57 protein-coding genes (1 of these 57 running past the window's edge) are annotated in these 57,671 nt (G+C 41.8%); 34 read left to right on the top strand and 23 right to left on the bottom strand.

Annotation, left to right across the window (positions count from 1 at the left end; all coding sequences use genetic code 11):
• Positions 1 to 829 carry the 5' portion of a CAP domain-containing protein gene (locus tag CSV63_RS11225; protein ID WP_099695879.1) on the bottom strand. Its footprint begins 299 nt before the window's first position, so only the first 829 of its 1,128 coding nucleotides appear in the window; the start codon lies at positions 827 to 829; the stop codon falls past the left edge of the window.
• 276 nt (positions 830 to 1,105) lie between these two features.
• Here CSV63_RS11225 and CSV63_RS11220 point away from each other — a divergent pair, with 276 nt between their 5' ends.
• Together CSV63_RS11220 and CSV63_RS16525 are read left to right on the top strand one after the other, a co-directional pair.
• Entirely contained in the window at positions 1,106 to 1,567 is a 462-nt protein-coding gene (locus CSV63_RS11220) for a hypothetical protein (RefSeq protein ID WP_099695878.1), read from the top strand.
• 21 nt (positions 1,568 to 1,588) lie between these two features.
• A complete protein-coding gene (locus tag CSV63_RS16525) occupies positions 1,589 to 1,756 on the top strand; it encodes a hypothetical protein (protein WP_158233959.1) in 168 nt (55 codons plus the stop codon).
• A gap of 283 nt (positions 1,757 to 2,039) precedes the next feature.
• On the opposite strand, the gene CSV63_RS11215 is transcribed toward CSV63_RS16525, so the two are convergent.
• The 3 genes from CSV63_RS11215 to CSV63_RS11205 form a co-directional block, all read right to left on the bottom strand.
• Positions 2,040 to 2,240: a cold-shock protein gene (locus CSV63_RS11215; RefSeq protein ID WP_099695877.1), complete on the bottom strand. Its 201-nt coding sequence runs from the start codon at positions 2,238 to 2,240 to the stop codon at positions 2,040 to 2,042.
• A gap of 191 nt (positions 2,241 to 2,431) precedes the next feature.
• A complete protein-coding gene (locus tag CSV63_RS11210; protein ID WP_099695876.1) occupies positions 2,432 to 3,430 on the bottom strand; it encodes an inorganic phosphate transporter in 999 nt (332 codons plus the stop codon).
• A gap of 13 nt (positions 3,431 to 3,443) precedes the next feature.
• Positions 3,444 to 4,064, bottom strand: coding sequence for a DUF47 domain-containing protein (locus CSV63_RS11205; RefSeq protein ID WP_099695875.1), 621 nt, complete (start codon positions 4,062 to 4,064; stop codon positions 3,444 to 3,446).
• A 256-nt stretch (positions 4,065 to 4,320) separates the two neighbouring features.
• Here CSV63_RS11205 and chrA point away from each other — a divergent pair, with 256 nt between their 5' ends.
• The 7 genes from chrA (at position 4,321) to CSV63_RS11170 (ending at position 12,285) form a co-directional block, all read left to right on the top strand.
• The gene (gene chrA / locus CSV63_RS11200; RefSeq protein ID WP_099695874.1) at positions 4,321 to 5,511 is read left to right on the top strand and encodes a chromate efflux transporter; all 1,191 of its coding nucleotides are present in this window, start codon (positions 4,321 to 4,323) and stop codon (positions 5,509 to 5,511) included.
• A gap of 69 nt (positions 5,512 to 5,580) precedes the next feature.
• Positions 5,581 to 6,798, top strand: coding sequence for a multidrug effflux MFS transporter (locus CSV63_RS11195; RefSeq protein ID WP_099695994.1), 1,218 nt, complete (start codon positions 5,581 to 5,583; stop codon positions 6,796 to 6,798).
• A gap of 531 nt (positions 6,799 to 7,329) precedes the next feature.
• A complete protein-coding gene (gene fumC / locus CSV63_RS11190) occupies positions 7,330 to 8,715 on the top strand; it encodes a class II fumarate hydratase (RefSeq protein WP_099631940.1) in 1,386 nt (461 codons plus the stop codon).
• Between the two features lie 84 nt (positions 8,716 to 8,799).
• Entirely contained in the window at positions 8,800 to 9,324 is a 525-nt protein-coding gene (locus tag CSV63_RS11185; RefSeq protein ID WP_099695873.1) for a PCYCGC motif-containing (lipo)protein, read from the top strand.
• A 792-nt stretch (positions 9,325 to 10,116) separates the two neighbouring features.
• Positions 10,117 to 11,109, top strand: a complete 993-nt coding sequence (locus CSV63_RS11180) for a GNAT family N-acetyltransferase (protein WP_233192055.1) — start codon at positions 10,117 to 10,119, stop codon at positions 11,107 to 11,109.
• Positions 11,106 to 11,780, top strand: a complete 675-nt coding sequence (locus CSV63_RS11175; protein ID WP_233192053.1) for a Dph6-related ATP pyrophosphatase — start codon at positions 11,106 to 11,108, stop codon at positions 11,778 to 11,780. Before CSV63_RS11180 ends, CSV63_RS11175 begins: the two co-directional genes overlap by 4 nt.
• A 67-nt stretch (positions 11,781 to 11,847) precedes the next feature.
• A complete protein-coding gene (locus CSV63_RS11170) occupies positions 11,848 to 12,285 on the top strand; it encodes a GNAT family N-acetyltransferase (protein WP_099695872.1) in 438 nt (145 codons plus the stop codon).
• 107 nt (positions 12,286 to 12,392) lie between these two features.
• Here CSV63_RS11170 and CSV63_RS11165 read toward each other — a convergent pair whose 3' ends face one another.
• The 7 genes from CSV63_RS11165 to CSV63_RS11135 form a co-directional block, all read right to left on the bottom strand.
• A complete protein-coding gene (locus CSV63_RS11165; RefSeq protein ID WP_099695871.1) occupies positions 12,393 to 12,923 on the bottom strand; it encodes a YceI family protein in 531 nt (176 codons plus the stop codon).
• A gap of 359 nt (positions 12,924 to 13,282) precedes the next feature.
• On the bottom strand, positions 13,283 to 13,891 hold the full coding sequence (locus CSV63_RS11160; protein WP_099695870.1) for an alpha/beta hydrolase: 609 nt from the start codon (positions 13,889 to 13,891) through the stop codon (positions 13,283 to 13,285).
• 58 nt (positions 13,892 to 13,949) lie between these two features.
• Entirely contained in the window at positions 13,950 to 14,843 is an 894-nt protein-coding gene (locus CSV63_RS11155) for a VOC family protein (protein ID WP_099695869.1), read from the bottom strand.
• 23 nt (positions 14,844 to 14,866) lie between these two features.
• On the bottom strand, positions 14,867 to 15,820 hold the full coding sequence (locus CSV63_RS11150; protein WP_099695868.1) for a ring-cleaving dioxygenase: 954 nt from the start codon (positions 15,818 to 15,820) through the stop codon (positions 14,867 to 14,869).
• 80 nt (positions 15,821 to 15,900) lie between these two features.
• Entirely contained in the window at positions 15,901 to 16,356 is a 456-nt protein-coding gene (locus CSV63_RS11145; protein ID WP_099695867.1) for a MarR family winged helix-turn-helix transcriptional regulator, read from the bottom strand.
• Between the two features lie 81 nt (positions 16,357 to 16,437).
• Positions 16,438 to 16,695, bottom strand: coding sequence for a Fic family protein (locus CSV63_RS11140; RefSeq protein WP_099695866.1), 258 nt, complete (start codon positions 16,693 to 16,695; stop codon positions 16,438 to 16,440).
• Between the two features lie 56 nt (positions 16,696 to 16,751).
• On the bottom strand, positions 16,752 to 16,949 hold the full coding sequence (locus CSV63_RS11135; RefSeq protein WP_099695865.1) for a DUF6440 family protein: 198 nt from the start codon (positions 16,947 to 16,949) through the stop codon (positions 16,752 to 16,754).
• A 182-nt stretch (positions 16,950 to 17,131) separates the two neighbouring features.
• Between CSV63_RS11135 and CSV63_RS11130 the strand changes: the two genes are divergently transcribed.
• From CSV63_RS11130 to CSV63_RS11120, 3 genes are all read left to right on the top strand, one after another.
• Complete coding sequence (locus CSV63_RS11130) at positions 17,132 to 18,613, top strand: S-layer homology domain-containing protein (RefSeq protein ID WP_099695864.1); 1,482 nt, start codon at positions 17,132 to 17,134, stop codon at positions 18,611 to 18,613.
• Between the two features lie 140 nt (positions 18,614 to 18,753).
• Positions 18,754 to 19,653, top strand: a complete 900-nt coding sequence (locus CSV63_RS11125) for an ABC transporter ATP-binding protein (RefSeq protein ID WP_099695863.1) — start codon at positions 18,754 to 18,756, stop codon at positions 19,651 to 19,653.
• The gene (locus tag CSV63_RS11120) at positions 19,653 to 21,233 is read left to right on the top strand and encodes an ABC transporter permease (protein WP_099695862.1); all 1,581 of its coding nucleotides are present in this window, start codon (positions 19,653 to 19,655) and stop codon (positions 21,231 to 21,233) included. The genes CSV63_RS11125 and CSV63_RS11120 overlap by 1 nt, the downstream gene beginning before the upstream one ends.
• 167 nt (positions 21,234 to 21,400) lie before the next feature.
• Here CSV63_RS11120 and CSV63_RS11115 read toward each other — a convergent pair whose 3' ends face one another.
• The 5 genes from CSV63_RS11115 to tatA all read right to left on the bottom strand — a co-directional run bounded on the left by CSV63_RS11115 (position 21,401) and on the right by tatA (position 26,199).
• Complete coding sequence (locus CSV63_RS11115; RefSeq protein WP_099695861.1) at positions 21,401 to 22,651, bottom strand: Nramp family divalent metal transporter; 1,251 nt, start codon at positions 22,649 to 22,651, stop codon at positions 21,401 to 21,403.
• Between the two features lie 51 nt (positions 22,652 to 22,702).
• Positions 22,703 to 23,338 carry a helix-turn-helix transcriptional regulator gene (locus CSV63_RS11110; RefSeq protein ID WP_099695860.1) on the bottom strand — a complete coding sequence of 212 codons (636 nt, stop codon included), beginning with the start codon at positions 23,336 to 23,338 and terminating at the stop codon, positions 22,703 to 22,705.
• 107 nt (positions 23,339 to 23,445) lie between these two features.
• On the bottom strand, positions 23,446 to 24,399 hold the full coding sequence (locus tag CSV63_RS11105) for an agmatinase family protein (RefSeq protein WP_099695859.1): 954 nt from the start codon (positions 24,397 to 24,399) through the stop codon (positions 23,446 to 23,448).
• 661 nt (positions 24,400 to 25,060) lie between these two features.
• Entirely contained in the window at positions 25,061 to 25,969 is a 909-nt protein-coding gene (gene tatC / locus CSV63_RS11095; protein WP_099695857.1) for a twin-arginine translocase subunit TatC, read from the bottom strand.
• 8 nt (positions 25,970 to 25,977) lie between these two features.
• On the bottom strand, positions 25,978 to 26,199 hold the full coding sequence (gene tatA / locus CSV63_RS11090; RefSeq protein WP_199203649.1) for a twin-arginine translocase TatA/TatE family subunit: 222 nt from the start codon (positions 26,197 to 26,199) through the stop codon (positions 25,978 to 25,980).
• A gap of 458 nt (positions 26,200 to 26,657) precedes the next feature.
• On the opposite strand from tatA, the gene CSV63_RS11080 reads away from it, so the two are divergent.
• Positions 26,658 to 27,911, top strand: a complete 1,254-nt coding sequence (locus tag CSV63_RS11080; protein ID WP_099695854.1) for an S-layer homology domain-containing protein — start codon at positions 26,658 to 26,660, stop codon at positions 27,909 to 27,911.
• A gap of 265 nt (positions 27,912 to 28,176) precedes the next feature.
• On the opposite strand, the gene rpoN is transcribed toward CSV63_RS11080, so the two are convergent.
• Entirely contained in the window at positions 28,177 to 29,457 is a 1,281-nt protein-coding gene (gene rpoN, locus CSV63_RS11075) for an RNA polymerase factor sigma-54 (protein WP_099695853.1), read from the bottom strand.
• 101 nt (positions 29,458 to 29,558) lie between these two features.
• Positions 29,559 to 29,984 (bottom strand): DUF1284 domain-containing protein, encoded by a 426-nt coding sequence (locus tag CSV63_RS11070; protein ID WP_099695852.1) that lies wholly within the window; start codon positions 29,982 to 29,984, stop codon positions 29,559 to 29,561.
• Positions 29,985 to 30,151: 167 nt separating this feature from the next.
• Between CSV63_RS11070 and CSV63_RS11065 the strand changes: the two genes are divergently transcribed.
• Positions 30,152 to 31,072, top strand: coding sequence for a DMT family transporter (locus CSV63_RS11065; protein WP_099695851.1), 921 nt, complete (start codon positions 30,152 to 30,154; stop codon positions 31,070 to 31,072).
• Positions 31,073 to 31,152: 80 nt separating this feature from the next.
• Here CSV63_RS11065 and CSV63_RS11060 read toward each other — a convergent pair whose 3' ends face one another.
• Positions 31,153 to 32,382 (bottom strand): Fic family protein, encoded by a 1,230-nt coding sequence (locus CSV63_RS11060; protein ID WP_099695850.1) that lies wholly within the window; start codon positions 32,380 to 32,382, stop codon positions 31,153 to 31,155.
• Between the two features lie 252 nt (positions 32,383 to 32,634).
• Between CSV63_RS11060 and CSV63_RS11055 the strand changes: the two genes are divergently transcribed.
• The 6 genes from CSV63_RS11055 to CSV63_RS11035 all read left to right on the top strand — a co-directional run bounded on the left by CSV63_RS11055 (position 32,635) and on the right by CSV63_RS11035 (position 38,091).
• Entirely contained in the window at positions 32,635 to 34,008 is a 1,374-nt protein-coding gene (locus CSV63_RS11055; protein WP_369823839.1) for an alkaline phosphatase, read from the top strand.
• Between the two features lie 212 nt (positions 34,009 to 34,220).
• Positions 34,221 to 35,027: a conserved phage C-terminal domain-containing protein gene (locus tag CSV63_RS11050; protein WP_158233958.1), complete on the top strand. Its 807-nt coding sequence runs from the start codon at positions 34,221 to 34,223 to the stop codon at positions 35,025 to 35,027.
• Positions 35,008 to 36,288, top strand: a complete 1,281-nt coding sequence (locus CSV63_RS11045; RefSeq protein WP_158233957.1) for a replicative DNA helicase — start codon at positions 35,008 to 35,010, stop codon at positions 36,286 to 36,288. Before CSV63_RS11050 ends, CSV63_RS11045 begins: the two co-directional genes overlap by 20 nt.
• The gene (locus CSV63_RS11040) at positions 36,285 to 36,755 is read left to right on the top strand and encodes a hypothetical protein (protein WP_099636184.1); all 471 of its coding nucleotides are present in this window, start codon (positions 36,285 to 36,287) and stop codon (positions 36,753 to 36,755) included. The genes CSV63_RS11045 and CSV63_RS11040 overlap by 4 nt, the downstream gene beginning before the upstream one ends.
• The gene (locus tag CSV63_RS16890; RefSeq protein WP_255397304.1) at positions 36,752 to 36,883 is read left to right on the top strand and encodes a hypothetical protein; all 132 of its coding nucleotides are present in this window, start codon (positions 36,752 to 36,754) and stop codon (positions 36,881 to 36,883) included. The genes CSV63_RS11040 and CSV63_RS16890 overlap by 4 nt, the downstream gene beginning before the upstream one ends.
• A gap of 311 nt (positions 36,884 to 37,194) precedes the next feature.
• Positions 37,195 to 38,091 carry an AEC family transporter gene (locus tag CSV63_RS11035; protein ID WP_099695847.1) on the top strand — a complete coding sequence of 299 codons (897 nt, stop codon included), beginning with the start codon at positions 37,195 to 37,197 and terminating at the stop codon, positions 38,089 to 38,091.
• Between the two features lie 89 nt (positions 38,092 to 38,180).
• Here CSV63_RS11035 and CSV63_RS11030 read toward each other — a convergent pair whose 3' ends face one another.
• Positions 38,181 to 39,503, bottom strand: a complete 1,323-nt coding sequence (locus tag CSV63_RS11030; protein WP_158233956.1) for an ATP-binding protein — start codon at positions 39,501 to 39,503, stop codon at positions 38,181 to 38,183.
• A 311-nt stretch (positions 39,504 to 39,814) separates the two neighbouring features.
• Here CSV63_RS11030 and sda point away from each other — a divergent pair, with 311 nt between their 5' ends.
• Positions 39,815 to 39,931: a sporulation histidine kinase inhibitor Sda gene (sda, locus tag CSV63_RS11025; RefSeq protein ID WP_099636188.1), complete on the top strand. Its 117-nt coding sequence runs from the start codon at positions 39,815 to 39,817 to the stop codon at positions 39,929 to 39,931.
• 178 nt (positions 39,932 to 40,109) lie between these two features.
• On the opposite strand, the gene CSV63_RS11020 is transcribed toward sda, so the two are convergent.
• On the bottom strand, positions 40,110 to 40,496 hold the full coding sequence (locus CSV63_RS11020; protein ID WP_099695845.1) for a VOC family protein: 387 nt from the start codon (positions 40,494 to 40,496) through the stop codon (positions 40,110 to 40,112).
• Positions 40,497 to 40,957: 461 nt separating this feature from the next.
• On the opposite strand from CSV63_RS11020, the gene CSV63_RS11015 reads away from it, so the two are divergent.
• From CSV63_RS11015 to CSV63_RS10985, 7 genes are all read left to right on the top strand, one after another.
• Complete coding sequence (locus CSV63_RS11015) at positions 40,958 to 41,188, top strand: hypothetical protein (RefSeq protein ID WP_099695844.1); 231 nt, start codon at positions 40,958 to 40,960, stop codon at positions 41,186 to 41,188.
• A 298-nt stretch (positions 41,189 to 41,486) separates the two neighbouring features.
• Positions 41,487 to 42,155: a helix-turn-helix transcriptional regulator gene (locus CSV63_RS11010; RefSeq protein ID WP_099695843.1), complete on the top strand. Its 669-nt coding sequence runs from the start codon at positions 41,487 to 41,489 to the stop codon at positions 42,153 to 42,155.
• Between the two features lies 1 nt (position 42,156).
• Positions 42,157 to 42,531, top strand: coding sequence for a RidA family protein (locus tag CSV63_RS11005; protein ID WP_099695842.1), 375 nt, complete (start codon positions 42,157 to 42,159; stop codon positions 42,529 to 42,531).
• A 45-nt stretch (positions 42,532 to 42,576) separates the two neighbouring features.
• A complete protein-coding gene (locus tag CSV63_RS16520) occupies positions 42,577 to 42,747 on the top strand; it encodes a hypothetical protein (RefSeq protein WP_158233955.1) in 171 nt (56 codons plus the stop codon).
• 348 nt (positions 42,748 to 43,095) lie between these two features.
• Positions 43,096 to 44,526, top strand: a complete 1,431-nt coding sequence (locus CSV63_RS10995) for a Na+/H+ antiporter NhaC family protein (protein ID WP_199203648.1) — start codon at positions 43,096 to 43,098, stop codon at positions 44,524 to 44,526.
• 204 nt (positions 44,527 to 44,730) lie between these two features.
• Positions 44,731 to 45,939: an amidohydrolase gene (locus CSV63_RS10990; protein ID WP_199203647.1), complete on the top strand. Its 1,209-nt coding sequence runs from the start codon at positions 44,731 to 44,733 to the stop codon at positions 45,937 to 45,939.
• 79 nt (positions 45,940 to 46,018) lie between these two features.
• Entirely contained in the window at positions 46,019 to 47,224 is a 1,206-nt protein-coding gene (locus tag CSV63_RS10985; protein WP_099695840.1) for a MalY/PatB family protein, read from the top strand.
• 395 nt (positions 47,225 to 47,619) lie between these two features.
• Here the strand turns inward: CSV63_RS10985 and CSV63_RS10980 are convergent, their stop codons facing one another.
• Together CSV63_RS10980 and CSV63_RS10975 are read right to left on the bottom strand one after the other, a co-directional pair.
• Entirely contained in the window at positions 47,620 to 50,037 is a 2,418-nt protein-coding gene (locus CSV63_RS10980) for a DEAD/DEAH box helicase family protein (protein WP_099695839.1), read from the bottom strand.
• Entirely contained in the window at positions 50,030 to 50,356 is a 327-nt protein-coding gene (locus CSV63_RS10975) for a nucleoside triphosphate pyrophosphohydrolase (protein ID WP_099695838.1), read from the bottom strand. Before CSV63_RS10975 ends, CSV63_RS10980 begins: the two co-directional genes overlap by 8 nt.
• Positions 50,357 to 50,649: 293 nt before the next feature.
• Between CSV63_RS10975 and CSV63_RS10970 the strand changes: the two genes are divergently transcribed.
• From CSV63_RS10970 to CSV63_RS10940, 6 genes are all read left to right on the top strand, one after another.
• Complete coding sequence (locus CSV63_RS10970; RefSeq protein WP_158233954.1) at positions 50,650 to 52,680, top strand: EAL domain-containing protein; 2,031 nt, start codon at positions 50,650 to 50,652, stop codon at positions 52,678 to 52,680.
• Between the two features lie 146 nt (positions 52,681 to 52,826).
• Positions 52,827 to 53,732: a chemotaxis protein gene (locus tag CSV63_RS10965; protein ID WP_099695836.1), complete on the top strand. Its 906-nt coding sequence runs from the start codon at positions 52,827 to 52,829 to the stop codon at positions 53,730 to 53,732.
• A gap of 654 nt (positions 53,733 to 54,386) precedes the next feature.
• The gene (locus tag CSV63_RS10960; protein WP_099695835.1) at positions 54,387 to 54,968 is read left to right on the top strand and encodes a CPBP family intramembrane glutamic endopeptidase; all 582 of its coding nucleotides are present in this window, start codon (positions 54,387 to 54,389) and stop codon (positions 54,966 to 54,968) included.
• A gap of 143 nt (positions 54,969 to 55,111) precedes the next feature.
• Positions 55,112 to 55,534: a VOC family protein gene (locus CSV63_RS10955; protein WP_099695834.1), complete on the top strand. Its 423-nt coding sequence runs from the start codon at positions 55,112 to 55,114 to the stop codon at positions 55,532 to 55,534.
• 94 nt (positions 55,535 to 55,628) lie between these two features.
• On the top strand, positions 55,629 to 55,796 hold the full coding sequence (locus CSV63_RS10950; protein WP_099695833.1) for a Fe3+ hydroxamate ABC transporter substrate-binding protein: 168 nt from the start codon (positions 55,629 to 55,631) through the stop codon (positions 55,794 to 55,796).
• Between the two features lie 783 nt (positions 55,797 to 56,579).
• A complete protein-coding gene (locus CSV63_RS10940) occupies positions 56,580 to 57,407 on the top strand; it encodes a dihydrodipicolinate synthase family protein (protein WP_099695831.1) in 828 nt (275 codons plus the stop codon).
• The last annotated feature ends 264 nt before the right edge of the window (positions 57,408 to 57,671 follow it).

The raw sequence follows: 57,671 nt of genomic DNA, 5'->3' as shown, positions 1-57,671 counted from the left end.
CCAGTTCATCCCATGTTAAAATGGAGCGACCGTGTCGAACTCTTGCTGCGTTCGTCAAATCAAATAATTGCATCTCAAAGCCTTTACGCATCGCATCGTTTTTGGGGGCATAGAGGGCGGACTTTTTTTGCTCTAGTGAATCCGAGATTAATTGGACTGCGGTTACGGTATTGTCAGTGTGCAGATCATAAAAGACATAGATATACAGACCATCCGTATGAAAGATGTCCATGCCTTCATCGTTTTGCAGCTTATAAATGTTTGTCCCTTTACGTATTTCGGAAATCGGTGTGCCAAGACCTTCGCGTACTTCCGCTTTCGGCACACCGTACTCGATGCCGATGGATGAAGCGATGAGGCGATCGTTTGTATAGAGCGCATTGACGCGACGTTTGATATCGTATGACAACATGACGAAGTTCTGATAATTGTCATGGAACGTCAGCCACTCCGTTCCATATTCATTGACGGATTTCCGCGTAGGTTCACCGAGTTTTTCCTTCACTTGCGCTTCGGTTGTACCAATTTCGATATTGTGGATAGAAATAATGCCTGTTGCCGGTGCATCGAGCACGGGTTGGGCGACTTCCTCTGGGGGACTGCTTCCGGCAGCTTTATCGGAAACGAATGTGATTAACTCAACAATTGATTCTTTTGTATAGTCAAGCGCAGATCCAACTACTTCCTCGTTCAGCACGGTTTCTACTTTGGCATCAAGCGGGTCGAGAAATGATAAGTCCACGTATTGTGATACTGGACCTTCCCAGAAGGGCTTGAAAGCGTAGATGAGTACTGCGAGAAAGAGTAACTGAAACAGGCGTTTTATCATATGAAACCCACTCCTCATTCACATTATACTCTGTTTCCCCCTCAGCAATACAGTGGGAACTATGAATTGTTGAAAATATTCCTCCAGAGTAGCAGGAAAAAGGGTATACTAAAAAAAGAATGGAAGTTTGGAAGGAGTGGATGGCATGTTCGGTGGCGTGAGCAGTGTACCTTCCTGGTTTTATATAATCGCATTTGTAGTCGTCATATTGCTTGTCCTGATTACGGAATGGCGAACGAGATGAAGACTGAATTTCAGTAGAAAGAAGGAATACACATGTTAACATTTGAAGAAAAACAACAGATTATAGAAGAGTTCCCGCAGTTAGTGAAGAAAGAAGTGTCTATGAAGCGCTTGAACTATCATTATGAAGAGTCTTTGTATGATAAAACGGTTGTCGTGCAGCATTTGCACCCGAACGGCAATGCATTTGTCTACGTGGCAGATGTCAAAGGCTATGAAGCAGATGAACGCGGTCTAGTCAATGTACGCGAATACTCTGCAGATGAACTCCGTACAGTCATCCGCGCGGCAATTGAAGGATTGGCGACAGAGGTCCAGGCGCCTGAAACTATCGCGGAAACATGGCAGAATTCCAATGGTCAAATGCTGACACTTCTTGAAGAAGATGGCTTCTTTAATATTTATCATGAAGTCAACTTGGAAGAGGGCTTCGGAGATTACGGTGAGGCGGCAAGTTATTTGAAAGAAGAAGGCTTTTCCGTCAAAACGAAATAACAGCTATAGAGGTGAGAGTGAATGAAGGGAAAAACAGTTGCGATTTGGCTGATCGTGGTGTTGATTGTGGCGGTAGTGGGCGTCGTGTTAATGGTTCAGGCTACTTTCAAAAATAATCCTACACAAAAAAATCATCAATCCATGGACAACCAGTCGTACACCCAAATCGGTACGTTTGGCTGGCAATAATCTATGAACGACTGTCGGGTATATACTATACTCGGCAGTTTTTTTGCGGTGCGGCGTTGGTGGTTGTGTAGGGTGACATCACAACCGCGCCAAAGTCGACTACGACCGCGCTATGATCGACCATTACCGCGCTATACCTATCACTTATCGCGCTAAACTCTCAATAGATCGCGCTATACTACGTTATAACCGCGCAAAAGCTACCTAACACCGCGCCATAGCAATGAAAAGAAATGCATAAAAAAAACCACTTCCTAAAAAGGAAGTGGTTTGTATAGGTTAATTAGTTTTTAGTAACGTTAGTTGCTTGAAGTCCGCGTTGTCCTTGTTCGATCTCGAAAGTAACGTCTTGACCTTCTTCAAGAGTTTTGAAGCCATCACCTTGGATAGCTGAGAAGTGTACGAATACGTCGTCGCCATCTTCACGTTCGATGAAGCCATAACCTTTTTCTGCGTTAAACCATTTTACTTTACCTTGTTCCATGTTTGTTTCCTCCTCGTGCACACTCGTGTACACATTGTATTACTATCCTTGCTCAATTTCTAAAAAACGGTCAAGATACATCGTAGACCAACGTCGAACAAAAATAATTCTTCTTTATCATAACAAGAAAATCCAGAAATGGCAAGTGGAAAGATTGGTTCGAAGGATTGAACGACTAGATTTCCATGTCATTATAGGAATAGTGTGAATAGTTTATAGATGACTGCAGCCATTACTGCAGAGATGGGCATTGTGATAATCCATGTCAACACAATCTTCTGTGCGACTCCCCATTTCACGCCTTTCAAGCGTTGCGCTGAACCGACTCCCATAATAGAAGAAGAGATTACGTGCGTCGTACTGACAGGTAAATGAATAAGGGTAGCACCGAAAATAATAACTGCGGAGTTCAAGTCTGACGCAATCCCGTGAATCGGCCGGATTTTCATGATCTTCCCGCCGACGGTTTTGATGATCTTATAACCGCCGATTGACGTACCGATTCCCATTGCAGTAGCCGCTGCAACCCGTACCCATAATTGGATATCATCAGTTGTCTGTAATTCTGCTGCTATCAAAGCCATCGTAATAATCCCCATCGCTTTTTGCGCGTCATTTGTACCGTGCGTGAACGATTGAATCGCAGCCGTTCCGATTTGCATGTACCGAATACGGCGGTTCGCTTTGAATAAATTACGGTTCTTTAAGACCACACGTAATATGGTCATGACAAGAAATCCACCAACTAGCGCAATGATAGGAGATAGCAGCAGTGCTTGAAGTATTTTGATGAAGCCGCTGTAATTCAGAATACCAAAACCCGCCGCTGCAATCGCTGAACCAGCAATGGAGCCGATCAGTGTATGGGAAGAGCTGGAGGGGATTCCGAAATACCATGTGATCAAGTTCCAAGTAATCGCAGAAACGAGTGCTGCCAAAATGACGAGAGATCCGTTTTCCAATACGAATGGATCAACGATATCCTTCGTAATGGTTTTCGCTACGCCTGTGAATGTCAGCGCACCGACGAAGTTCATCGTAGCGGCAAGCATGATCGCCGTCCGAGGCTTCAATGCGCGTGTCGATACGGACGTAGCGATCGCGTTGGCTGTATCATGGAAACCATTGATGAAATCGAAAGCTAAAGCAAATATTACGACGAGAATGGTTAGTATGAGAATGGTATCCATCGGTCAGGACTCCTTATGCGTTGCGCATGATGATGGTTTCAATATTATTTGCTACGTCTTGACAAAAGTCTGCCGTATCCTCAAGCAGTTCATACAGATCTTTCAGTTGAATGATGCGGATCGGATCTTTTTCGCGAAGGAACATTTGCTTAATGGAAGTTCGTAAAACTTCATCACAAATACGTTCGTACTCTTTGATTTGCACAGCATGTGGACGCATTTCGACCAACTTTTTCTTCGTTAGCCATTCCATCGCAAGAACGATTTCATCGGTACTTTTCATAATGTTGTGGACGAACTTCTGCATGTATTCATCGATTTCAATGAGAGAGAACATTTCAAGGTTTGCAAGAAAATGCTCCATGCCATCTAAGATATCATCCATAGCAATCGCGATGTTCAGAATATCTTCCCGTTCAATAGGTGTCATGAACGACGTATTTAGTTTTGTGATCAATTCATGAATCAGCGTGTCGCCTGCTGTTTCATATTCTTTCATTCGAATGCTGATTTCTTTCAGATCTGAAACGGAATGGACTTTAGAATCGTTCGCATAGTGCATAGATGCCTGTACATGTTTCGCGATGTCTAATAATGCTGTGAAAAATGGATCGGGTTTACGTGGACTTAGCATTTGAATTCCTCCATTTATAGATGACATCGATAGTGATTACATCATACAAAATACATCTGTAAAAAGATAGCGGACAGTGTAGAAATTACGCGGAATTTTGGCGGGTTTTCGTTAATAAAAATTTGTAAACATAATTGGGGCTTTACTTAGTGGAATATTGTTAAGTTATTGTAAAGATGAATTAGAATCATTGAAAATAACTGTGGACATGAGATGATCGACAGTAAAGGATTACATAAACGGAAAGGAGATTGAAATGGAGCATACTATGGCCTTTTCTATAAAAAGACTAGTAGAACTATTTATCGTATCACTAAAACTAGGACTGACCTCTTTTGGCGGCCCTACTGCACATTTAGGTTATTTTCATGAAGAGTATGTGCGAAAACGGAAGTGGATGGACGAAAAAAGTTATGCGGATTTAGTGGCGTTGGCACAATTTCTTCCGGGTCCGGCAAGCAGTCAGGTAGGGATTGGCATCGGCGTGGCACGAGCAGGGGTGTTAGGCGGACTGGTTTCCTTTCTAGGCTTTACCATGCCATCCGTAGTAGCGTTGATCTTGTTTGCTACGCTTCTAGCAGGCACGGATATGAGTCAGGCTGGTTGGCTGCATGGATTGAAGATCGTGGCTGTGGCGATCGTTGCGCATGCTGTCCTAGGAATGGCGAAGAATTTAACACCGGACGTCAAGCGAAAGGCCATTGCGTTACTTGCGCTCGTCGTCACACTGTTATGGCAAGCAGCTTTCACGCAAGTCAGTGTGATTGTCATAGCTGGACTTGTGGGATTATGGCTATTCAAAGTACATGATCCGTCCGATGCTGCTTCAATGAAATTTCTCGTATCAAAGAAAATGGGAGTTATTTGTTTAACACTGTTTTTCACTTTGCTCGGTATATTGCCGGTACTTCGCGAACTAACTGGTTCTTACTGGATTGCAGTATTCGATAGTTTTTATCGATCAGGTGCGCTCGTATTCGGAGGAGGACACGTCGTCTTGCCTTTATTGGAACAGGAATTGGTACCGGTTGGATGGATCGGAAGCGAGTCATTTCTAGCCGGTTACGGTGCGACGCAAGCGGTTCCGGGACCGTTGTTTACGTTTGCTGCCTATCTCGGTGCAGTAATGAACGGTTGGCAAGGTGGATTATTCGCGACCGTTGCAATTTTCTTGCCCGCATTTCTTTTGATTGTCGGTGCTCTGCCTTTTTGGGATGCCTTACGCAATCATCCGAAAATCAAAGGAGCCGTTATGGGTGTCAATGCTGCGGTTATCGGAATTTTACTCTCGGCGCTATACAATCCAATTTGGACAAGCTCCATTTTACGGGCGGAGGATTTCGCATTGGCAGCGATTTTATTCAGTATGCTGACCTTTTGGAAGATGCCTCCTTGGCTCGTCGTGCTAGCCGGGGCGCTAGGCGGAACTTTACTCTCCATATGGTAGAAAGCAACCAAATGCGGTGGCTTTTTGTTATACTGAATGAATTCTAAAGAAGAAAAGGGTTTTGTACATATGAATACTTCATTACAAAAAAGACTTCCATTGCCAACGGTTTGGCTTGTGCTATTGCTCGGCTCGTTGTCAGCATTCGGTCCGCTGTCGATGGATATGTATTTACCGGGATTGCCCATTGTGGCGGATGATCTACACGCTTCGACATCGCTCGTCCAATTAAGTCTGACAGCCTGTTTAATCGGTTTAGGCGCAGGCCAGCTCATTTTCGGTCCGTTAAGTGATATTTACGGCAGACGGAAGCCGCTCGTCATTACGCTCATAGTGTACGCAGTTGCTTCGGTATTATGTGCGTTTAGTCCGAACATCTGGATTTTTGTGGCACTGCGTTTCGTTCAAGGTATGACAGGCGCTGCGGGAATTGTGATCGCGAGAGCCTGCGCACGTGATTTATATGTAGGAAATGAATTAACGAAATTCATGGCGATGCTATCGATCGTCAGTGGTGCAGCACCTATTCTTGCGCCCATTGTAGGCGGTGTCGTGCTGAACTATGCTTCGTGGCAAGCGGTGTTCTTTTTACTTGGAGTCATCGGTTTATTGATGTTTGTATCCACAGCCTGTTTCTTACCGGATACGTTGCCAGTTGAAGAACGTGCAGACAGCGGAATGCTTGCAGTTGTTAAGACGTTTAGCGGTCTACTAAAGGATAAGTGGTTCATAGGCATCGCGTTGACGCAAGGCTTGATCATGTCGAGCATGTTCGCGTACATTGCGGGATCACCGTTCGTTTTACAGAATATGTATGATGTGACAGCGCAACAGTTTTCCTTGTTCTTCGCGCTGAATGGTATCGGTATTATCACAGCGGCACAATTGACGGGTCGACTTTCGGGCAGGATTCACGAGGTGAAGTTCTTGCGCGCGGGCGTGTTGATGTCGTTCGCAGCAAGTATTTTACTGTTGTTGACAGTCTGGAATGAATGGCCACTTGCAGTGATTGCGACGGCGTTGTTCTTTATGGTGTCGAGCGTTGGTTTAGTATCCCCAGCGGCATTTTCACTTGCCATGCAAAGTCAGGGGAAATCAGCAGGAAGCGCAGCGGCGTTTCTCGGGCTGATGCCTTTCATCGGCGGTGCAACGGTTTCGCCACTAGTAGGTCTAGCGGGTGACAGTTCGGCTTGGCCGCTTAGTATCGTGGTGTTGACATGCAGTACAGGTGCTTTGGTGATGTTCTTTACAGTGGTTCAGAAAGCGTTTCGATTGCAAGAGGTTTGAGTAGAGGGGCTGGCAGTAAGTTGGGGGTTAGGGATTGATGCTTCGGAGGGGACGCTTTCCTAGAAGGCTCGCCTGTCGAGCTGATCCTCTGGGAGTCGCCCCTCCTACGCGCCAATCCCTTGCAATGCGGGTGGGTGATACTTGTTGTTGTGCATTGAAGTAAGTGGTGTAATCGATTCTATATTTGAACTTGGGAAGCCCTTGAACTTAAACCAGGTTCAAGGGCTTCACTAATTTACATACTATCGACAGAATGTGATCTACGTCCTCCTACTTACCCCGTAGGATTGAAGCGGAAGCTGGCGGCGACTCCCGATGGATCAGCCCGATCAGGTGAGACAACCATAGAGAGCCTGCGAACTGGTTGGCTCACCGCGGGCCCATGGGAAAGCGTCCGCCAGCTGGAGCTTCAATCCCTTCACACACACCAAGTAACACACACTCCCAACCCTTTTTAATTCAAATTTGCATGAAAATAAGGCATGATAGAGATAGAGAGTCTGATTATTACTTTGAAAGGTGGATGTAAAGATGGAATATCGTATTGAGCATGACACGTTCGGAGAAATACAAGTACCAGCAGATAAGTTATGGGGTGCGCAGACGCAGCGCAGTAAACACAACTTTAAAATCGGCGGGGAACGCATTCCGCTTGGTGTAATCCAAGCCTTTGCCCATTTGAAGAAATCAGCAGCAATCGCAAGCCATTCATTCGGCAATCTGTCCGAAGTGAAAATGAAAGCCATTAAAGCAGCAGCAGAAGAGGTCATCGAAGGCAAATGGGACGAGCACTTCCCATTGGTTGTGTGGCAAACAGGAAGCGGTACGCAGTCGAACATGAATATGAACGAAGTACTCGCTAACCGTGGTAACCAGTTGCTTGAGGAGTGGGGCGAGGAAGAACGCCTGCATCCGAATGATGATGTCAATAAATCACAAAGCTCGAACGATACATTCCCAACAGCACTACACGTGGCGGGAGTTATTGCGGTAGAGCGCGAAGTATTGCCAGCAATCGATAAATTAGCGGCAACACTTCAGAAAAAATCCGAAGACTTCGCAGATATTATTAAAATCGGACGTACGCATTTGCAGGACGCGACGCCATTAACATTAGGACAAGAAATTAGCGGCTGGCACAAAATGCTAGAAAAAACGCACAGTATGCTAGAAACAAGTGTCCAGACGATGAAAGAACTCGCAATCGGCGGTACAGCAGTTGGGACGGGACTTAACGCGCCAGCTGGATTCGGTGAAAAAGTAGCGGAAGAAATTTCGAAGTCCGTGGGCATCGAGTTTACATCTGCGGAGAATAAGTTCCATGCCTTGACGAGCTACGATGAAGTCGTTTACACACACGGCGCACTGAAAGCATTGGCTGCAGACTTGATGAAAGTAGCGAATGACGTACGTTGGTTGGCAAGCGGACCACGTTCGGGTATCGGTGAAATTACGATTCCGGAAAACGAACCAGGCAGCTCGATTATGCCAGGTAAAGTGAATCCGACACAAAGTGAAGCGTTGACGATGGTTGTGGCGCAAGTAATGGGGAACGACGCAACGATCGGTTTTTCAGCGAGCCAAGGGAACTTTGAATTGAACGTCTTCAAACCAGTGATTATTTACAACTTCCTACAATCAGCGAAATTACTTGCTGACGGTATGATCAGCTTCAACGATAACTGTGCGGTAGGAATTGAACCGAACCGTGAAGAAATCGACAATAAAGTGAAAAACTCCTTGATGCTAGTCACAGCATTGAATCCACATATCGGCTATGAAAACGCGGCGAAAATTGCGAAGAAGGCTCATACAGAAGGTACGACGCTGAAAGAAGCAGCACTATCTACTGGTTTATTGACAGAAGCGCAATTTGACGAATATGTAGACCCAAGCAAAATGACGGGCAACTCGTAATTGTCATGAATTTGTGCGCTTGTTGTTCCCGCAAATTTTGTATACTAAAGACATAACCTCTATACGAAGGAGTCTTGAATATACATGAAAAAGAAGTTACTTGCAGGACTAGCAGCACTAACATTGGCGCTTGCAGCATGTGGAAACGGCGCTACAGAAAAGCCAGCTGAAGTAAATCCACAAGATTCACAGGCAGAAGCAGGACATGATCACGCAAATCATTTACCGAACGGCGACTTGCAGGAAGTAACTGCTTCAGCGGATATTTTGCCTTCATTCTTAGATGATAAGCCAGAAGATATGCGCAAAGTCTATCAAGTGGCGGCCAACGCGACGGAAATCTTGGAATACATGCCTTGCTATTGCGGTTGCGGAGATAGTGCTGGACACAAGAGTAATATGAATTGTTTCTTGGATGAAGTGCGCGAAGATGGCTCTGTTGTATGGGACGACCACGGCACTCGCTGCCTAGTTTGCCTAGAGATCGCAGTGAAATCTGTGCAAATGAAGCAAGATGGAAAGTCGATGAAAGAAATCCGTGACGCGATTGACGCAGAATACGGTAACGGAGATTATGCGAAACCGACAAATACTCCAATGCCTGCATGATTGATGAATTAATTTAGGCTGCAGATCCACTCTTTTAATGAGAGTGGGTCTGCAGTTTTTTGTATTTTGCTCAAAGCCCGCGGCCTTACACTTTACACCCATACAATCTATCGCCGCGCCATCTAGTTCTTGGCATTCGCAGCGCGCGCTCAATGAATCACGCTATCCGCTCAATGTAATCCCGCAAGCGCTCTATGCGTAACGATATCCGCTCAATCGCAATCCGCATCCGCTCATAGTTCCACGTTACTCGCTCAATGAGGTCTTACATCCGCTCAATGCCCGCGGCCCTACACTTTACACCCACACAATCTATCGCCGCGCCATCTAGTTCTTGGCATTCGCAGCATCCGCTCAATGAATCACGTTACCCGCTCAATGTAATCCCACGAGCGCTCTATGCGTAACGTCACCCGCTCAATCACGATCCGCATCCGCTCATAGTTCCACGTTACTCGCTCAATGAACCCACGCATCCGCTCAATGCCCGCGGCCCTACACTTTACACCCACACAATCTATCGCCGCGCCATTTTATCTTCGGCATTCGCAGCATCCGCTCAATGAATCACGTTACCCGCTCAATGTAGTCCCGCAAGCGCTCTATGCGTAACGTCACCCGCTCAATCACGATCCGTATCCGCTCATAGTTTGGGGTTTAGCGCTCTATATGGATGGAGAACCGCTCTACATCAAAAATTCATCCCCCAAAAAAGCACCACATCTATTCATATCATTGGCAAGCTAAATGGATGTGGTATAATTTAGTTAAATTAGGCAGGAGGGGATTCTGATGATTCATTTTGTACAATTTGAAGAGCAGTATATACCGAAGATGGCCGTGTTATTAGCAGCGAGACATGCAGAGGAGCGACAACGCTTTCCATTTTTGCAGGAACGTTTTGAAGATGTCGAACAAGCAGAAGAGCGCTTGCGTGAAGAATTGGAGAAACCGTATACAGGGGGCCTCGTGACGCTGCGTGACGAAGAGGTCATCGGCTATTTACTATACGAATATCGCCAAGACGCTACCCGGGGGCGTACGGTGTATGTTGGGTATCCTTCCTTTGTCATTCATGAAGACGAGCATCCAAGATTAGCCCGGTTGATGTACACGGAAGTCGGTGCGGAATGGGTTCGTAATGGCTATTTTGAGCATGTTCTAGATATACCCGTTGGTAATGATGAATTAATTCTTGAAATGCTGGAGCAGTCGTTTCATTTTGAACAGCGCTTTGCGGCGTTGTCACTTGAACAGTATCGTGCACAGCCGGGAGAGAATAGTCTCGTGAAGATGAAGGAACTAGTAGGTGACGAGCAAAAAATATTGCATAAGATGGCACCGTGGAACAGTTTGCATCAAGCGAAAGCGCCCGCGTGGAAACCGATTACGCAAGAAGCTTTGGATGCGGAGCGCGATGTATTTGCGGCGTATGAAGGCAAAGAAGGTACGCGCAGTTGGGTCGCTGAGCAAGATCATGTACCTGTAGCCTTCCATCTATTCACGCCGGCGGACGCTCGACATGCGATGACGACGCCGAATGAGTCGGCCGTGCTTGTACAGGGGACGACGAATATTGATATGCGTGGACAAGGCATCGGTAAATCGATTGCGAACCATAGCTTTACGCAAATGAAAAAAGCAGGTTTTAAATATGTTATGACGGATTGGTTGACGGCGAATCATTTAGCGTCATATTTCTGGCCGAAGCTTGGATTCCGTTCGTATATGATTCGCATGGCGCGAACAGTGGACGCACGAATCTCGTGGGCGGACGGACAATGATGGGCATGAAATTCGTCACGTCATGGAGTGGGGGCAAAGACTCTGCACTCGCAGCATACCGCGCGATTCAAGAAGGAAATACGCCAGCGATGCTGTGGACGATGTTTGAGAAAGATCAGCCGCATTCCAAATCCCATGCATTACCGCTTGAGGTTGTTCAAGCGCAAGCCAAGCAGATGGATATACCACTGATGATCCGAAAAGCAGACTGGGCTGGCTACGAAATACAATTTTTAGATGCGATGCGCGCTGCCAAAGCACAAGGGATTCATAAAGCAGTATTTGGGGACATTGATTTGGAAGATCATTTACGATGGGTACAGTCGATGTGTGCCAAAGTCGGCATGGAATCGTATCATCCCCTTTGGGAAGAACCAAGACGGTTGCTGCTCGAAGAATTTATAGCGGCAGGTTTTGAAGCCTATGTAGTCGTCGTCAATACTAAGATGATGCCTGCTAAATTTCTAGGCAGACGTTTCACGATTGAATTAATGGATGAACTGGAAGCACTCGGCATCGATAGCTGTGGCGAGTCAGGAGAATTCCATACTGTCGTTGTCGATGGACCGATTTTCAAGGAACGTATTCCTATAAAAATGAGTGAAACTATCGAAAAAGAGGGCTATGTATTTTTGAAATGCGAGCTAGAACAAGTAACTTCCACAGAATGAAAGATGATCTGTGGAAGTTACTTGTTTCGTACTAGATAAATAAAAGTAGAAAAGGAGCAGATGTTTAATGAATAGTAAGAGAATAGTGACGGAAGAGGATCTTCAAAAGTCTTTTGACATACGAAAAGCTGTATTCGTAGAAGAACAACATGTGCCGGAAGAGGACGAGTTTGATGAATTTGATGTGTTGGGTGAATTATGTGAACATATTTTAGTGGAACATAATGGGCAAGCAATCGCCACAGGTAGATTGAGAATAGTAGATGGAGTGGGGAAGTTAGAACGCATTTGTGTGTTAGCTTCTCATCGGAGTTTAGGTGTTGGAAAGGTCATTATTCAAGGGCTGGAAGATATCGCAAGGGAGAAAGGGATCGTGTCGTTGAGATTGCATGGACAGACACATGCAGAAGAATTTTATCGAAAACTTGAGTACGCAACTACGTCTGATATATTTATGGAAGACGGCATTCCACATATTGTGATGGAGAAAGAGTTGGCCCTGTAGTTTGAAAGAGTACTTGTTCTGTAAAGAAATACCCCTGAAGTTAGAAAGAAATCTAACTTCAGGGGCTCGGAATATACTCTACGTAATCAACTTTACATCCTATAAGCTTACTTACGTAATTGAATTTCAAGATGAATCTTTACTTCGTCACTTACGACCACGCCACCGGTTTCAAGTGCCGCATTCCATGTTAGACCGAAGTCTTTACGGTTAATCTTCGTATTACCCGAGAATCCAGCCGCTTCGTCTCCGCTCATCGGATCTTTCGCAATGCCTTCAAATGTTACATTGAATGTGACGGGCTTCGTTGTATCTTTAATAGTGAAGTCGCCAGTTATGTCGTACGTATCGTCTGATGTCTTCTTGATAGTGGTCGCTTTAAACGAAAGGTTCGGGTAATTTTCTACATCGAAAAAGTCTGCTGAACGTAAATGATTGTCTCGGTCAGACTTGCGCGTATCAATACTGCTTGCATCAATTGTAAAATCAATCGATGCGTCTGTTAAATCTTGTGGATCCGCCTCGATAGTTCCTTGGAATTCGTTGAATGTACCTTTTACATTTGAAATCATCATATGTCTTACCGAAAACTCTACTGTACTGTGCGCTGTGTCAACATTCCATTTTGCTTTTGTCATATAAATCTCCTCCGATAATAGTTGGTTTTTGTGTTGCGTTCAGTAACTTACATGCAGCCTATTCAAGACGAACAATCCGAGAAACGAGTAGTAAGGTGATGGCTTCGTATTTATTCGCTTTAGAAAAACTTACAACTAACACTTAAAAACTATTTACCCTCTATTGGGAAATATATGCATGTAGTAGGGGAGTAGATGGAAGTTGTTCTAGTCGTATCTCTTTACGGATGGCTGCTTCAAACGTTACGGGGTTGCAAAGAAGTCGCAGTCAGTCCGTTAGTTTGCTTGTAGAACATCTCATACTGTCCTCATATTCATCATTTTTTTGATCTTCACCATGATTACTCTAGTTACGTTTTTTATCCCGTAGGCTGTGATGAATTCAACCAGTTTTTCGCTTGTTGCGCGACTTCCTGTGTCAGGCTATGTCCCTTCACCCAAGCTGTTGTGACCTGTGCGCCTCTTTCTTTGAAGAGACGAATGACTCGTTCGCTTTCAGATTCTGGTACAACCGGGTCGCCTTCGCCTAGTGAAAGGAATACGTCCACGTCGCTGAAATCATGTGTTTTCGCCACATCTGCTGGATACAGTGGTGCGAATAAAGCCGCTTTTTTGAAAGTTCCTGGCTGCATAAGCATCATCTGTATGGCAATGTTCGAACCGTTTGAGAATCCGACAAGAACCGTATCCTCTAGTTTAAAATCGTATTCCTTTGATTTTTCCACGATAAACTCATACAGTTCATTGCCGCGAAACTCCAGGTCTTCCCAGTCGTACTGACCTTCACCATGACGTTTAAAGAATCTATTCATTCCATTTTCCTGCACATTTCCTCTGATGCCTAAAACGTTGTATTCAGGATGTAGAAGTTCGGCTAGGGATACTAAGTCCGTTTCTGTACCACCTGTGCCGTGTAGCAATACAAATACCGGTGCACCTTTTTTCTTTTCATTGTAAATATATTTCACTGCTTTAACGCCTCCAATTAATTAACGGCAAGTCTGCTTACAGTATTTTATTTATATACTATATCTTCAATTTCGGAAGTAGAGTTTCGTATTCCTGCCTTTTATGTTCGTATTGTTCCGGTAATTTCAGCATGGAACCAAGTGATTGTATATCTTCATCTATGTCAAATCCCGGACCGTCTGTTGCGAACTCGAATACGATTTTTCCTTTTTCTTTTGTATAGATCGAGTTGAAGTAATTTCTGTCCTTTACTTCAGTGACCCCGAATTCATTATCTTGTAAGGTGGACTGCCATTCTTTTAATGCGTCAATAGTAGGGACAGACCAAGCGATATGGTGGACCGTTCCAATACCGAATCTACCAGCAGGTTGCGGTGGGATGGATGTTAGGATGTGATGCTTTTCCTGACCTACTGTTTCAAAATGGTGGTTCTGGTCCTCGACATCTAGTTCATTTAATCCCATAATGCCTGTAAGCAAATCTTTTGTGGCTTGTGGATTTGCGGATAATAACACAGCTCCGTGGAAATCCACTATGTCGGAATGATTTGCGGATATTTCGCCTTCGACAATAGCGAGCTCCAATCCATGCACATCATTGAACTCGAGTGTTTCTTTACCGAAAAGCTGAGTCATTTCTATGTGGATGTTTTGGGCTGTTAAATGCTCTTTCCAATAGTCCATACTTCCTTTTGGTACTCTAAAAGCAATTCGTCCGACTTGACCGCTGCCTTTACGTCCATGGTTATCGTTTGTCCAAGGAAAGAATGTAATGACTGTACCAGGAGTCGTACGTTGATCGCCGAAGTACAAGTGATAGACACCCGGATCATCAAAGTTTACTGTTTGCTTAATCAAACGGAGCCCTAAAACATCTCTGTAAAATTTCAAGTTTTCATTGGGGTCTCCTACAATGGCTGAAATATGATGGATTCTTTTAATGGCTTCCATTTTCAAAACTCCTTTTCAAACGGTTATGAACGTGTTGTATCGAACGGGCGAATCTGAGATTCAATATATTCACGTTTTGGTTCAAGGAATGGCGGAAGTGCAAGGTTTTCACCCAACGTTTCGTAAGGTTCATCTGTCATGAAACCTGGTCCGTCTGTAGATAGCTCGATGAGAATATGACCGATGCGTGTATACAGTGCTTCAAAGTAGAAACGGTCTACATGGCCGGAATGCTGCATTCCCATTTTATCGTATGTTGCTTCCCAGTTTTTGATCGCTTCATGGTCTTTCACTCTGAACGATACATGGTGGACTTGTCCATACCCTTGACGTCCTGGCGTTGTATCATCATATCGTAAAATGACCTGTCCGCCGTTGCCACCTTTGCCTATATCCAACAGTGTGACGTTGTCTTCTTCATGAATCGGTTTCATCCCATACACATCAGTAAGCATTTTTTTAAAGTCTTCGAAATAACTAACGGTGATTTCAATCGGCCCTAAACCGTAAATTGCGTGTTCTTCAGGTACGGGTCCGTTTTTCCAAGGTGTGCCGGGTGCTACACCTTCATTATTCTCATCGGAGAACAGTTGATATTTCTGCCCGTCCGCTTCTTGGAAAGGTAGTACCTTTCTCCCGAAGAGCTCTTGAATGCCATCGTTTTCTACGCCGAACTCTTTGAAACGCTCTAGGTAATATTCAAGTGCTGCGTCGCTAGGCACTCGTAGTCCTGTTCTGGAAATCGAGTTTGTCCCGGGTGTCCCTTTCGGATTGTTCGGGAAGTCGAAGAACGTCATGTCTGTCCCGGGTGAACCGATATCATCTGCGAAAAATGTGTGATACGTTTGGATATCATCTTGGTTTACCGTTTTCTTAACTAATCTCATTCCCAGTGCGTTTGTGAAGAACTCATAGTTTCTCATTGCGTTGTCTGTCATAGCGGTAACGTGGTGAATGCCTAGTAATTCGTTTGTCATGTATTAAAACTCCTTTATAATTGTAATTAATTAATATGTTACTAATTCGAGACATTAGGTTAAAAAAACTAGATTTACTATTACATATTTTGTGCATGTAAACCTAATTTTTTTAACTGTGTAATGAGTTGCTCTTTTTCGGATATATTTAGCCCACTAAAAATTTCTTTTATCGCTTTTTTGTGTGGGGGGAAGATCTCATTCATCAGTTCCGTGCCTTCAGTTGTTATAGACGCATATGTGACCCGTCGATCTTTAGGACACGGTTTTCTCTTTAGTAAGTTTTTCTTTTCTAATTTATCTACCACGTACGTGATGCTACTACTCGCAATCAATACTTGCTCACCGATTTTTTGTATCGGTTGATCGCCTTTACTATAAATTAATTCTAAAACAGCAAATTCTGTTGTATTTAAACCTGAGCGTTTTATATCTTCTTCCACGCGTACTTTAATGGATTGCAGTGCTCGAGTTAAAACTATAAATGCCTTTAGAGACAAATCTTCTTCATAACGTTCTACATTTTGATTGTCCATGACGTTCTCCTTTTATCTCGAATTCAAGATAATCATATAATAGGGACGTTACGATGTCAATCGATACGTTTCTAAAGAAATCTACACTACTTGGATGGTTTGCGTCAGGGGCACTATGGTATATACAGCATTCATAGCATGCAGATACTTTTCACTCTCCAGCGTTTCATACGACCACTCAATTCCTCTACTCATTGCGTAAGCATGTAGAAAAATCCGGATAGTTCTACCATTCCCTTCACGGAAAGGATGCAACATATTTAATTCTGCTTTAAAGTAAGCTAAACGATCCGCAGCCTCATTCAATGAATTCCAAAGAGGCTCCTCATGTAACTCCATAAACACGATACTTGCATAGCCATTCAAGAATTGCGAGAGAGACAGAGTGTGGATTTCTACATAGTGTACTTACCTGATCTTACATACTCTTGATCCACGAGTGGTTTTCCTTCCGCATCGACTAGGACTGTCATGCCTAGGCCGTAGCCTTGTGCTTGTGACATATACAGTACACCGGTTTCATTGTCGCGGATCACTTGAAATTGCTGCAGTTTGCCTTGTTTTTCGATGATTTCAAAACGTTTCTTATCCATACTAGACCCTCCTTTGTATTAGTATTACTAAACAACGTGTTATTTGATTATTCAAAAATCCATTGATTTCTATTAAGTAGTGCATGAATCTAAAGAGAAATTAATTAAAAAAACTTTGAAACTATTTCCGTGATTCTACGTCTGTACGGCATACTACTAGATTATAGAGAGGATGAAGTCGAATGAAGAATAAAATCATAGCGGTACTCGGTGCGATTTTGCTAGCATGTAGTGTACCTGTATCAAGTGCAGCTGCAGGCAATTCGAAATTTCCGGATGTGCCAGATTCGAAGCATTTCGCGGAAGCGGTGAATGACTTGGCGGCCCGTAATATAATTGGAGGCTATCCAGACGGTACTTTCCGTCCGAACGACTCTATCACGAGAGGGCAGGCAGCTGCCATTATCGTGAAGATGACGAAACTTCCTACTACGAATATAAAAGATCCAAAATTTAAAGACGTCTCGACTGCAAATGGCTACTATAAAGCGATTGCGGTACTGGCGGAAAAAGGAGTCATTAACGGTTATGGAGACGGGCGATTCGGACCGAACGATTCGATTACGCGCGCGCAAATGGCTTCGATCATCATCAAAGCGTTTGAATTACCACTATATCGTGATCCCGATTATGGATTTAAAGACGTTGTGCATAAAAATGGCCACAGAGATGGAATTTATAGTTTGTATCAACTCGGGCTGACAACGGGTACGTCTCCTACGACATTTAGTCCAAACGCCACTATCACAAGAGGTCAAGCAGCGAAATTACTAAAAGCGGCGGAAGATGTGAAGCCTGGAATTCTAACGATGCATGCGAAAGATTTTAAATGGAAGAGATTCAATAATGTCAGCAAAACGAACTCGAATGTATTCGACGTCGTGGCAGACAGTGAAATCCCAAGTCAAGTCAATTTGCAAACGAAGATTCATATTGTTCCAAAGAAAGAAGGAACGGCTACACTAACATTTTCAGGGGTAGCTTCATCTGACACATCCGATAAAAATTATAGAAAATACTATGTGCATGTCAAAAAAGTGAATGGTGCATGGGATATTTCATTGGAAGAGACGGAAGACATTTATTCCACACCTGTGGAGTTATGGAAGCATTATGAAAGAAGAGAAAATAACGAAGCGTTCATTGATGCTACGTCGATTTCTCTCTCGACAGCGGAAGGAAAACTGGTGAATGATCGCGTAGAGTTTAAGCGATGCGAAAATCAATCATTGCAATATTGTCATGTCATCCAACTGGATCAGCCGGGCGAATCTATTGCGACGGTTACGTATGCGGATGGCAAGATTGTACGTTATTATGTCTCATCAACTGAAATTAAAGAACAATTTTATTATTACATCCATGTCACGCCGATCAAATCGGAAGAGGTGCTGAGCATTTGGGAAGATGCTAAACTGGGCAAGCATGTGCTGCCTAAAGGAAGTGAACAGATTGCGACAGTGACAAGAGATCCGGGGACGAATGTGTTCCGTATCACACCGCAGAAACCAGGAGAATTCTTTGTCGACTTCCCAGAAGCTAAGGGCGTGTCGCAGGGAAATCATAGGGTTTACTATGGCATCACGGTGAAAGTCAGTCAACTGGGCGCTTATCTGCATGTAAACGCAACGGTTAGTGAAGAAGACGATATGATTTTTAATTAATCGAATGGGAATGAGCAAAGCAGACATGCATCACGTGTCTGCTTTTTTGACGTTTGCAAAAAAGTATCTCGCGCAGTAGGGTCCTATGCTACACTGAAATTCATAACAAACTCTAGCACAAACTAAAGGAGGGCATGTAGATGAATGTGATTGAAATGAACCAAGTGACGAAAGTTTTTGGCAAGCATCAGGCGTTGGATAGACTGGATCTAGCAGTGAAGAGCGGTGAAGTGTTCGGTTTCATCGGTCCAAATGGAGCAGGAAAGTCGACAGCCATTCGAGTTCTGCTTGGCATGCTTCGTGCGACGAACGGAACCGCGACGATTTTCGGCAAAGATGTGTGGCGAGATGCCGTGGACATTCATCGACGTGTAGCGTATGTGCCAGGGGACGTACATTTGTGGCCACAGTTGACGGGCGGTGAAGTCATTGATTTATTCGCGAGCTTACAAGGGAAGATCAATGAACAAAAACGTCAACAATTACTTGAGCGTTTTCAGCTAGATCCGACAAAGAAGTGCAGAACGTATTCGAAGGGGAATCGACAGAAAGTTGCTTTGGTGGCGGCATTTGCCTCCGATGCAGAATTATTTTTGCTAGATGAACCGACGTCTGGACTCGACCCGTTAATGGAAAAAATCTTTCAACAATGTGTGGAGGAAGTGAAGGCTGAAGGGAAGACGGTGTTACTGTCGAGCCATATTTTGTCGGAAGTCGAGAAGCTATGTGACCGCGTTGGCATCATTCGACAAGGGCGTTTGATCGAATGCGGTACGTTGAATGAGCTACGGCATTTGACGCGGATGCAGCTGACGGTTGAGACGCGAACTCCGATTGAGTCGCTTGTTTTGTGGCAAGGTGTCCATGATGTCGTGCCAACGGAATCCGGCTGGACATTTCATGCGGATGCAGAGGAGATGGAAGCGATTATGCAAAAACTAAGCGCGCACGGTATACGAAAAATTGAAAGTGCGCCACCCACGCTGGAAGATCTGTTCATGCGGCATTATGAAGAAACTACGGAAAGTAGGGAAGTGTGATGAAGGGGGTCCCGTTTTCAGGTGTTCTCCGTCTATCCCGATTCATTATCCGGCAAGATCGCATGCGTTATATGTGGTGGCTCGTTGGCATCATCGGCATGACGCTTATTGTACCGCCCGCTTTCAATGAATTATATCCGACCGAGCAAGATCGCAATATCATGGCAGAAACGATGAAGAATCCCGCGATGGAGGCGATGGTAGGTCCTGGAGATTTGGCGAATTATACACTAGGCGCCATGGTCTCGCATCAGATGCTGTTGATGACCGCCATCGCAGTCGCTATCATGAATATTTTGTTGATGGTGCGCCATACGCGTGCAGAGGAAGAAGATGGGCAGGCAGAATTACTACGTTCGTTGCCGATTGCGCGGCATTCGCAACTGATCGCTTCGATGTTTACGTTGTTCGGTGTCAATTTGCTACTAGCATCGCTAATCGGTATAGGCTTATATAGTCTTTCGTTTGAAAGTATGGGGCTGTCTGGATCACTTATTTACGGTGCGTCGCTTGGTGCGGTCGGCTTGTTTTTTGCAGGTGTTACAGCGGTTTGCGCGCAACTCTCGGAAAGCTCGCGGGGTGCGGTAGGGCTGTCGTTTACTATCATGATCGGCTGTTATGTAATGCGGTCGGTTACGGAATGGATTCCACCGTTTGGCTGGCTTACGCAAGTTCAGCCATACAGCAATAATAACTGGGTGCCTGTAGTGGGTTTGTTAGGCACAAGTATTTTATGGTTCGTACTAGCAGTCGTTCTGCAAGGCAACCGCGATATCGGCTCAGGCTTTCTTCCTTCAAGAAGCGGCCGTGCGCATGCTTCGATTTTATTGCGTCATCCGATTGGACTCGCTTGGCGACTGCAAAGAACCGCATTCATTTCCTGGTCAATTGGCATGCTGGTGCTCGGGTTGTCTTACGGTTCGGTCCTCGGAGATTTGGATTCATTTTTTCAAAATAACGACCTGCTCGCTTCGATGATTGTAGCGGATGAAAACAGTTCATTGACTGCACAATTCCTGCCGATGCTGATGGCGGTACTTGCATTTATTAGCACAATTCCGGCATTGCTCTCCATTCATAAACTAGTGGGTGAGGAGCGGAAATCACGCGTAGAACATTTGCTAGGGCGCGCTGTTTCAAGGAATCAGTTACTAGGTTCCTATTTGATCGTGTCAGTATGTACCGGATTTTTGATGCTGAGCTTCTCGGCACTCGGTTTATGGTTAGCGGGCACAACGTCGATGGAAGATCCATTCACGTTCCCGACGGTATGGCAAGCTAGCATCGTCCATTTTCCGGCGGTGGTTACGATGATTGCGATCAGCACATGTTTGATTGGCGTCGCACAAAAAGCGACAGGCTTCGTTTGGCTCTATTTATTTTACGGATTCTTAACACTTTATTTAGGTGGCTTATTCCAGTTTCCTAATTGGATGGAAAAGCTTTCACCGTTCGGCTATGTTTCCAAGTTGCCGATAGAGGACATGAACTGGTTGTCTGCTGGTGGGTTACTAGCGGTGGCGGTTATTTTGCTTGTTTTCGGTATGAATCGGTATACTAATCGAGATATAGAAGGATAGAGGCGGGTCTACGCATCATGAAATGTATGTTCATGTATGCCTGCACCTGTTTCATTTAGCGAGGGCTCTAGTTCTGTACTAGAATCATTGCAAAGTAGTCCATCCATAAAGCCAATTAAAAAAGCGTTTCACTTTTATAGTGAAACGCTTTTCCTATACAACCATTCTTACAAATACATTTGAACTGCGTCAACTACACTATACCCACCAAGGAAAATCGCAATTAAGATGACGATAGCTCCAATGATATTGAGTGAAGTGGAGTTGCGCTGATCACCGAGTAATTGTTTATTATTCATGATGACAAACAAGTAAACCGCAACAATCGGAAGCAAAATACCATTCAACGCTTGTGCCGCAAGCAATACGTCGAGTGGGCTGAAGCCAATTGCGGATGTGATAATACCGATGATGATTACACCGGAGAATACCATTTTGAACTTTTTATTCTTCATTCCGCCTTCCCACTTCAGTACACTGCTGATCGCGACTGCTGCACCAAGTGGACTTGCGATAGCGGATGAGAAGCCTGCTGCGAAAATTCCGATCGCGATAAATACTTTTGCCCATGAACCAAATAAAGGTTCCAGTTGGACGGACAGGTCCGCAACACTCGTTACTTCCATGCCCATCATCGTAGAGGCAGCTGTGATTAACACGGCAGCAGTGATTAATCCGCCGACACAAATCGAAATGATCGTGTCCCATCTTGCTTCCTTCAGGTCACTTACTTGCGTCCAACGTTCTTGCACCATAGAAGAGTGGATGAAGAAGTTGTACGGAACGACTGTGGTTCCGACCAATGCGATAATCATAATGATCGAACCGGCCGGCATACTTGGGATAAATGCTCCCGCGAACACTGCGCCGAGATCAGGTTTTACGACAATCATAGTCGTAATGAACGTCACGCTCATGACGATGACTAGGAAAATCATTAGTTTTTCGATTAATTTATAACTACCTGACAATCCGAGAAACAGAATCGCTATACCGATGAAAGGGCTTACAATATGGGCTGGAATATTCGTCAATGTAGAGACACCAAGGGACGTTCCCATCAAATCTCCTGAAATATACGCAGCACAGCCAACGCCAATCGATATAATGACGAGCCATATAGAAGCGAATTTCAGTAAAGGTTGTTTAAATTGGTCGTGTATCGCTTCGCCCAATCCCTTTTTTGACACGACACCAAGTCGTGCAGACATTTCCTGAAGAACGATGGTTGCGATAATAGAGAAGACTACTGCCCATAAAATGGCGTAACCAAATCCAGCACCTGCGCGAGTGGCGGTAGTGACAGTACCTGGACCTATGAATGAAGCCGTTATAATGGCTCCTGGTCCCATCGATTTTATCTTTGATAATACCCCTTTTTTCTTAGCTTGCTGTGTAGCGGGTACGTTAGCGACCATCTTCTTTTCCTCCCTTACGTGTCCTCACTGAATAGGCGAGGAAAAGAAAAGTCACTTTTCCTCGAGTGAGTTATAAATGGTTTGTTTGGACACACCTAATAATTCTGCAATTCGATCAGCTGATCCTTGAATTAGAAAGATTCCCTTACTTTCCAACTGCCGCACAAAAGTAATTCGGTCTTTACGTCTCAAGTTTTCCACGTCAATTCCAAGCTCCACTATTGTGCTTTTGGTAATATTGTCGAACACTTCATCAACATGCGTCGCATACGTTTCATCGAGATGCTGCCCGTCGTAGCTCGTATCGGGCCGAATCATTTCTTCTAGCACATGGTGTAAACGATTGATTTCCGTAATATCCAAATTGATACCAAGGAAACCAATCACTTTGCCATCCATATCTCGAATGAATACAATGGAAGTCTTGATCATCTTTCCACGCGTCGTATTCGTGATGATGCCATTCAGATCTTTAATATCCTCGTGCTTCTTCTTCAATTCTCTCAAAATGACTTCCGTAGTAGGGGCACCAACCGATCTGCCCGTGACATCACCTTTTAAATAAATTAAAGAAGATTCTACTTTCGTCACGTCATGGATCACCACTTCGCAACTCACATTGAACACACTATATATGGCATCAGCCATTCGTATATAGGAATCGAAAATCAATTGGTTTGGATTCATAACTTCTAACACTCCTCAGTTTTAATACTTTTCCTTATTTTCCTATATAAAGTTGGAAAAATCGACTATTTTCAATCGAAAGGTTAAGTAGTCTGAGAAGTAGTAGCTCATTTTCCTTCTTTTTGCTCATTATGAAGGATGTTTCCTGCTAGTGCATATAGGATCAACGTAGAAGCAAAGTGAGCAGAAAATTGATTAGGATCTTGCTGCGGATAAATTTCCACGAAATCCATACCGATGACGCCTAGTTTACAAATTTCATGTACCAATGTGAGTAATTCATAAGAAGTTAAGCCATTTCCGTCTACTGGACCGCCTGGATTGAATGCGAAGTCCAACACATCACTACAAATCGTCAAGTATACACAATCTACATCTTTTGACGCCTGTGCATAGATTTCTTTAGCCATCTCTTTTAAATCTTTATGGCCACGAATTTCATTGACCGTAATAGTCACTGCACCAGCAGCTTTCGCATTGCGTCCGCTTTCGGGTTTATTGCGAGGTCCGTGAATTCCTGTATGGATAATACTTTCATTGCGTACGCCTTCTTGTTCATACAAACGAGCAAATGGGCTACAACGAGCGAACTCGTCACCGTTATGTGATGGAAGGTTGTCATAGTGTGCATCCATATGAATGATTCCAACCTTTTTATCTTGCTCTGCAATCGCTTTCACGATAGGGTACGTAATACCGTGATCGCCGCCAAGACCGATGACGAACTTACCTGATTTCCATAATTCCGAAGTGAAGTTGGTGATGCGCTTCATTGTTTCATCTACATCAGAAGGCACGACGTCAACATCGCCCATATCACCTAGTTTGACGTTTTCGAAAACATCCATGTCGTTGATTTCAGGAAGGTAACCCGAGTAGCGTGCAGAACATAAGCGCATTACTTTTGGACCGAGTTCGCAACCTGTGTAATCTCCCCATGTAACCGCGCCTTCCCAAGGAACACCGTATACAATCGCGTCTACATCCGAAAAGTCTTTTGTTGCTGATATATTTTTAGCCCCCAACATACATGGAGTATTGCCGTAGATCATCTCTGTCATATGAATAACCACCTTTAATTTTTTTAAAGAACTTAGACTAATAATAAAACTTATTTTACTAATTGTCAAATAGTTTTAAAAAAATTAAATTATGAGGGGGGAAATTGTAGATTTTTGGTGGGGGAGAAGGTGGGGATTGAGCGGTAGGCGGGGGATATTGAGCGGTTGGCGGTGGGGATAGAGCGTTTAACGCTAGACATAGAGCGGTAGGCGTGGCGGATAGAGCGTTTGGGGTTGGCTATAGAGCGGTTGGCATGGCGGATAGAGCGTTTAACGCTGGATATAGAGCGATAGGGTCGGATAGAGCGTTTAACGCTTGCCATAGAGCGGTAGGCGTGGCAGATAGAGCGTTTAGGGTTAGACATAGAGCGGTAAGCACGGTAGATAGAGCGTTTGAAGTTGGCCATAGAGCGGTTGGCATGGCGGATAGAGCGTTTAACGCTGGATATAGAGCGATAGGGTCGAATAGAGCGTTGAACGTTGGCCATTGAGCGATCGGCCTGGTGGATTGAGCGTTTAAGTCAGTACATAGAGCGGATAGCGCTGGCCATAGAGCGTGACACAAAACAAGCCGCTCGAATTAGTAAGCAACCACGTCATTAAATACATTCCCCACGCAAAAAAGCGTCCCACTCAAAAGTGGAACGCTTTTTTCTAGTCTTTACGATGCTTCTGCTTCAGGTACCAGTCGTTTTTCAGTTTTCATAACAATGAAAATACTTGCTTCATACAAAGCAATCATCGGAATGAGAATGATTAACTGACTTAAAAAATCAGGAGGCGTGATCAATGCGGACACGACAGCGAGTGCCACATACGACCACTTTCTTACTTTTTTCATAGTTTCGGATGTTAGAATACCGATCGCAGACAGGAATAGTGCGACGATTGGGAGCTCAAACAGCAAGCCAATCGGCATGGTGGTCATTAATAGGAAACGTGCATATTCCTTTGCTGTAATCATGACATCGAAATTTATTTTGCCGAGCTTTACTAAAAAGTTATAGCTCAGTGGATTGACTACGTAGTACCCGAATGCCAGACCGCCGACGAACAGGATCAAAATGGCAGGGGAGTAGAGGCTCAGGAAACGTCCTTCTTTCTGCGTCAGACCCGGTTTGACGAACTGCCAGAGGAAATGACAGACGAACGGGACGGATAATCCAAACGCCATCGCAGCGGAAATTGTCGTGTAGAATGAAATGACTTCAAGCGGACTCAAAACGATCAGCTTATAGCCCCGTGTAACGTATGGGAACCATAGATTGATGGTGCTGAATACGGCAATGAAGAAAACGATGAATACGACGACACTTTTGATAAGCTGCTTCCGAAGATCTGTGAGATGCTCGATTAGCTCAGGATCTGTCTCCTTCTGTTCCTCTTCAGATGGCTCTGGAGGCGGCATTCTGGGTTCTTCCGCTTGTGGTTCTGGTTTTAATGTTTCTGGCACAGCCCGTTCAGTGGAAGAAGTCTCCGCAGAGTGAACGGGTAGTGCGGTTTCTTCAGCTTTTGCCTTTTTGTCTGACGAGCTTTGTTTTTTTGAGTTTTGATCACTATACGGATCCATCTTGTCACCTACTTATTTAGATCTTTTTTGTCTGTTTCTATTGTCTTTTGTGTAGTACTAGTTGTTTTCTCTTCATCATCGCCCATAATATCTTTTGTAGATTTTTTAAACTCCGCCAAAGTTTTACCGACTGCTGAGCCGACTTCAGGCAATTTGCGAGGTCCGAAAAGAATCAAAATAATCACAAGGATAATAATGAGCCCTGGTACGCCGATAGCTGCTAAATTCATAATCCATCCATCCTTCCTATTAAATTTTTACGATAGGCAAGTGCACCGACTGTTGCAGTATTATTGTATCCACTATTATGAGTGAAATTGCTAACACTCACAACAAATAAGTTTTGTACAGTAATGAAGTCTAGACCGCTATAGTCGAAATTATCCCCAGTGATACGATAAATTGTTCTACCGGGAGACTCGGAACTATGAACGGATTCATTGCAGTCTTGCACATTCTACGAAATTTGTCAAAAGGATAACAATCTTTTCATGCTAACAGACTTCATAGGATAGGTCAAATGTCATTTTTACTATAACAAAAGCTTAAAATAAGGCAGAATTAATGATAATATCAAATTATTTTAAATATTGCGAATATAAACATATACGAATCATTTGAAACTTGGTAGAATACTAATAACAAGTAACCTACAGCCGACAAAATAATTCACTGAGGAGGAAAGATTATGAAGAAGACTAGTCGGATTTTCGTTTGGACTGTATTGATCGTTATATTTTCATTTGCATCATTGGGTTCCGCGCAAGCAGCAACAAAGGAATTCAAGGATGTGTCGAAGAATCACCCGAACTATGAAGCGATCCACTATTTACAGGAGAAAGGCTTTATAGGGGGCTATACGGACGGCACGTTCAGACCGAAGGAACAAATCTCCCGTAAACACGTGGCGAAGTTACTGGACCAAGCACTGAAATTACCACAAGCCACAACAGCGGTAACGTATTATGATGTACCGAAGAATCATCCATACTATAGCCCGATCATGAAGTTGACCGCAGCTGGCATTTTCAGTGGCGGAACAGATGGCTACTTCAATCCTGACGCACCGATCACACGGATTCAAATGGCGAAAGTTCTCGATATCGCATTTGATTTGTATATGACGAAACAAAATTCATTTTATGACGTGTATATTGACCACTGGGGCTATACACATGCCAATGCACTAAAAGCTAGTGGAGTTTCGAACGGTTATCCTGAAGGTGAATTTAAACCGAATGAACCCGTTACGCGCGCGCACTATGCACAGTTCTTATACGCAGCCATCAAGGTAAAGGAAGCTCGTCCAGCGACCGATAAAGTGACAAAAGGTAAAGCATGGGATCTCGTCAATCGCAAAACATTTGAACTTGAGAAGACTATGCGTGATGCGCGGATGAATCAATGGAGATATTCGGATATAGAGTCTACGCTACGTATGAATGCGACAAAAGCGTTTGTAGACGGGGATTTGAAAGGTTACTACGATCCGAAATGCCTCGACTGCTATACTAACGTCTTGCCATACATTAATAATGAGCCATTGGTACGGTTCGAGTTTACACAACCTGATTCCAATACACTGAATGTCAACACGGTCGAATTCCAAAATGGCTATTCTGTTGGCGGATTTGTGGCCTATCAATTTAAAAAACAAGATACTAAATGGAAGATGAATTCGTTAAAGTATACGAAGGTGGGTACGAAGAACTTCCAGCTGACAATTAATGAAGCCAAAAAAGTTTTGGAAGCTGAGTTTATATCCTATGGGCATAAAAATATGGTGGCTAAATATGTTACAACGACTCAGCAAATTGAATTGGATCCGGTAACAGATGCGAAATACACATTTGACCAATATACATTCAATCTGGATTCAGATTATGGACGCTTCAAAGTGAAATTCAATTCTTCCGATGGCTTCACATCGTTTGTGAATTGAGTAAAGGAACGTGCGGTGAAGAGTTTGGAGCGGGCTTCACAGAACTACGTATAGACAAAGAAAAGACAGCATATCCCCAGTCGAAACTAGACTAGGGATATGCTGTTTTTAATTGCAGACTGGTACACGAGAATGGTATAACGTCTTTTCATAATGTTGGGTGTATTGTTTGTCTAGCTAAGGCACATTGAATTACTGCAACAATACAAGTGGAGACGAAACATTCGAAAAATAAAGAACATGACTCTACATAAAGAAATACGGCTTACAAAATCGACTTCCGTTTACTTGACGACGGAATGTGAAGTTCTTCCCGGTACTTGCTGACCGTCCTGCGTGAAATCGTGATTCCTTGTTGTTCCAAGAGCAAATCCACAATCTTTTGATCAGATAACGGCTTCCGTTTATTCTCATGTGTAATCAGTGACTGGATCGATGTTTTGACAGCGGAAGGCGACACACTGTCTCCATCCTGTGCGGCCAGTTTGGAAGTAAATAAAGAACGCATTTCAAATGTACCCGCAGGTGTTTGGATCACTTTACTAGACACGGCACGGCTAACTGTCGACTCATGCATCTCAATACTGTCCGCCACATCTTTCATCGTCATGGGCTGCAAAGCTTTCCTTCCATGTCGAAAAAATGCGTCCTGTTTTTCGAGAAGATCCGTAACAATACGAATGATTGTATTGCGTCGCTGTTCGATGCTCGTTAGCAACCATTGCGCTTGTTTATGATAGTCGCGCAAATAGGAGGACAGTTCAGATGTCCCTTTAAGAGAAGATACATACTCCTTGCGCAGACTAATTTTCGGGAGATCTCGATCGTTCAAATGAAACGATAATTTTCCGTCTTTTTCCTCTACAATCACGTCAGGCATCATAAACTCTGTTTCACTGTTACCAAGCTCTGGGCAAGGTCTTGGGTGCAATGTCAGCAGAAATTCATGCAATTCGTTTACCTGAGCCAGCGTAATATTCAACCCTTTTGCGATATCTGCCCATTTACGTTCGGCCACATAGGGCAAATACTCCGATATGAATGTTTCCATTAATTTGGGATGCTCATCGCAACTTTTCACTTGTAGCAACAAACATTCCTGCAATGTCCGAGAACCTATGCCAGGCGGACCGATTTGTTGCAGTAATTCAATGCCTGCCTCTACATTTTCTATAGACTGCATCTCTGCACATAGATAGCCATTATCATCCAAACTATGAATCAATGTTTTAAGTAATTGCTTCGTCTCGACATCTTTGAAATCGATTTCGACTTGGCGAAGCATTTGCTCACGCTTGCTGACTTCTTGCTGCTTCACCCACTCTGTTGAATGGGTTTCCTGACTGGAGTAATTTGTGGACTGTCGTTCTTGGAATGAATCCGTTCTTTCAGCATCCTGTATCTCGATCACGGGGTTTTCCAACTCTTTTTCCCGTATATATAGTTCTAGATCATAAGTGGATAACTGCAATAGCTCGATCGCTTGCCGGAGTTCAGTAGTCATCCGCAAGCCGAGTTCTTGTTTTTGCTGGAGAGACATATTCATTGAAATCTCCTCCTCATATAATGAAAGTGTATGAATGCGCTTTCATATCTATGTACTTATCATATCATGCTATTTCGACTTGGACTATTGTTCTAAAGAAATTATTTATCGTGAAGAACTTCCCGCAATCCTCTCAACTCTAGCATGTCCTCGACACCTTCTTGGCAATATCCGTACGAACGCCAAGAGCACGTCTCGCATACAACGACGATATCATCCGGCACGACATGTAGCCGAATCCTTCTTTCGACCTCACGCCAAGGCAGTACATCGCTGACTTTCAATCCAAGCTTATGTAAGATCACTGAATCGCGTTCATAAATCCCGTCATCTTCACAATGATACGGTTGCCCTGTGGGAAACTTAGCGCATAACGAATCGGGTCCTTTTATGATCTGAATTAACGTATCGGGCCGCTCTCGTAAGACGTCATGGATTTTCGTCATATTTGCGGTGTACTCCGCTGAATAGCCCATTCCCCGGTACCCAAGCAAACAAAAGATATGATGTCCGCGTAATTTAATCATCGAAACCCGCCTTTTCTGAGATGTAAGTTAGTAAACTACTTTTACTATTCAGTATATACATAATCATGTGTGGGAGGGAAGTACAAGTTTGGCGGCATTGACATTATGAGTGTAGCTTCTATAATTGGCACAATACGAAAATAATTTGCAGAGAGGACTAGTGAACTATGAAAGATTTAAAAGTCATTATCACATTGGTACTCGTTATGTTCACCTGGGGAATGAACGTTTCCGCTCTCAAATATCTTGTGACCTATTTCGATCCGATTACTATGACGTCTATGCGTATTATGTCGGCAGCCGTTTTAGTATTTATCATCTTATTTTTCCTTAAGAAAATTCGCTTGCCTAGAAATAGGGAATGGCTATATATCATTGGGGGCGCCGCGACGAATGTCGTGATGCATCATTATTTTCTAGCGGAAGGACTCTCTAGAACGAGTGCTGCGAACGGAGGACTGATTTTAGGACTTGGACCGCTATTGACAGCGACGTTGGCTGTTTTCATTTTGAAAGAAAAAATTACAGGTGTACGTGCTATGGGCTTTCTGTTCGGAGGAATAGGCGTAAGTATCGTCGTGCTTGGGGGGAGTGGAACAATAGGCAAAACGTCATTCGGAGATGTAGAAATCTTCTTATCGATTTTGTCCCAAGCCATTAGCTTTATGCTGATTAAAAAAGCTTCTAGAACTATGGACGCAAGACTACTGACAGGATACATGTTGTTAGTCGGTTCCATCCTCTTAGTCATCATCGCCCTTATAAAAGAACCAGGTGGCTTTGCGGCATTGAATAAAGGAACCTCCACTGTATGGGCCGTATTCATATTCTCAGCTCTCATCGCGACGGCTGTGGGTCACATGGCGTATAATTCAGCCATTCAAACCATCGGGGCAGCACGGGCTTCAATCTTTTTAAACTTCAATACGTTTTTCGCACTAGTAGGCGCAAGTATATTTTTAGGGGAATCCATTTACCCCGCACACTTTATCGGTTTGGTATTTATTGTGGCAGGGGTTCTCTTCGGCTCAGGAACGTTGGAGATGTTTATACGGAGTCGAAATAAATCCATTCCTCCTGTGGGGTAGGGAGTAGATGGTGAAGTGATAAATAGTATCCGCTAGTTTAACGACGGGAAACTAGCGGAGTATTTGTACTAACATGTCTTTTAAATTTTTAGTGTGTCATATAAAAAGTCAGAAGTCAGACTGTATGACATGGGGCGAAGTTGTTGTATGGATACGATGCCCTCCACTTCCATTTTATCGAGAGCCTGCTTGACTTTGTATCGTGAATAGCCAGATAGGGTAATGAGGCGGCTGACCAAGATGTCTTCGTTGGAACCGAAAACGGTCAATACTAGTAAGTAAAAAAGAATTTCTTGCTCTTCTTTTCTTAATTTCCATGAATCATGGGTCAAGAAGTGTTGTATACGAACTAGTTTTGCTTCGCTAATTGATAAATCTTCTAGTATATTATGTTGTCCGGCAATCAATAACTCCAGCATACTTTTTAAATAAAATGTCAATTCTCCCTTATTCATAGGAGAGGGGACTTCTTCTAAAGCCTGATAATACTTCGCTTTGTCTTTATTAATTGCGTAGGAGAAAGTTACTGCTGAGTAGCGTTCCAGATAGTTGGCAAGATAACTACCAACCAACAGTCTACCTGTTCGACCGTTACCATCATAAAAAGGATGGATATATTCATAGTAATAATGTGCTATCAAATATCGGAACAACTCTGCATGCGTATCATCTTGTAAAAACTGTATGAGATGAAAGAGCGCTTCTTCAATTTTTGCCTCTGTTTGCAAGCCAACATGAGTAATTCTTGAGCCATCGGTCACTTCCACCTCGTCTTTTCTAAACAGACGACCATCCGGCGCATCCTTCGTAGAAATTTCATCAGAGACCAAATGATCGTATAGCGTCCGGAAATCCTCTAATGTACGAAAAGGACCAATATCTTCAATATGCATATACGTTTTCATCATACCTGTAAAACGTTTCATTTTTGGGTTCGGTTCTTGCAGGCGTTGTAGCACATGACTCAGTTCTTTCTTTGTACTGCGAATACCTTCGATTTCATTATTACTCTGTGCGTCGTTAATAATCAAGCGCTGAAAATAAGGTTCTACTGCAAATGTAGGCAATTTGCTCACTAACGATAGGATTTTACCGCTATTTAAAAGAGCTTTATTGTTCAGTTTAATGAGTTCAGGCGTCATGACATAAAACAGTTCAAAATACTCTCGATCTAGCCTTCCTTTTCTGAAAGCACGAATAGGCAATAGTGTGTTCATACTTCCATAACCCGTGATTCGCTTCAAATATTCTTCTTCAAAAGAATTCGTACTCAATTTATAAAAAAGTTTACTCATTTTTTCGTAAGTCATGATACAAACACCTCCCTAATTCAAATATACGCGTTTTTTAAAATTAGTATACATTTTAAATTGGCACATAGACAAATTTATGTACAAAGGTTTTTTACAAGTGGAAGTTAAAAGCCGCGTTCTTACTAATGTGTGCAACGGGATATGATGTTTCAAAATCCGTTTCCTTACCAAACATTTACACAGCCTTCTCCGTATATTAATAATCTTCTAGTAGAGTAAAAGTTGATTACAAATACAGGAGGTTGTTTATTGTTGAAGAAGATGAGTAAGACCATCGTGCCCGTCGTCATGCTATCCGCTGCTTTAATAGGGGGAGCCATCTGGACGGGGAATTATTCAGCGAGTTCAGCTGACGAAGTGAAAAAAGATGATGCACCGGAAATTAAAAACATCATATTTATGATCGGAGATGGCATGGGAAGTTCCTATACATCCGCTTATCGTTACTTCAAAGATGACCCGACTACCCCTGAGATCGAGTTAACCGAGTTCGATCAACACCTAGTTGGTCAACAAATGACATATCCTGATGATGACGAGGAGTCGATTACAGATTCAGCGTCTGCAGCAACGGCTATGTCGTCAGGTGTCAAAACATACAATAACGCCATTGCAGTGGATAAAAAGAAAGAGCGCGTGCAAACTGTCCTCGAAGCTGCAAAAGAAGCAGGGAAATCGACAGGCCTTGTCGCCACTTCGGAAATTACACATGCCACTCCAGCCGCTTATGGTGCACATAATGAAAACAGAAAAAATATGGACGAGATCGCTGATGATTACTACAATGAACGCATCAATGGTGAGCATACAATCGATGTTCTTCTAGGTGGCGGAAAAAAACACTTTGTCAGAGAAGATTTGAGCCATGCGCATTCATTCGAATTGGATGGATATGGATACGTCACGACAAAAGAAGAATTATTGAACAATAAGAATGATCAAATACTGGGATTGTTCGCAGATGGCGGCATGCCGAAAATGATTGACCGTTCGGCAGAAACTCCTTCACTGGAAGAAATGACAGTAGCGGCGATAGAGCGATTGAAGAAAAACGAAGATGGATTTTTCCTCATGGTGGAAGGAAGCCAAATCGACTGGGCAGGACATGACAATGATATTGTCGGTGCGATGAGTGAAATGGAAGACTTCGAGAAAGCATTCAAGGCAGCTATCGAGTTTGCAAAGAGCGATCCCCACACAGTAGTCGTGGCGACGGCGGATCACTCAACTGGAGGATTTTCCATAGGAGCAGATGACATCTATGATTGGTCAGCGGATGCGATCAAAGCAGTGAAACGTACACCCGCTTTCATTGCACAAGAAATTGCAAACGGTCACGATGTAGAACAGACAGTGAAACGCTACATTGATCAAGAAAGTTTGCCAATAGAGAAGAAGGAAATCGAAGCCATCCAAGCGGCAGGTACAGAAGCCAGTGATATTGAAACAGCTATCAAACAAATTATCGACAAACGATCTTATACAGGTTGGACAACTGGTGGACATACGGGTGAAGACGTACCGGTTTATGCGTATGGACCATCCAAAGAGCGCTTTACAGGGTTATTAGATAATACGGATCATGCAGATATCATTTTTGATATTGTGGTGGGTGAGAAGTAAGTCTTGCGATTAACACCGTAAAATATATCTGTAATCTGTCACGATAAAAAAAGAAGTTGCAGCTCAAAACACGAGCCGTAACTTCTTTTTTGTGCGCACATTTTCAACAAAATAAAAAATAAATTGAAATACCAGTATCCTTTTTGAATAATTCGTCTATATGACGTATGAAAGAACAAATCATCAAACGACAGAACAGGAGGCGCAGAGCAATGAAACAAAACAATCAAGACGTACGCATCCCATTTTCACCGGAGTTTGCGGCGTTGGTTGGCGTAAATGAAGCGCTGTTTCTACAGCAATTGCATTATCGATTGCAAATATCTAAAAACCACAACGAAGGCCATAGATGGGTGTATAACACGTATGAAGAGTGGACGCATGAATTCCCGTGTTGGAAAATGCATGTGGTCAAAAGGCTAGTGAAAAAGCTGGAAACTGAACAACTGATCATCACTTCGGAATTTAATAAAATGCCAATGGATCGAACAAAATGGTATCGGATTGATTACGAAAAGCTGTCACAGACGTGCGGTGATTTTGTACCCTTCGAGCAGACGAAAATGGTCGATAGAGTCGAACAAAAAAGTCTGTCTGAGGAGAACATTTTACTCCCAGCAATAACCAAAGAACTTAAACAGACTACAAAGAATAAAAGATATAGCGAGAAAGATCTCGCCACTTTTTCTTCTGTCATTGAGTATTTAAACGAAAAGGCTTTCAAGCGATTTAAGCATCATTCGAAGACGACGATGGACCTTCTCCAAGCGCGTATCGAAGAAGGCTACACAGTGGATGATTTCAAACTAGTGATTGATACGAAGGCAGCGCAATGGCTCCATCATCCGCAATTCCGCAATTACTTGCAACCGTCCACATTATTCAATGCGGAGAAATTCGAGAATTATTTGAATGAAGCCCCAGCCGAAATGGCCCGATCGATCGTATTGGAAGCTTATACATCACCAACATTGGATTTTGAAAAGGGAGAGAATGCATATGAGTTACGAATTTGCTGAAAAAAGCTTATTAGGTTCGATGTTTGAAGAAAATTACTTAATTCTTGATAGTCACATGCAAGCGAGATTTTTCCAAGGCCATGTCCATCGAACGATCTTCACGGTCATGCGGGAATTGGCGCAGGAAGGGAAACCGGTAGACTATATCACGGTTCTCACCAGGAGAGAGCCAAGCGAACTAGGAGGAGTCAATTACCTATATGGACTCAAACGATTTGCGAATGTCGTACGTTTCGATGAATACGAAGAGATGATCATCGACCAATGGAAAAAGCAAGAAACGGCACGGATATTACAGCAAGCGATTGAGGATGAGTGGAGCGGGGATGACGTAGTGCATGTCCTGGAAGAACTGGATGAACTGAATAGCGGTAGAGAGGTGACGATACTTTCGGACTATCTCGTCACTCAATTTGAAAGGCCGTTCTTGCCGGACCAAACAAAGCCTGGCATATCGACAGGACTCATCGATTTGGATAAAATCCTGAACGGCTTTCAAAACTGTGAGTACATCGTCGTCGCGGGTCGGCCATCTATGGGAAAGACGGACGTGCTCAATCACTTGGCACTTCAAGCCAGCAAAGATGGACATATGCCGATCGTCTTCTCACTTGAAATGAATCGTAAAACCATGATTGACCGAATGATCGCTTCGACAGGTGAATACAATCGTTTACGCATGCGCGACCCGTATAAATATTTCACTGAACCACAAAAAGATCGATGGGCACCTACGCTGAATCACTTGAACGGTGGGGGGATTCATATCCATGACAAAAGCGGTATGACCGTCAGAGAAATCAAAGCAAAAGCTCGGTATCTCATCAAAACCAATCCATCGAAACGACCGATACTATTCATCGATTACTTACAAATCATTCGTCCTGAAGGCAATGTACACAATCAAACGGTAGCCATCGGACAAATCAGCAATGAATTAAAAGCGATGGCAAAAGAGTTCGACTGTCCCGTTGTCGTCTTATCGCAGCTATCAAGAGCGTCTGAAGTGCGGCATGACAAACATCCCGTCATGAGTGACTTGCGGGACTCAGGAAATATTGAACAAGACGCCGACGTGATCGCGCTTCTCCACCGTGAGGACTATTACGAAAGAGACAAAGCGCCAACGAATCTACTGGAAATCGATATTGCCAAACACCGCAATGGACCAACCGGCACGATCAAGACGATTTACAGCAAAGACACCGGCAAGCTATATAACTTTGAAGAAAACTACTACAAAAGGGGAGAAAACAAATGATCACAGTTCAAGACATGTTCGACTACGCACTAGAAATGGACTTATCACACTTAGCCAACAGCATCTACTGGGCTTTACTGAAAGACCAAGTGACATTCCAAGATGACAGTAAAAAGTTAAAAACCATTGATTTCGACGAAGTGGAAATTAAGCGAATGATGGAGAAAAACGACTTGAATATCGGCAAAGTAAAATTATTTGTCATGGACGGCCCTGATGATTGGTACGCCTTTTATCTGGCAGAGCATTCACTGGACGTATACCGACTGCATGAAGAATTATTTCGCGAACGACAACCAAAAATCACACGTGCCGATCGACTGATGATCACCCGTATGACCTTTATGGAAACGGGTGCCGAAGAATGCTTGTATGAGCATAAGAAAGAGATCATTGCGTACCCGGCATATGTGGGCCATGCAAAAGCGGGAGAGCGTGTGCTGTATCGGGTGGGGGTGGGTGCATGACAGTGGAAGAACGCGGAGTGCTAGTTTTGATAATTTGCTTGCGCTTGAATTATTCGATGGGTTATGTAGAAAGGATGGGAGACGACGAATTGGAGGCGTTATATGAAAGATGTATAGCGGAGTGGTGAATGAAATCTACTACATCATGGGAAATATCGAAACCTTCGAAACATAGCTTTCCTATCAGAAAACGTTACAAAACTCTTCTGCTGAAAAGTTATATGAATATAACTGAATCGAATAGACTATATATTTAGATAATGGAAAGTGATACCGTATACAGTAGAGTATTCCATACCTTACTAGGCCTCTCGCCTTAGAAGGAGATAATTTACAAGATGACTAGTAATATGGAATCCGTAAGGTGTCTTTGAAGTGTATCAAAGACACCTACGTCCAATCAAGATTCTGAGATAATAGGATCATTAGAGGTGTATAAATGGGATTATTTTTCACAGTTATTTTACCGATTATTTCAGTATTCGCAGTGGGATTCATTTTACAACGAGTCAAAGACTTACATATCAAATCAATTTCTTCTCTTTCGATCTACATACTAACGCCAGCCCTTGTTTTTACTTCCTTATATCAGGCGGATTTCAATGCGAGTTATATGACCATCCTGATTTATATGTTTTCACTATTTTATGCGATGGTTTTACTAAACAAAATCATTGCGAAAATCTTTAAATGGGATAAAAAGATTGAAAGTGCCTCCATACTGGCCACAGGTTTCATGAATTCGGGAAACTATGGTTTGCCAGTCGTGTTATTTAGCTTAGGAGAAAAAGCGCTGCCGTATGCCATTTTCATCATGGTGATTCAATCACTGCAAAATAATTTCTTCGGTGTGTATTTTGCGTCACGCAGTACGAGTGGGATAGGTCGATCCATAAAAATGGTCTTCAAAATGCCGACAACGTATGCTGCGATTTTCGCTTTCCTCTTCCAGTACTTCAAGATTTCTGTACCCGAATCGATTATGTCTGCGACGTCCATGGTCGGGGATGCCGCGATTCCCGTGATGATGATCATGCTCGGCATGCAACTAGGAACAGTGATTAGTAAGAAGCCAAATTGGCAAGTTGTCATTTCAGGCGTCGCATTGAAAATGGTCGTAGCACCTGTACTGGCTTTCATTTTCGTGCTGTTCGTGGGGGTGGATCCTCTAGTAGGGACAGTCCTCATCATCATTTCCGCAATGCCTACAGCGGCCACCACGACGATGTATGCGATTGAATTTGATACCGAGCCGGAACTCGTTTCCATGATCACGTTGTTTTCTACGCTACTTAGTATTATTACGTTAAGTATTTTGTTGAACGTACTGATTTGAATGAACTAACCATAAACCATTCAAGAAGATACAAAAAAAGAAGCAGGAGCCTCAAATGGCTTCTGCTTCTTTTTCGTAAGGAGACGCATTCAACGTGATAAGCCTAGTGATGATTTCGGCAAACTCACTGTACAGGTCGTCCCTTTTCCTATCTCTGTTTGAAGTACTAAGTTCCCATTGTGATCTCTACTGATTTTTTCACAGATTAACAATCCCAGCCCTGTGCCATCTACTTTTGATGACATGAATGGTTCACCGATTTGACGTAGAATATCAGTAGGGATACCTGGACCATTATCAGCAACGTCGATCGTCACACGGTCCACATCGTCTTTCACGTCAATTATGATGGTTCCGGTTTCCATAGCCTCAATTGCATTTTTGATTAAATTAATAAACACTTGTCTGATTTTTAATTCATCACCAAAAATGCTCATCTGGTCGTTTTCCGATTGTACATGTATCTCAATGGTTTTCATGTCCATATCCGACTCCATCCGGACCTTAACACCTTCGATTAATTCCGTAATATTGATCACCTTTTGATTGACTACATGTGTTTCAGCTAAAGACACGAATTTAGAAGCGATTTGTTCGATTTCCTGTAATTCTATTTTGATCCCGTCCAGTTGTAGTTGACCTGCTTCACTACGATTGCCGTCAGTTAAATCCAATAGTTGTAAACGACCTTGCATGACAGTAAGGGAAGTGCGAAGTTCATGAGCAATAATGGTAGCCAATTTTCCCGTGATGTGTAATTTATCTCTACGCGTATCATGATTTCGTAGTTCGTTTTCAAACTGCCGTTGTTTGGATATTCCTGTAAAACGAAGAGACTCTTTTTTATATAAATGCGAAGGTAAGAAATGCGTATCCGTCATATGGTATTCATGGGTTTGCAAAAGTTCAATCAAGAGTGAACTGGATAAAGATACACTATCATACGCACACACATTGATATAATTCCGTGTGATATTCGCTACTCTAGAGAATAATTCGTCAAAGTTTTGTTCATGTAATGCGACCGAAGGAACTAACGTTTTTATATTTTGAGGACGCCAAGTCACCAATCCCCACCCGCGAAGCACGTTACCTTCCTTCACATGTGGTTCAAAGAAGTCATGTAAATTCTTTAACACAGCCTCCGCATTAAAATCTTCATGCGTTTCATATGCTAAGTCGGTATCCACAAAATAAATGTTATCCATTTGCTCTTCCGAATAACCGCTATTTCGAAGGTTTTCTTTAACGGAAGCGAAAGTCGTTGGTTGATCCACATACAAAATGACGTGATTTTTATCCAATCCTTCAGCTATATAGGAAGTAGCGTGTTCTATATACTTGTTACTGTCTGTGTACGTATATACCACATGACCCACTTGTAACGATTCTATGCCTTTAGTCAGTTCCAAATTTTTGCCTTCATTGAGGAAGTGTGTGATATGTACCACTCCTTTTTAATATATTGAAAAGTAATTGAATTATAGCAGATAATGTATTAAAAGAATCTTAAATAATCAGTTTCTTGGTATATTTAGTGCGTTATTACTAGTATATGTAAAAGGAATGGTGTTTGGAACACGTTGATCTGCTTTGAAGCCGAAGTGCTCCGAGCAACATAATGAGTGAAAAAACTGATACGATTATGTACATAATGGTTTAACTTCTTTAGTAAGGGGTATGGTAAACAAATAAAATTCATATACAAGAAAGTAGGGATCTTATGCTAAACTTATCAAACGCAGCATTGCTCGAAGTTTATGAGCGCGCAGAGGAAGTACGTGTAGATCAAGCATTTATTGAACTGCTTGAAGAAGAAATGAAACGCCGTGGTATATAGATGCCGTGGCGTTTTTTTGTTTAAAGAAATATCCAGTTTGTTGAATTAGAATGAATCCTACCTGCATTCGGACGTGTCGCAACCAACTATATTTTAGCTTCTGAACTAATCCGACAATCGCAAGCGGTTCCCATGTAAGCGAATGGAACGACTAAGATTTTCATGCAACACGTTACGATCAGTTATATACTTTTTCCATAACCGCAAAATAATTTTGTTCGCTATCGGCAAAGTTAAATACCCTTCCCGAAGGCATATCGACGATTTCTCCCACCGTAATATCTTCATTGGACAACGTACTATGTAACGTTTCAAGATCTTCTGTGAAAAACAGTAAAGAAGGAGTGCCAAGATTCAATTCTGGCTGCATCTCAGCAATCATTTCTTTGTTGTGAAGGACTATACTCGTTTCCGCTTCTTTCGTTGGAGCGATTTCAATCCATCTCATTCCTTGTCCGTTATCCTCATCTGAAATTACAGTAAATCCAACCTTTTTCGTCCAAAAATCCACTGCCTCGTCTTGATTGTGTACGTATAACATAATTTGACCGATTTTATTAATCATTCGTTTCGCTCCTTTTCTCTTTTGTATGTAGTATATACGAGTTGATACGGATACAGTCAAAAATGCTTGTTTGTTGAATATTATTTATCGCAACATATTTTCGGGTCTGGTATATCTGATAGTACGTTTTTTAAAAGTAACTGACACCCTAATTGTGTAGGGACCTGGTACCTGTACGTGCATATAAGAATGAAACATGGGTCCGTATTGACGGCGTATAGAATATAGACATAGGTATTAGAGGAATGTCGTAACTTATAAAAAGGATTCACATGCTAATTATGGATAAATTCGAATGAACTTCCCCATGACTTTCCGCGAGGGTTTTTCATCTACTCATCGTTGAGGTCAATCTGTATAGCTATTCAGTTAGACAGGTCTGTCATTCACCAAAAGCCCGTTAATTTAACGATGTATATTTCACACATAACGAAAGGGAAGGGCCATAGGGGGGAACTGAAGTGTTACAAGGGCTTGTCTGTCTGGATCAACTACCTAGAAGTGACGTTATGTTAACTAAAGAAGCATGGAGAATACATATGTCTTTTCAAACAAAAAATGATGTACAAATTAACATTTCACCTTCAGCACATAACCCTGGTATTTTAATTGCGTTCAAGAAGTTATTAAAAACAACCACGAATCCGATTTTTCCTACGCAAGGAATCATCGGCTTTATGTTTATTGGATAAGTGGACGTAGTGAATGTAAACTTGCTACCTAACAATAGAAACATCTCCTGCCCGAACATACTCGCGAAGTTTTGTTAAAGCAGCCATTTCATAGTATTTAAGTTACTGTGATAAATGCGCCAAACTCTCATTTGTTGATTTGTCGGACAACCATAAACTTTATAACTATGAGGAAGTTTTAATTACAACAAAATTTTAATGGTTAAAAATTTGTTGTAATTAAAATAACAGTCTGATAATATTGATTTTATAGTTATCCGAATAGTTGCTTTACCTAGATAACGAGAGGTGGGAGTGGATGGAATTGGAAAAAGAAAATAAATTAGTTTTTGATCACGCGATTCGCACTGCTGATATTTTAGTCGAGATGTTTGGATCGAAGTGCGAAGTTGCTGTACACGATTTTAGTAGTCTGGAAAAATCGCTTATCCACTTGGCTGGATCAGTGACAGGTCGGGATATTGGTTCACCAATCACGGATTTAGTGTTACAGCAATTGAAAAATGGGCATGGGGAAGATTTTGCGAACTACAAAACAGTATCTGGAAAAGGTTCCGTTATGAAATCATCAACTGTATTTTTGAAAGATTCTCACGATAGGGTAATAGGAGCGTTATGCATCAATTTTGATATCAGTTTGTTAATTCAACTGGGAGGTGAAGTTCAAGAAATTATTAGTTTTAAAGAGGACGTGCAAAGAAATGAAAACTTTTATACCGATGTACATGAAGTGATCCAATCAATGACAAGGCAAGCACTTGAAAAACACTTTAAAGCTCCTGCACTGTTGGATACTGAAGAAAAAATAGAAGTCATAAGGGAATTAGAGTCGAAGGGGGCATTCTTAATTAAAGGTGCTACTGAATATATCGCTAGTGTTCTAGGAGTGTCGAAGTTCACTATTTACAACTACCTTCAGAAAGTTCGTATGGAGCAAAGTTTTAATAATAGTTTAGGAGATGATTAATATGTTCAAGAAGATTCATACCGATAATGCTCCAGCAGCGGTAGGTGCCTACTCACAAGCAGTAGAAAGGGATAATATTCTATTCATTTCGGGTCAATTACCTATTAACACAACTACCAATAAAATGAATGAAGATATCGTGGAACAGGCAGAGCAGTGTCTGGAAAATATAGAATCGATTTTGAAAGCTGCCGGTTTATCTGCAAAAAATGTTGTGAAAAATACGGTCTATCTTACTTCATTAGATAAAGTAGTAGAAGTAAATGAAGTATACGATAAGTACTTCGGTGATAGTAAACCAGCTAGAGCCATGGTAGGAGTCAAAGAACTTCCCAAAAACGCTTTGGTTGAAATTGAATCGATTGCCATTCGTTAATAAATGACATATAGCTATATTGGCATTTATAAAGGACTTCGTGAATTGCAAGAATTAGTGGAAGGTATTGAAAAAACAAACCGCTGTGCAATAGCTATAAGTGACGGCGCTCTATTGAAAGAATTAAGTTTTATCGCTTCTTCAGAGAGGGCATTTGTCTGTCCCGAAGGTACGTTAGCATTTGCCGCTGCACCTTCGGGAAGATGGTTGGATTAAAGAAGATGGACAAGTCGTTGTACTAAATACAGGGGCTGGAATTAAATATCCGAAGAATATTGAAATAGATGTGCCAGTATTTCAAAAGAATGAAAATATTATAAGAAGTTAATTGGTTAAAAGATGTAGTATTCATTTGAAGAGAAATACTACATCTTGACATAATTAAACTTGAATGAAAGATATGTAAGCGCTTTCGACCAGTTCCCGATTAGAAGTTTTTTGAGATGGGTATAAAATTTTAGTGCTTAAGTGATGTAAACATATAAGGCTTCCAAGTGAAATTGTTTTAGAATATATCCTTTAAATGATAAGAATACATCTAAATTAAAAAGGGGGATTCTCATTATGGAAAAGCAATTTAAGGCAGATGAAAATCTAATTATTAATAAGAAAAAGTTCCAGTTGCCACATTTATTTTGGATAATGATGGGGATATTATTATTGGGCAGTATTGCAACATATATCATCCCAGCAGGTAATTTTGCGACGGATGAGGATGGGACTATTTTAGGAAATCAGTTTGAATTCCTTGGACATCAAACATCTGTAAGTCCCTGGAGGATGATGATGTTAATATTGGATGGATTGAATGAGTCTAGCATCACTATTTATCTTGTTTTAGTATCGGGTGCAACAATTGCTGTACTACTCGCATCTGGTGCGATAGATAATATTTTGAACTGGGCTATTTTTAAATTACAAGATAAAGGGAAGGGTATTTTAGTTAGCGCAATGTTTATAATGATGGTTTATATTGGTGCACTTGCAGGTAGTGATTCACTGATTGCTTTAGTACCAATTGGTGTCATATTTGCCAGGAAGTTGAAACTGGATCCACTTGTTGCTATCGGTATTACAACTTTTCCGACCTTAATTGGATTCGCAACTGGACCTCAAGGCCATTTTATATCTCAATTGATGATTGGTGTTACACCTTATTCCGGAATCGGATTTCGGTTCATTTCTGTGAACTTATTTATGATTGTTGGCTTAATTTATCTTATGCGTTATATCAAAAAAATTGAAAATAATGAAAAATCTTCTCTAATGTATAGTAATGGATGGAGAGCACACCAATTAGGTAATCAAAATGGAGACGATGTAATAAAAGAAGAAAAACTTAAATTAACAAGTGTTTTGGCACTATTGGTTTTTATTGCTCATTTTTTAGTGATCATCTCTTATTCTGTATTTGGAGGAGAAAATCTTTACCACTTTTTCATTGTTATTGCTATATTAGCTGCTATCGTTATTGGACTATTGACTCGTATGTCCTTTGATGATATTGGTGAAAACTTTTCTAAAGGAATTGCTTCTATAGCTTTTATTGCCTTTATTATCGGTTTAGCTCGTGTTATGTCACTGGTTTTAACGGAAGGAAATATCATAGATACGATTGTTTTTACGTTGACAAAGCCATTAATGGAGCTAAACCAAAGTTTTGCTACAATTGGAATAAGTCTAGTTGTCGCTATACTTAATCCGCTTATACCATCAGCTACAAGTAAGGCAGCGATTCTTGTTCCAATCATTGAACCAATTGCCAACACGCTGGGTCTACCAAATCAGTTAGCAATTCAAGCTTTCCAGTTTGGTGATGGTTTCACAAATCTAATATCTCCAGTGCTTGGTTGGACAATCGGTTCTTGTGTAATGGCAGGTGTACCCTTTACAAAATGGGTACGTTGGGTTTTCCCGGCAGTAGTAATCTTCATGCTAATGAGCTTTGTCATTCTATATATACTAACTATTGTCGGCTGGACTGGTGGCGAATAAATAGGATGAAAAGTAAACGAGTACAAATGCATGTTTAATATACACTTTAATCCATTTCATCATACGAGTTTACCTTCACGTCAGTATGATATGTGGTTTCGTTGTGGCTTTCTTAACCACATATTATCCTGATGTAGCTGTTTTTTGTCACGATAAAATGGATTCACTTATATGATCTTAGATGAATGAGGGAAGGGCGATAACATGACGACAATGACAGAAATGAATGCATTCATAAAAAACAGAGCGAAAGAATTAGAAGCAGAAACCATTCGCATTCGTAAGTATTTGTACGAATATCCAGAACTAAGTTCTGAGGAAGACGAAACAGTTAAATTTTTAAAAGATACAATAAAGGAATTAGGATTGGAAGTTGAAGAAGTACCCGGCAGCACTGGTTTCACCGTTTTATTTGATACAGGAAAACCAGGTAAGACATTAGGAATTAGAACAGATATTGATGCACTTCCTATTGAAGAAAATCCGCAGAATTTTGCTGGACCAAGAAAGTATTTCTCTAAAAATCCAGGAGTTATGCATGCATGTGGACATGATGGTCATATGGCTATTGTACTTTCCACAATGAAAATACTAACAGAAATGAAGCATAATTTGAGTGGTGAAGTTTACTTTATTTTTGAAGAAGGGGAGGAAATTGCATCCGGTATTGAGGCGATGGTTCAACACTTAGATAATCGAGGAATCGATGCCATTTACGGCAACCACTTAACAGCATTTATGGACAGTGGTTCGGTATGTGTTGATGCAGGTCCAAGAATGGCCGGAGGTAAATTAGTTAATTTCACTGTACATGGGAAAAGTGGTCACGGTTCACGTCCGGATCTGTCCATTAATCCAATTTTTGCAGCAGCCAATATTTTAACTGGACTTACAAATGCATGGGCGAATCAAATTGACGTCACAAAAACGGTTACACTCGGATTGACGCAAATCCATGGTGGTGAGATAGATAATATCATTCCAGATAAGGTGAATATTCGGGGTTCTCTCCGATTTTTTGATGTGGAAGAAGGCAGAAAGGCTTTGGATATAGTAAAGAAAATTGCAGAATTTACTGCACAGGCACATAATTGTACCGTTGAATTTGGAGAAAATCTCGAAATTGGTGGGGATCCGGTTATAAATGATGAAAAACTAGCGGAACTAGCGATTTCTGGTAATGAAGAAATGATGCCAGGTTCTGTCATACATGATGTAATCTGGTATGCGACTGAAACCTTTAGTGAGTATAGAACAATAGCACCTACGCTTTTTGCTCTTATAGGTGTTCGTAATGAAGGGTACGGAAGTGGTGCAGAGCATCATAATAATCAATTTGATATAGATGAAAATGCGCTAATTAACGGAGTTTTGGCAACGTCTAAATTTGCAGTAGATTTTCTAACTAAATAATATATGATTCTTGTGAATAGACGATTAAGATAGGAAGAAAAGGTATAAAAAGTACAATCTATATAAGGAAGTGTTAGAAATGGGATACGATTTTACAACAAGAGTGAACCGAAAAGATAAAGGTGCATTGAAATGGGAGCAAATGTATAAGTTGAATCCAGATGTGAGTGAAGATGTTATCCCATTGTCAGATGCTGATATGGAGTTTAAAAACCCACCTGAAGTGATAGAAGGATTAAGGGAATATCTAGATGAAGCAGTGCTTGGTTATACAGGTCCTTATGAATCCTTTTTAACGGCTGTAGTGGACTGGCAAAAAAGACGACATCAATGGGAAATTGAAAAGGAATGGATTGTTCCCACTCAAGGGATTTTATCCGCTTTTTATACAGCAATTCGTATGTTTTCAAAAAAGGGAGATGGAGTCATCAATTTTCGTCCCGTTTATTATCCGTTTAGTATGGCAATTGAGGATAATGAGCGTACGGAAGTAAATGTACCGTTACTAAAGAATAATGACGATTATACGATTGACTTTGAGGCTTTTGAAAAAGCTGCAGCAGATCCGAACAACAAAATATTGTTATTTTGTAGCCCGCATAACCCTGTGGGTCGAGTTTGGAAAAAGGAAGAGTTAGAAAAATTAGCAGGCATTGCTGTGAAACATGATTTATATGTGATTTCAGATGAAATTTGGTATGATTTTATCATGCCAGGACATCAACATACGGTGCTTGCAACGGTTAATGAAGAGTTGACAGATAAGTTAATTACTTGTACAGCAGCTTCCAAGTCCTTCAACTTGGCGGGGATGATGGCTTCTAGTATCATTATTTCAAATAAAAAAATTCGTGAACAATTCAATCAAGAATTGGCAGTAGAAACTGGGAATATGGTTGGTATTTTAGGGTATAAGGCTTATGAATTAGCCTATACAAAATCAGAAGCTTGGCTTGATGAGTTGTTAAAGGTGATTGATACCAACCAACATTTAGTACATGACTACTTTAAGGAATATTTCCCACAAATCAAAGCACCATTGATTGAAGGGACTTATGTGCAATGGCTAGATTTTAATGCTTTAGGTTTGGATCAAGAAGAACTTGAATCATTTTTGCAGAAGGATGCCGCGTTTTTTACGACGTCAGGGTACATCTTTGGCGAAGAAGGCAACGGCTTTGAGCGGATTAACTTAGCATTGCCAACAGACGCATTAGAGGAAGCATTGCATCGTTTAGGTGCGGCATTAAAGAAAAGCAAAAAGTTAGAGCGTTTAAATAGATAAAATTTAAATAAATGATAGAGCAATGGATAAATTAACACTTTAGTTAACCCATTGCTCTATTTTTGATGGAAGAGATGTAGTTGCTACTTATTTGTGTGGATTTTAACATTTCTGTTTGTAAAAGTAAAATGATAGTAGCAACCTATTGTTAAGAGCTCTTTATCATTATAACTACAAGGTACTGCACTTAGCTGAGAGATGTTGAAAGGGTATGTTTACAGGAGGAGATATAATTGTTAAAGAGGTTAGTTTTAGGTTTCATTGCATTTATATTAAAATATTCTTATTTAGAAAATTAAACATTACAAATACAACTCTTTGCGTAAGTAGTTAAAGAGTTGTAGCCTAGATCCGACTCGCAAAAAGTTGCGCAATGGCTACAACTTTTTTGTGTGTTAAACAGAACCCTTCCTCTCAAAATACCAATGCAACCGATACTCACAAATCTCCCGTACCCAACCAAACAAAACTTCCTCATGTTGCTTTTCTATTTCTATCTGCGTATCGAATGAGTCATTCTCAAACACAAAAAACCCTTTCGAAGAACCACTCCACTTCGTCATCGGCATAGTAGCTATCAACTTCGCTACTATACCTTCATCATATTCCCGAAGTAACTGGCCTTGCCTATCCGATAAGTCCGTATCACGGCGATAAGGTTTTTCCATCAAGTACGCATGGAAGAAGGGGGCGACTTCATTCGGTGTCACCGGTTTATACCAATCAGCTGCTCCTCTAGTCAGCATGTACTTCAATAGAATCATTTTATAGCTTTTATTCATTAAGGTTTTATTGATTTCGATGAGTAGGTCCCTATATTGCGTGAGTACTCCTTTCTCCAATTCACTTAGCTCATCCGCATACTCTAACAGAATCGGATATGTCTTGAATTTTTGCTGGATGGCTTTGGCGTCTTCGTTTGCTTTCAAGTGATATTCGAGATACGTTGGGCGGTGGCCTAGTTCTGCTTTTAAGTCGAAATAAGCGGTAATGAGTCGTTGCTGGATTGGTTCATTTTGTTTCATTGCTTCAAGTAAGTCGATGATCGCTGTTTCGAAATGGAACTCGAAATTGCCGGATTCGGTAAATGTTTCACTGCTGATTTTTGCAGGCAATTCTTTGTTTTCATTAAAGACTTCAAACTTTTTCCGTGCATTGCGGTAGTTTCCGATTAAGTCGATGATGACACAATGCGTTTTGCCGTCTGCCAAGCGCAAGCCGCGTCCGATTTGCTGGGTGAAGACAGTTAGTGATTCGGTAGGGCGAGCGAATAGGAGAGTGTCTACGCTCGGGATATCGACGCCTTCATTGAATAGATCGACGGTGAAGATAATGTCGAGTTGGCCCGTTTCCAGCAAGTTACGTGCGGTGGTGCGTGTCTGTCGATCCGTGTTTCCGTGTAAGGCAAGTGATCGGTAGCCGGCTTTTATGAAATAATCGCTCAAGTACATGGCTTGTTTAATGGAAGAACAGAATCCGATCGTGCGGGTCTTTTTGTGTTCGTTCCATGCATCGAGTACTGCTTGTGCGTAGCTGTCGCGTAATTGCAGGCGCAGTAGTTCTTCTTCGTCGTAGCGGTTATGGCGCCATTTCAGTTGGCTGTAGTCGGTTTCGTCCAGTACACCATAGTAGACGAAAGGAGAAAGCCAGTTTTGCCGGATGGCGTCTAGGAAGTGAATGGAGATCGCTTCGTTGCCGTCGCATAAACTGTAGACATCTTTGTTGTCGAGTCGGTCGGGTGTTGCGGTTAGACCGAGCAAGAATTCGGGTTTAAAGTAGTCAAGTACCCGTTCGTATGTAGTGGCGGCCGCATGGTGGAATTCGTCTACGACAATCAGGTCAAACGCAGTGGGGGAGAATTGATGCAAGTGGTATTGTCTCGCGAGTGTCTGGATCGATGCGAAGACGAGTTCCGTGTCTGCGTGCTTTTGTTGACCGTTGTAGATTCCGCCTGTGCGATTCGGAAATACGCGTGCGAATGAAGCTTGCGCTTGTGTGAGTAGTTCTTCACGATGCGCGATAAATAGGACACGCTTATAGGACTCTGCAAAAAAAGCGGCTAAATAGGTCTTCCCAAGTCCTGTTGCGAGAACGACGAGTGCTTTTTCGTAGCCGGCTTCAACTGTTTGATGAAGCGCAGTGAGAGCTAGTTCTTGGGCGGGCCGTGGATTTAAGACAGATGATTGATAGGGGGCTGTTGGATCGACGATACTGCTTTCTTCTTGCTCAGTTGCCCCGAATGTCATTTCGATTTCCGTCTTGGGTTCCCATACGGAACTAAATGGTAGCCTCCGATTCGTTTCTTCGTAGCGTCTTCTATACAACTCAATTTGTTCACTGTTGATCGGTACCGTGTTCGGAGATAAGAACACCTTCATATATTCATCCGCAGCCGTTTCGAAAATAGTTTCGTCTACTGTCGATGGTGCATAGAGGTTCCATTCGATACCTTTCGTCAAAGCGGAACGCGATAAGTTAGATGATCCTATAATGACGGTAGAGCTGTTTTGTGATTTGAATAGATACGCTTTCGGATGAAAAGATGTACCGCCACTTTCAATCATGCGAAGTTCGGCAGTGGGTAATCCTTCATTTAATAATTGTAGTGCGTCCGGTTGTGTAATCGATAGATAATCACCGGTCAGAATCTTGATATCCGCACCACGCATGGAGGCCTCACGTAAAGCGGGAAGTACTTCGTTCACTCCGGACTTCATCAAAAACGCTGTCATCCAGTAAATCGTATCCGCCTCTGCAGTGAGCCGTTTTAAGTCCATTAGCAAGTTTTTCGTCAGCAGGCGCAGTTTAGTCATCCGCCACTTCCACTAGATAGATTCTTTCATTAAATCCCCCTCGTGCATTCGCTTTCTTCGCGCGTACAGTTTCTAGCTCCTCTACCGTCACACCATGATAAGCAGCTGCCGCATGAATCAGTTCTAGTAAATCGGATAGTTCTTCGACAGCATCTTCCGCGTTAGTCGCTTCTTCGTACTCCGCCAATTCTTCATGCATCTTGTTATGTATTTCAGCTATGTATTGTGAATCATTCAATATACGGGTCACGCAAGTTTTTCCATCCGCCTCGATAATCTCCGGGATGAGGTCGCGGACGAGTTTATTATAGATAGGCATTTGTATCTCTCCTTCAATTCCGTAATTTGCTTTATTCTAACATATTCCATTATAAGCAGTAATACTCTAAACAGTTTCGCTATCAAATTATTAGAAAATACCATATACTTATCACATTACTAGGAGTTTAGATAGCTGAATGTCCAGAATATCTTGAAAATGGATTGACTAGTATAGGTGAATAGTAAATAATAAGTAGTAAGCAACTTGTTTTGTACAAGGTTAGCTGTGAGTATTTAGAATCATGATAAAGTATGAATTTCCCTTTCTACTGGGGTAAGGAGGTGGAACGAATGTTTTCGACACCAGACTACCAAGACTATACACAATTGATCGGTTCCTTTTCACCAAAAATGATAATCGCATCATTTTTAGTGATAGCGTTCGCTTCCTATACCACACTCGTATTATATGATCGAATGCTAAAGCCTAGTTTCTTTAAACAGGAAGTATGGCTCTTATTGGCTTCACTGGCATTATCGTTTGGCATTTGGGCGACTCATTTTCTTGCGATGAATTCACTGTTGTTGCCGATTGAAATACATGTGCATTATGGGTGGGCATTCGTTTGTATATTGCCCATTTTCATTGCGACGTTACTTGCGTTTCGGCTTGTGCGTAGCCCGATGAATGCTTGTTGGCGCCATTCCGTAGGGGCTGCGTTGATTGCGCAAGGTACGACCGCTATGCACATCGTAGGCATGTTCGCGATGAAGGTGGATGCGGTCATCGTCTACGATTGGAAATTACTTATAGCGGGGAACGTGATTGTTGGATTGCTTGCATACCTCGCGCTGCGGGAAATCAGCAATCTAGAACGTATTTCACTATCAAAAGTACTTGCGACAATTTCCCTGACAGTCGGCACACTGTCCATGCATTATCTCGGCATACGCGCTACTACCTATTATGTAGAAGAAGGCCAAGCGTTACGTGAGTCTGTTATGCATATGCAAGGTATAAATAGTTTTATCGGCGTTGGCTCCGTAACTTTGCTTCTCGGCATGTTATTGATATCTTATATTGACGGGTATGTCGATTATTGGCTGAAGTATTTCGATGTCTTGACAAAACTGCCGAATCGCCGGAATTGGGAACGTTGTTTGACCGATGAAGTCGCGGTGGGAGATATCGCGATTTGGAATTTCCCTGATCTGCCACGTATCAATCAATTATACGGGTACTCGGAAGGGGATAGAATCTTGCAGCAAATCGGTGAGTTGCTTGCGAAGTGGAAACCTTCCTATGCACAATTGTACCGTGTCAGCGGAAATCGTTATCTATTTTGTGTGGAACATACGGGACGAACTGTAGATTTCTATAAAAACTTAATCATCATGCAGCGTGAAATCGATCAACTTCTACCTATCAAGAATCAAGAGATGCGTTATGCATGCGGGTTAGCCAAGGCCGATCAAAATAAATCTGTAAAGACGTTATATAAGGAAGCATTGATGGTTGTGGAACAAGCGGCAGCTTCACATGAGTGGGGATTGGTGACGTTCGATCCAGTGACCCACGGAATGTCTTATGAGCAAGATGTCTTGCGCGATATTTCCAAAGCGTTGGATGAAGGACATATCTATCTCGTCTACCAACCGAAAGTAAAAGGGGCTAGCCATGAATTTGTCGGTGTGGAAGCATTGCTTCGTTGGACGCATCCAAAACTTGGCGCGATTACGCCCGCGACGTTCATTCCGATCCTAGAGCAAGAAGGGCGAATGGGAGAAGTGACGGACTGGGTGATTCGCGAAGTGTGCAGACAGATTCATAACTGGGATTCACAACGTATTCATATACCGCAAGTAGCCATTAACATTCCAGGCGAATATGTGATAGAACCACATCTACTCGATCTTCTATGGAAAGAAACCACTGCGTATCGATTCGATCCAAGTCGTATTGAACTGGAGCTAACGGAAACGAGTACGGCGAAATCCACTAACCAGGCTATTGCTGCTATGAAACGATTCAGGCGCTATGGATTTTCGATTGCGCTTGATGATTTCGGGACTGGCGTGTCGTCATTGTCCTTTTTACAGCAGATGCCTATTACGACGCTGAAGATTGATAAGTCCTTTACAGATAGAGTACCTGCGACAGCGAAGAACAGTGCGGTGCTAAATGCCATCATATCGATCGGATGCTCGATGGATCTGACAATCGTCGTCGAAGGCGTAGAGAAAGTAGAGCAAGTGGAATTTCTGCTTGGTTTGAAGTCTGATTTGACTTTCCAAGGATATTATTTCTCGAAACCCTTGACGGTTCCACAACTCGAAAGCTGGCTGGCAGAGTCAAATACGCGAGGTTTCGTACATCCGTAACGCGAACTCATTACTAGATTTATTTATATTCCCATAGATTGATAGTCAATTGGTGTGATATACTAGTCCTATCGCACCAATGAATTATATATTTTATGAATACATATATTAGCAATTGACTATATCGTCTGAGAGGGTGGAAGAGCGTGTCCAATGATTCAGGAATTTTATTGGAAAGTGGCACAAATGAGCTGGAGATTGTTGGATTTGAGATGCAAGGAAACCGGTATGGCATTAACGTGATCAAAGTGAAGGAGATCATCATGCCATTGAAAATCACGCCGATTCCCCATGCACATTTTGCGGTGGAAGGAATTATTCAGTTGCGTGGTGAAGTATTGCCCGTCGTCAGTATGGAGAAAATTTTAGGAATGGCCCCTTCAAGCCATCCAGAAGATGCAAAGTATATCGTCGCCTCATTCAATAAACAAACGGTCGTTTTCCGCGTACATAACGTGACGCAGATCCACCGTATTTCTTGGAATCAAATTGAGAAACCTTCTGGCATTTATGCAGCAGAAAACTCTCAGGTGATTGGCGTCATCAAGCTCGATGGCGATATGTTGCTGTTGCTTGATTTCGAAAAGATCATTGTGGATATTAATCCGGAAGCAGGTATTAACGTGGAGCAAGTGAAGAAGCTTGGGAAGCGTGAGCGTTCAGATAAACGCATTTTGATTGCGGAAGATTCTCCGTTATTGCGTAAGTTATTGTATGACACACTCAGTGAAGCAGGCTATGCGAATCTCGACTTCTATGAAAACGGTAAAGATGCGTTTGATTACTTGGAGACGCTAGTGGCGGATGGTGTTCATGTGAAGGAGGAAGTCCAGTTGGTCATCACGGATATCGAGATGCCTCAAATGGACGGACACCATTTCACAAAACGAATTCGTGAAACGCCACAACTTGCAGGACTGCCGATTATCATCTTCTCTTCACTCATCACAGATGACTTGAAGCATAAAGGAGACAGTGTCGGAGCCGACGATCAAGTTAGTAAGCCGGAAATCGCGGAATTGGTATTGAAGATCGATAAGTATATATTGTAAAAAAGACTTCCGTGTACTGCTAACGGATTGGGAACACGAGGAGAAAACAGTAATTAGCATGCCGATAGAGGACACAATTCGCATATATAACTAGAGTATAAAATAAATATTAAATATAGTTAATAAAGAGGGGGGGTATCCCCTCTTTTTTACTTTGTTAACATAAACACTAGAAAAAATATTGATAGTAAGTGGAAGAAGTAATAAATAAAGATGGACAGGAACGATATATCTTAACAAACAGTGAAGGTGAAATGGTTTTTCCAGTGGCAAAGTTTATCAAGTATAAAGATAACACTGGTTCGGCTAAGGTTGATTTTTCGTAAAATGGTATTATGACCACTACCCTACATCTAAACAATATTAGATATTTATATTAAAATATAAAAGAGTTTGTGAAAAAATGTACTTCAACTAACGTGGCGGGTTAGTTGAAGATGAAGGTGTTTTTGCTATTGTATTGAATTAGTTAGTAAAATGTTGAATAGTAGGTGTGCTTTACTTCAGACGGAGTAAAGCCTTTTTCCTTTTTGAACTAAAGAAGCAGAAGAGTTGAAGAAGAAATAGGGGGAGTTTCTGATAGATTTAAAAGTCAATAAAAATTATGTTTGGGTATATTTCATAACATTTTATGCCCTATGGTGTATCAGGGAATTGTGGTTAGTTCAATATTTAGATTTGATGGATTCTGTACCGCGAGCTATCACATCAGCCATTATTAAAATAATTATTTGGGTCATTCCCGTTATATTATTAGTGAAAGTTATAGAAAAAAGTAATCCGATTTCCTATTTAGGATTACGTCATAACTTTAGAAAAGGCCTAAAGTGGACAGGTTGGGTAGCTTTAGCATTCATATCCTATTTTGTCATTTTAAATCTTGCCGTTTTTAAAAAAAATATCGATTTCCAAATAGGGTTTAACGAATTACTAAATACCATTCTATTAGTTGGCATAATTGAGGAAATTGTGTTCAGGGGATTTTTATTAAGAAAACTTCTGGATTCTTTCAGATTCTGGATAGCAAACACAATTACAGCTTTACTCTTTGTATCAATTCATTTTCCTATTTGGTTTTATAAAGGGCTGTTTGAATTGCCTTATATTCTAAGTTCCATAATAACAGCTTTTGTATTGGGTATTATATTTGGGTTTGTAGATAAAAAAAGTTATTCTCTTTGGTCAGTAATTATTATCCACTCTTTATATAATCTGTTAGTATCACTCTTCTACTAATGGGTGCTTTAGTCGAACAAAGGTGCTTCTGGGGGAACTCTTATTTATTATTCAACTAACGGGGCAGGTTAATTCAATAAATATGTTATTTGTTAGCCCCAATATTTTAAAATGTACAGAGTAAATTTTTAAGGAGGCATTAGATGAAACCACGGATTTCGGTTATAACATTGGGTGTAGATGATTTGGAAAGGTCATTGAAGTTCTATCAGGATGGACTTGGACTGCCAACAGAAGGAATAGTTGGCCAAGAATTTGAGTATGGTGCAGTTGCATTTTTCGATTTACAATCAGGCGTAAAACTCGCCATTTGGAATCGAAAGAATATAGCCCATGACACAAGCATAAAACAGACACCAAAAAGTCCTACTGAATTTACGATTGGTCATAATGTTGGAAGTAAAGAAGAGGTCGATAGGGTAATGGAACAGGCAGAGAAAGCTGGTGCATGTATTACAGTTCCAGCACACGATACCTTTTGGGGAGGATACTCCGGATACTTCCAAGACCCAGACGGGCATTTGTGGGAAGTAGTTTGGAATCCAGCTTGGGAATTTACAGAATAGGGTTTTATATCACTTCATCTTCAACCAAAGGGTGCTTTAGTTCAATAACGATCTTCAACAATCGGGCCATATTGTAGTAAAAGGAGGTAGTCAATTGTTCAAGCGGACATTATATTGTTCTACTTGCAATCGAGAGGTTAAACCTGGTGAAGAAATCTATGTAAAAATGAAAGTTCCACAATATGCCGGCATGGTAGAAATAAAAGCGTATTTGAAAAATGAGGGCAAAATTTATTGTACAGATTGTTCTACACACAATTAAATACTGGGAAGTTTATTCAACAATCGGGCGTGATAATCGAATAACGGCATGCTAAAAATTGGGCCAGATTGTGAAATATTTATAGTAGCAAATCCGTGATTGTACGAGGAGCGATAATATGAGAAACAGAACGAAAGGAATTTTACTACTAAGCACTTTGTCTTTTGTCATGATGGCAATTTTAATGACTACCCAATCGTATTTCAACAATAAGGAAATACGTCTTGCGAGCGAAGGATGTTATGAAATAGATGGGATACCTGAACTACAAGGGGGCTTTTTGAATTTGAATTATTCGTTTTCTTGCCAAAAAAACGAATGATATATAAATTGAATTAAAGATTTTAGGATACACTAAGTTGATTGGAGAGGAAGGCGGCGACTCCAGCGGGAACAGCACGAGCTGAAAGTCCCGCAGGTAGCGAAAACCGTAACGAAGAACGGTTTTTGCGAGTAAAAGCGAAGCGTTAGGAGCACGTCTTTGCCCGTAGCGGACGAGGAGATTGAGGCCGTGCCCGCGGAACGCGTCCGCCTGGAACGGAAATCAACGGTTCCCATGAGATTATTACTTCTAAAGTTCAACTTATATAGTAAGAGTATTTGTTCTTCAATTAACGAGCGTGATAACTAAATAAGGATTTCCCACAATCGGGCCAGATTGCGGAAGATCGTCCTTAAGATATAAAATAGTTATAGTGAAATAAATGGAGATTGTGACAAAATATATTTAAACTAAACTGGCAGTTAGTTTAAGTAGATAAAAAGGATAAAGGGGATAACATAATGCTATCAGAAAAAGTTCATATTGCCGTGCCAACAGCTTTTTTTGAGGATGAATCTTTAAATATTCAAGGGACAATAAGCCATATAAGAGACCTGTATAAACAAGGAGTAAAATCTGTTCTTGTATCTGGAACTACTGGAGAACAGCATAGTTTAAACCTTCAAGAAAAAATTGAAATAATAAACGGTTTAGAACTAGAAGAAGAACTTATTAGTAATATGGAAATTATATTTGGTGTGGCTTCAATTAGACAAAAAGAGGCAGAGGAATTAGCTGAAAAGATTCGACACACAAAAATATCCGGTATCATGCTTGGGTATCCACCGTATGTTATACCGACACAAGAAGAAGCATTCGTTTATACAAAGAGGATTATGCAGCTTAGTAATAAACCTACAATTTTATATAACAATCCAAAAAGAACTGGATTTGATTTATCAGAGAATAGTATTATTCAATTAAGTAAGATAGATTTAGTGGTTGGAATAAAAGATGCTGGCAATAAAGAAAAAATTGAACGAATAAAAAATGGTATGCATAAAAATGCTTTATATTTTTATGCTGGTGGAGAAGTGGATTTAGAAGAAAAGGTATTGCATGGATATGATCGTCTTTCTTCTATTGCTGGGAATGTTTCCGCGACAGAAATTAGTCAATGGTTTCAAAAAATGCTTATGAAGCAAAAAGTAAGCAAACAAGAAAACGAAAAAATAGAAAACATTATAGAACAAGTTTATCAAGAAAATGCTATTGTGAATCTGAAAAAAATCATTAATCGTAAGGGTATTCCAATGGGGATTTGCAGGAGTCCAATAGGAAATATTTAATTAGATAGTGAAATATTTTAGACTTATTACTAAAACGTTTATCTCATCATGTAATATGTAGGTTGCGAATTCTGAACGCTTTTAATTTTCTTCACTTAATATTTGTTCAACAATCGGGCGCAATTCCTGAAGAAGGAGTTGCGTCCTTTCCACGATAAAACCATTTTGTAGTAAAGGGGGGTAGTCATTTGTTCAAGCGTACATTATATTGTTCTACTTGTAATCGAGAGGTTAAACCTGGTGAAGAAATCTATGTAAAAATGA

Origin of the sequence: Sporosarcina sp. P34 (assembly GCF_002743375.1) — a bacterium.
Lineage (GTDB): Bacteria > Bacillota > Bacilli > Bacillales_A > Planococcaceae > Sporosarcina.
Note: the sequence above shows the minus strand (reverse complement) of the source record. Positions and strands in the feature narration are given on the sequence as shown.

Excerpts from the sequence above, each read along its gene's own strand:
- CSV63_RS11220 (WP_099695878.1), top strand. The coding sequence starts at position 1,106 with ATGTTAACATTTGAAGAAAAACAACAGATTATAGAAGAGTTCCCGCAG.
- CSV63_RS16525 (WP_158233959.1), top strand. The coding sequence starts at position 1,589 with ATGAAGGGAAAAACAGTTGCGATTTGGCTGATCGTGGTGTTGATTGTG.
- CSV63_RS11215 (WP_099695877.1), bottom strand. The coding sequence starts at position 2,240 with ATGGAACAAGGTAAAGTAAAATGGTTTAACGCAGAAAAAGGTTATGGC.
- CSV63_RS11210 (WP_099695876.1), bottom strand. The coding sequence starts at position 3,430 with ATGGATACCATTCTCATACTAACCATTCTCGTCGTAATATTTGCTTTA.
- CSV63_RS11205 (WP_099695875.1), bottom strand. The coding sequence starts at position 4,064 with ATGCTAAGTCCACGTAAACCCGATCCATTTTTCACAGCATTATTAGAC.
- chrA (WP_099695874.1), top strand. The coding sequence starts at position 4,321 with ATGGAGCATACTATGGCCTTTTCTATAAAAAGACTAGTAGAACTATTT.
- CSV63_RS11195 (WP_099695994.1), top strand. The coding sequence starts at position 5,581 with ATGAATACTTCATTACAAAAAAGACTTCCATTGCCAACGGTTTGGCTT.
- fumC (WP_099631940.1), top strand. The coding sequence starts at position 7,330 with ATGGAATATCGTATTGAGCATGACACGTTCGGAGAAATACAAGTACCA.
- CSV63_RS11185 (WP_099695873.1), top strand. The coding sequence starts at position 8,800 with ATGAAAAAGAAGTTACTTGCAGGACTAGCAGCACTAACATTGGCGCTT.
- CSV63_RS11180 (WP_233192055.1), top strand. The coding sequence starts at position 10,117 with ATGATTCATTTTGTACAATTTGAAGAGCAGTATATACCGAAGATGGCC.
- CSV63_RS11175 (WP_233192053.1), top strand. The coding sequence starts at position 11,106 with ATGATGGGCATGAAATTCGTCACGTCATGGAGTGGGGGCAAAGACTCT.
- CSV63_RS11170 (WP_099695872.1), top strand. The coding sequence starts at position 11,848 with ATGAATAGTAAGAGAATAGTGACGGAAGAGGATCTTCAAAAGTCTTTT.
- CSV63_RS11165 (WP_099695871.1), bottom strand. The coding sequence starts at position 12,923 with ATGACAAAAGCAAAATGGAATGTTGACACAGCGCACAGTACAGTAGAG.
- CSV63_RS11155 (WP_099695869.1), bottom strand. The coding sequence starts at position 14,843 with ATGGAAGCCATTAAAAGAATCCATCATATTTCAGCCATTGTAGGAGAC.
- CSV63_RS11150 (WP_099695868.1), bottom strand. The coding sequence starts at position 15,820 with ATGACAAACGAATTACTAGGCATTCACCACGTTACCGCTATGACAGAC.
- CSV63_RS11145 (WP_099695867.1), bottom strand. The coding sequence starts at position 16,356 with ATGGACAATCAAAATGTAGAACGTTATGAAGAAGATTTGTCTCTAAAG.
- CSV63_RS11140 (WP_099695866.1), bottom strand. The coding sequence starts at position 16,695 with ATGGAGTTACATGAGGAGCCTCTTTGGAATTCATTGAATGAGGCTGCG.
- CSV63_RS11135 (WP_099695865.1), bottom strand. The coding sequence starts at position 16,949 with ATGGATAAGAAACGTTTTGAAATCATCGAAAAACAAGGCAAACTGCAG.
- CSV63_RS11130 (WP_099695864.1), top strand. The coding sequence starts at position 17,132 with ATGAAGAATAAAATCATAGCGGTACTCGGTGCGATTTTGCTAGCATGT.
- CSV63_RS11125 (WP_099695863.1), top strand. The coding sequence starts at position 18,754 with ATGAATGTGATTGAAATGAACCAAGTGACGAAAGTTTTTGGCAAGCAT.
- CSV63_RS11120 (WP_099695862.1), top strand. The coding sequence starts at position 19,653 with ATGAAGGGGGTCCCGTTTTCAGGTGTTCTCCGTCTATCCCGATTCATT.
- CSV63_RS11115 (WP_099695861.1), bottom strand. The coding sequence starts at position 22,651 with ATGGTCGCTAACGTACCCGCTACACAGCAAGCTAAGAAAAAAGGGGTA.
- CSV63_RS11110 (WP_099695860.1), bottom strand. The coding sequence starts at position 23,338 with ATGAATCCAAACCAATTGATTTTCGATTCCTATATACGAATGGCTGAT.
- CSV63_RS11105 (WP_099695859.1), bottom strand. The coding sequence starts at position 24,399 with ATGACAGAGATGATCTACGGCAATACTCCATGTATGTTGGGGGCTAAA.
- tatC (WP_099695857.1), bottom strand. The coding sequence starts at position 25,969 with ATGGATCCGTATAGTGATCAAAACTCAAAAAAACAAAGCTCGTCAGAC.
- tatA (WP_199203649.1), bottom strand. The coding sequence starts at position 26,199 with ATGAATTTAGCAGCTATCGGCGTACCAGGGCTCATTATTATCCTTGTG.
- CSV63_RS11080 (WP_099695854.1), top strand. The coding sequence starts at position 26,658 with ATGAAGAAGACTAGTCGGATTTTCGTTTGGACTGTATTGATCGTTATA.
- rpoN (WP_099695853.1), bottom strand. The coding sequence starts at position 29,457 with ATGAATATGTCTCTCCAGCAAAAACAAGAACTCGGCTTGCGGATGACT.
- CSV63_RS11070 (WP_099695852.1), bottom strand. The coding sequence starts at position 29,984 with ATGATTAAATTACGCGGACATCATATCTTTTGTTTGCTTGGGTACCGG.
- CSV63_RS11065 (WP_099695851.1), top strand. The coding sequence starts at position 30,152 with ATGAAAGATTTAAAAGTCATTATCACATTGGTACTCGTTATGTTCACC.
- CSV63_RS11060 (WP_099695850.1), bottom strand. The coding sequence starts at position 32,382 with ATGACTTACGAAAAAATGAGTAAACTTTTTTATAAATTGAGTACGAAT.
- CSV63_RS11050 (WP_158233958.1), top strand. The coding sequence starts at position 34,221 with ATGAAACAAAACAATCAAGACGTACGCATCCCATTTTCACCGGAGTTT.
- CSV63_RS11045 (WP_158233957.1), top strand. The coding sequence starts at position 35,008 with ATGAGTTACGAATTTGCTGAAAAAAGCTTATTAGGTTCGATGTTTGAA.
- CSV63_RS11040 (WP_099636184.1), top strand. The coding sequence starts at position 36,285 with ATGATCACAGTTCAAGACATGTTCGACTACGCACTAGAAATGGACTTA.
- CSV63_RS16890 (WP_255397304.1), top strand. The coding sequence starts at position 36,752 with ATGACAGTGGAAGAACGCGGAGTGCTAGTTTTGATAATTTGCTTGCGC.
- CSV63_RS11035 (WP_099695847.1), top strand. The coding sequence starts at position 37,195 with ATGGGATTATTTTTCACAGTTATTTTACCGATTATTTCAGTATTCGCA.
- sda (WP_099636188.1), top strand. The coding sequence starts at position 39,815 with ATGCTAAACTTATCAAACGCAGCATTGCTCGAAGTTTATGAGCGCGCA.
- CSV63_RS11020 (WP_099695845.1), bottom strand. The coding sequence starts at position 40,496 with ATGATTAATAAAATCGGTCAAATTATGTTATACGTACACAATCAAGAC.
- CSV63_RS11010 (WP_099695843.1), top strand. The coding sequence starts at position 41,487 with ATGGAATTGGAAAAAGAAAATAAATTAGTTTTTGATCACGCGATTCGC.
- CSV63_RS11005 (WP_099695842.1), top strand. The coding sequence starts at position 42,157 with ATGTTCAAGAAGATTCATACCGATAATGCTCCAGCAGCGGTAGGTGCC.
- CSV63_RS10995 (WP_199203648.1), top strand. The coding sequence starts at position 43,096 with ATGGAAAAGCAATTTAAGGCAGATGAAAATCTAATTATTAATAAGAAA.
- CSV63_RS10990 (WP_199203647.1), top strand. The coding sequence starts at position 44,731 with ATGACGACAATGACAGAAATGAATGCATTCATAAAAAACAGAGCGAAA.
- CSV63_RS10985 (WP_099695840.1), top strand. The coding sequence starts at position 46,019 with ATGGGATACGATTTTACAACAAGAGTGAACCGAAAAGATAAAGGTGCA.
- CSV63_RS10980 (WP_099695839.1), bottom strand. The coding sequence starts at position 50,037 with ATGACTAAACTGCGCCTGCTGACGAAAAACTTGCTAATGGACTTAAAA.
- CSV63_RS10975 (WP_099695838.1), bottom strand. The coding sequence starts at position 50,356 with ATGCCTATCTATAATAAACTCGTCCGCGACCTCATCCCGGAGATTATC.
- CSV63_RS10970 (WP_158233954.1), top strand. The coding sequence starts at position 50,650 with ATGTTTTCGACACCAGACTACCAAGACTATACACAATTGATCGGTTCC.
- CSV63_RS10955 (WP_099695834.1), top strand. The coding sequence starts at position 55,112 with ATGAAACCACGGATTTCGGTTATAACATTGGGTGTAGATGATTTGGAA.
- CSV63_RS10940 (WP_099695831.1), top strand. The coding sequence starts at position 56,580 with ATGCTATCAGAAAAAGTTCATATTGCCGTGCCAACAGCTTTTTTTGAG.